This window comes from Streptomyces sp. SID5785, assembly GCF_009870065.1.
Lineage (GTDB): Bacteria > Actinomycetota > Actinomycetes > Streptomycetales > Streptomycetaceae > Streptomyces.
Map to the genome: position 1 here is coordinate 1 of NZ_WWIA01000258.1, position 51,768 is coordinate 51,768.

The 51,768-nt window shown below is 72.2% G+C and carries 50 protein-coding genes; 26 read left to right on the forward strand and 24 right to left on the reverse strand.

The window, feature by feature from the left end:
- From GTW43_RS07785 to GTW43_RS07825, 9 genes are all read right to left on the reverse strand, one after another.
- The coding region (locus GTW43_RS07785; RefSeq protein ID WP_161300895.1) for a serine hydrolase at nt 1–1,016 on the reverse strand (1,016 nt) is incomplete at its 3' end.
- Nucleotides 1,017–1,118: 102 nt separating this feature from the next.
- Nucleotides 1,119–1,748 carry a TetR family transcriptional regulator gene (locus tag GTW43_RS07790; RefSeq protein WP_202501186.1) on the reverse strand — a complete coding sequence of 210 codons (630 nt, stop codon included), beginning with the start codon at nt 1,746–1,748 and terminating at the stop codon, nt 1,119–1,121.
- 103 nt (nt 1,749–1,851) lie between these two features.
- Nucleotides 1,852–2,421, reverse strand: a complete 570-nt coding sequence (locus GTW43_RS07795; RefSeq protein ID WP_161300897.1) for a DCC1-like thiol-disulfide oxidoreductase family protein — start codon at nt 2,419–2,421, stop codon at nt 1,852–1,854.
- Complete coding sequence (locus tag GTW43_RS07800) at nt 2,418–2,825, reverse strand: hypothetical protein (protein WP_161300898.1); 408 nt, start codon at nt 2,823–2,825, stop codon at nt 2,418–2,420. Before GTW43_RS07800 ends, GTW43_RS07795 begins: the two co-directional genes overlap by 4 nt.
- A gap of 226 nt (nt 2,826–3,051) precedes the next feature.
- Nucleotides 3,052–3,819, reverse strand: a complete 768-nt coding sequence (locus tag GTW43_RS07805) for a succinate dehydrogenase iron-sulfur subunit (RefSeq protein WP_161300899.1) — start codon at nt 3,817–3,819, stop codon at nt 3,052–3,054.
- Nucleotides 3,819–5,573 carry a succinate dehydrogenase flavoprotein subunit gene (sdhA, locus tag GTW43_RS07810; RefSeq protein ID WP_161300900.1) on the reverse strand — a complete coding sequence of 585 codons (1,755 nt, stop codon included), beginning with the start codon at nt 5,571–5,573 and terminating at the stop codon, nt 3,819–3,821. Before sdhA ends, GTW43_RS07805 begins: the two co-directional genes overlap by 1 nt.
- 19 nt (nt 5,574–5,592) lie before the next feature.
- Nucleotides 5,593–6,078, reverse strand: a complete 486-nt coding sequence (locus GTW43_RS07815; RefSeq protein WP_161300901.1) for a succinate dehydrogenase hydrophobic membrane anchor subunit — start codon at nt 6,076–6,078, stop codon at nt 5,593–5,595.
- Nucleotides 6,079–6,086: 8 nt separating this feature from the next.
- Nucleotides 6,087–6,467, reverse strand: a complete 381-nt coding sequence (gene sdhC, locus GTW43_RS07820) for a succinate dehydrogenase, cytochrome b556 subunit (RefSeq protein WP_161300902.1) — start codon at nt 6,465–6,467, stop codon at nt 6,087–6,089.
- 169 nt (nt 6,468–6,636) lie between these two features.
- Entirely contained in the window at nt 6,637–7,209 is a 573-nt protein-coding gene (locus tag GTW43_RS07825; protein WP_202501189.1) for a 2-oxo-4-hydroxy-4-carboxy-5-ureidoimidazoline decarboxylase, read from the reverse strand.
- 345 nt (nt 7,210–7,554) lie between these two features.
- Here GTW43_RS07825 and GTW43_RS07830 point away from each other — a divergent pair, with 345 nt between their 5' ends.
- The 3 genes from GTW43_RS07830 (at nt 7,555) to GTW43_RS07840 (ending at nt 10,441) form a co-directional block, all read left to right on the forward strand.
- Nucleotides 7,555–9,159 (forward strand): glycoside hydrolase family 20 protein, encoded by a 1,605-nt coding sequence (locus GTW43_RS07830; protein WP_343245934.1) that lies wholly within the window; start codon nt 7,555–7,557, stop codon nt 9,157–9,159.
- A gap of 118 nt (nt 9,160–9,277) precedes the next feature.
- Nucleotides 9,278–9,793, forward strand: a complete 516-nt coding sequence (locus GTW43_RS07835) for a hypothetical protein (RefSeq protein WP_161300904.1) — start codon at nt 9,278–9,280, stop codon at nt 9,791–9,793.
- Between the two features lie 93 nt (nt 9,794–9,886).
- On the forward strand, nt 9,887–10,441 hold the full coding sequence (locus GTW43_RS07840) for a hypothetical protein (protein WP_161300905.1): 555 nt from the start codon (nt 9,887–9,889) through the stop codon (nt 10,439–10,441).
- 7 nt (nt 10,442–10,448) lie between these two features.
- Here GTW43_RS07840 and GTW43_RS07845 read toward each other — a convergent pair whose 3' ends face one another.
- Nucleotides 10,449–11,363, reverse strand: a complete 915-nt coding sequence (locus GTW43_RS07845; protein ID WP_161300906.1) for a DMT family transporter — start codon at nt 11,361–11,363, stop codon at nt 10,449–10,451.
- A 594-nt stretch (nt 11,364–11,957) separates the two neighbouring features.
- On the opposite strand from GTW43_RS07845, the gene GTW43_RS07850 reads away from it, so the two are divergent.
- Together GTW43_RS07850 and GTW43_RS07855 are read left to right on the forward strand one after the other, a co-directional pair.
- Entirely contained in the window at nt 11,958–12,620 is a 663-nt protein-coding gene (locus GTW43_RS07850) for an RNA polymerase sigma factor (RefSeq protein WP_161300907.1), read from the forward strand.
- Nucleotides 12,620–13,699: a hypothetical protein gene (locus GTW43_RS07855; protein WP_161300908.1), complete on the forward strand. Its 1,080-nt coding sequence runs from the start codon at nt 12,620–12,622 to the stop codon at nt 13,697–13,699. Before GTW43_RS07850 ends, GTW43_RS07855 begins: the two co-directional genes overlap by 1 nt.
- A 240-nt stretch (nt 13,700–13,939) precedes the next feature.
- On the opposite strand, the gene GTW43_RS07860 is transcribed toward GTW43_RS07855, so the two are convergent.
- On the reverse strand, nt 13,940–14,845 hold the full coding sequence (locus GTW43_RS07860; RefSeq protein WP_161300909.1) for a L,D-transpeptidase family protein: 906 nt from the start codon (nt 14,843–14,845) through the stop codon (nt 13,940–13,942).
- A 199-nt stretch (nt 14,846–15,044) separates the two neighbouring features.
- Here GTW43_RS07860 and GTW43_RS07865 point away from each other — a divergent pair, with 199 nt between their 5' ends.
- Together GTW43_RS07865 and leuE are read left to right on the forward strand one after the other, a co-directional pair.
- Nucleotides 15,045–16,625 carry a methylmalonyl-CoA mutase family protein gene (locus tag GTW43_RS07865; RefSeq protein ID WP_161300910.1) on the forward strand — a complete coding sequence of 527 codons (1,581 nt, stop codon included), beginning with the start codon at nt 15,045–15,047 and terminating at the stop codon, nt 16,623–16,625.
- A 65-nt stretch (nt 16,626–16,690) separates the two neighbouring features.
- Nucleotides 16,691–17,347 (forward strand): leucine efflux protein LeuE, encoded by a 657-nt coding sequence (leuE, locus tag GTW43_RS07870; protein WP_161300911.1) that lies wholly within the window; start codon nt 16,691–16,693, stop codon nt 17,345–17,347.
- Between the two features lie 28 nt (nt 17,348–17,375).
- Here leuE and GTW43_RS07875 read toward each other — a convergent pair whose 3' ends face one another.
- A complete protein-coding gene (locus GTW43_RS07875; RefSeq protein ID WP_161300912.1) occupies nt 17,376–18,875 on the reverse strand; it encodes an FAD-dependent monooxygenase in 1,500 nt (499 codons plus the stop codon).
- 71 nt (nt 18,876–18,946) lie between these two features.
- On the opposite strand from GTW43_RS07875, the gene GTW43_RS07880 reads away from it, so the two are divergent.
- A complete protein-coding gene (locus GTW43_RS07880) occupies nt 18,947–19,672 on the forward strand; it encodes a TetR/AcrR family transcriptional regulator C-terminal domain-containing protein (protein ID WP_161300913.1) in 726 nt (241 codons plus the stop codon).
- 7 nt (nt 19,673–19,679) lie between these two features.
- Here GTW43_RS07880 and GTW43_RS07885 read toward each other — a convergent pair whose 3' ends face one another.
- The 3 genes from GTW43_RS07885 to GTW43_RS07895 are packed head-to-tail and all read right to left on the reverse strand — an operon-like array spanning nt 19,680 to nt 23,157.
- The gene (locus GTW43_RS07885) at nt 19,680–20,849 is read right to left on the reverse strand and encodes an acyltransferase (RefSeq protein ID WP_161300914.1); all 1,170 of its coding nucleotides are present in this window, start codon (nt 20,847–20,849) and stop codon (nt 19,680–19,682) included.
- Nucleotides 20,846–22,183, reverse strand: coding sequence for an alpha-2,8-polysialyltransferase family protein (locus tag GTW43_RS07890; RefSeq protein ID WP_161300915.1), 1,338 nt, complete (start codon nt 22,181–22,183; stop codon nt 20,846–20,848). The genes GTW43_RS07885 and GTW43_RS07890 overlap by 4 nt, the downstream gene beginning before the upstream one ends.
- Nucleotides 22,180–23,157: a glycosyltransferase family 2 protein gene (locus GTW43_RS07895; RefSeq protein WP_161300916.1), complete on the reverse strand. Its 978-nt coding sequence runs from the start codon at nt 23,155–23,157 to the stop codon at nt 22,180–22,182. Before GTW43_RS07895 ends, GTW43_RS07890 begins: the two co-directional genes overlap by 4 nt.
- Nucleotides 23,158–23,355: 198 nt before the next feature.
- Between GTW43_RS07895 and GTW43_RS07900 the strand changes: the two genes are divergently transcribed.
- The 12 genes from GTW43_RS07900 to GTW43_RS07955 all read left to right on the forward strand — a co-directional run bounded on the left by GTW43_RS07900 (nt 23,356) and on the right by GTW43_RS07955 (nt 38,077).
- Nucleotides 23,356–24,669 (forward strand): DUF6716 putative glycosyltransferase, encoded by a 1,314-nt coding sequence (locus GTW43_RS07900; RefSeq protein ID WP_161300917.1) that lies wholly within the window; start codon nt 23,356–23,358, stop codon nt 24,667–24,669.
- A 53-nt stretch (nt 24,670–24,722) separates the two neighbouring features.
- Entirely contained in the window at nt 24,723–26,033 is a 1,311-nt protein-coding gene (locus GTW43_RS07905; RefSeq protein ID WP_161300918.1) for an N-acylneuraminate cytidylyltransferase, read from the forward strand.
- Between the two features lie 14 nt (nt 26,034–26,047).
- Nucleotides 26,048–26,989, forward strand: a complete 942-nt coding sequence (locus tag GTW43_RS07910) for an N-acetylneuraminate synthase family protein (RefSeq protein ID WP_161300919.1) — start codon at nt 26,048–26,050, stop codon at nt 26,987–26,989.
- 70 nt (nt 26,990–27,059) lie between these two features.
- Nucleotides 27,060–28,088 carry a hypothetical protein gene (locus tag GTW43_RS07915; RefSeq protein WP_161300920.1) on the forward strand — a complete coding sequence of 343 codons (1,029 nt, stop codon included), beginning with the start codon at nt 27,060–27,062 and terminating at the stop codon, nt 28,086–28,088.
- A 202-nt stretch (nt 28,089–28,290) separates the two neighbouring features.
- The gene (locus GTW43_RS07920) at nt 28,291–29,505 is read left to right on the forward strand and encodes an amidohydrolase (RefSeq protein ID WP_161300942.1); all 1,215 of its coding nucleotides are present in this window, start codon (nt 28,291–28,293) and stop codon (nt 29,503–29,505) included.
- Between the two features lie 213 nt (nt 29,506–29,718).
- Nucleotides 29,719–30,780, forward strand: coding sequence for a BMP family ABC transporter substrate-binding protein (locus GTW43_RS07925; protein ID WP_161300921.1), 1,062 nt, complete (start codon nt 29,719–29,721; stop codon nt 30,778–30,780).
- A 235-nt stretch (nt 30,781–31,015) separates the two neighbouring features.
- Nucleotides 31,016–32,071, forward strand: a complete 1,056-nt coding sequence (locus GTW43_RS07930; RefSeq protein ID WP_161300922.1) for a BMP family ABC transporter substrate-binding protein — start codon at nt 31,016–31,018, stop codon at nt 32,069–32,071.
- Nucleotides 32,072–32,271: 200 nt separating this feature from the next.
- Nucleotides 32,272–33,855: an ABC transporter ATP-binding protein gene (locus GTW43_RS07935; RefSeq protein WP_161300943.1), complete on the forward strand. Its 1,584-nt coding sequence runs from the start codon at nt 32,272–32,274 to the stop codon at nt 33,853–33,855.
- A gap of 5 nt (nt 33,856–33,860) precedes the next feature.
- Complete coding sequence (locus GTW43_RS07940) at nt 33,861–34,988, forward strand: ABC transporter permease (protein ID WP_161300944.1); 1,128 nt, start codon at nt 33,861–33,863, stop codon at nt 34,986–34,988.
- Entirely contained in the window at nt 34,985–36,250 is a 1,266-nt protein-coding gene (locus tag GTW43_RS37880) for an ABC transporter permease (RefSeq protein ID WP_161300923.1), read from the forward strand. Before GTW43_RS07940 ends, GTW43_RS37880 begins: the two co-directional genes overlap by 4 nt.
- The gene (locus tag GTW43_RS37885; RefSeq protein WP_161300924.1) at nt 36,247–36,660 is read left to right on the forward strand and encodes a cytidine deaminase; all 414 of its coding nucleotides are present in this window, start codon (nt 36,247–36,249) and stop codon (nt 36,658–36,660) included. The genes GTW43_RS37880 and GTW43_RS37885 overlap by 4 nt, the downstream gene beginning before the upstream one ends.
- 139 nt (nt 36,661–36,799) lie before the next feature.
- Complete coding sequence (locus GTW43_RS07955; protein WP_161300925.1) at nt 36,800–38,077, forward strand: thymidine phosphorylase; 1,278 nt, start codon at nt 36,800–36,802, stop codon at nt 38,075–38,077.
- A 134-nt stretch (nt 38,078–38,211) separates the two neighbouring features.
- Here the strand turns inward: GTW43_RS07955 and GTW43_RS07960 are convergent, their stop codons facing one another.
- Nucleotides 38,212–39,138: an AEC family transporter gene (locus GTW43_RS07960; RefSeq protein WP_161300926.1), complete on the reverse strand. Its 927-nt coding sequence runs from the start codon at nt 39,136–39,138 to the stop codon at nt 38,212–38,214.
- Nucleotides 39,139–39,261: 123 nt separating this feature from the next.
- Here GTW43_RS07960 and GTW43_RS07965 point away from each other — a divergent pair, with 123 nt between their 5' ends.
- Nucleotides 39,262–39,675 (forward strand): STAS domain-containing protein, encoded by a 414-nt coding sequence (locus GTW43_RS07965; RefSeq protein ID WP_343245935.1) that lies wholly within the window; start codon nt 39,262–39,264, stop codon nt 39,673–39,675.
- Here GTW43_RS07965 and GTW43_RS07970 read toward each other — a convergent pair.
- Nucleotides 39,583–40,563, reverse strand: coding sequence for a sigma-70 family RNA polymerase sigma factor (locus tag GTW43_RS07970; RefSeq protein WP_161300928.1), 981 nt, complete (start codon nt 40,561–40,563; stop codon nt 39,583–39,585). The genes GTW43_RS07965 and GTW43_RS07970 overlap by 93 nt on opposite strands.
- Nucleotides 40,564–40,751: 188 nt before the next feature.
- Nucleotides 40,752–42,104, reverse strand: coding sequence for an MFS transporter (locus GTW43_RS07975; RefSeq protein ID WP_161300929.1), 1,353 nt, complete (start codon nt 42,102–42,104; stop codon nt 40,752–40,754).
- Between the two features lie 63 nt (nt 42,105–42,167).
- Here GTW43_RS07975 and GTW43_RS07980 point away from each other — a divergent pair, with 63 nt between their 5' ends.
- Nucleotides 42,168–43,136 carry a LysR family transcriptional regulator gene (locus GTW43_RS07980; protein WP_161300930.1) on the forward strand — a complete coding sequence of 323 codons (969 nt, stop codon included), beginning with the start codon at nt 42,168–42,170 and terminating at the stop codon, nt 43,134–43,136.
- A 132-nt stretch (nt 43,137–43,268) separates the two neighbouring features.
- A complete protein-coding gene (locus GTW43_RS07985) occupies nt 43,269–44,405 on the forward strand; it encodes a hypothetical protein (RefSeq protein WP_161300931.1) in 1,137 nt (378 codons plus the stop codon).
- Nucleotides 44,406–44,423: 18 nt separating this feature from the next.
- Here GTW43_RS07985 and GTW43_RS07990 read toward each other — a convergent pair whose 3' ends face one another.
- Entirely contained in the window at nt 44,424–45,182 is a 759-nt protein-coding gene (locus GTW43_RS07990) for an alpha/beta hydrolase (protein ID WP_161300932.1), read from the reverse strand.
- 124 nt (nt 45,183–45,306) lie between these two features.
- On the opposite strand from GTW43_RS07990, the gene GTW43_RS07995 reads away from it, so the two are divergent.
- Entirely contained in the window at nt 45,307–46,443 is a 1,137-nt protein-coding gene (locus GTW43_RS07995; protein WP_161300933.1) for an adenosine deaminase, read from the forward strand.
- A 113-nt stretch (nt 46,444–46,556) separates the two neighbouring features.
- On the forward strand, nt 46,557–46,892 hold the full coding sequence (locus tag GTW43_RS08000) for an ATP-binding protein (RefSeq protein ID WP_161300934.1): 336 nt from the start codon (nt 46,557–46,559) through the stop codon (nt 46,890–46,892).
- 78 nt (nt 46,893–46,970) lie between these two features.
- Here the strand turns inward: GTW43_RS08000 and GTW43_RS08005 are convergent, their stop codons facing one another.
- From GTW43_RS08005 to afsQ1, 5 genes are all read right to left on the reverse strand, one after another.
- Entirely contained in the window at nt 46,971–47,171 is a 201-nt protein-coding gene (locus GTW43_RS08005) for a PspC domain-containing protein (protein ID WP_161300935.1), read from the reverse strand.
- Nucleotides 47,172–47,257: 86 nt separating this feature from the next.
- The gene (locus tag GTW43_RS08010; RefSeq protein ID WP_161300936.1) at nt 47,258–47,800 is read right to left on the reverse strand and encodes a VanZ family protein; all 543 of its coding nucleotides are present in this window, start codon (nt 47,798–47,800) and stop codon (nt 47,258–47,260) included.
- A 58-nt stretch (nt 47,801–47,858) separates the two neighbouring features.
- Nucleotides 47,859–48,470, reverse strand: a complete 612-nt coding sequence (locus GTW43_RS08015) for a hypothetical protein (protein WP_161300937.1) — start codon at nt 48,468–48,470, stop codon at nt 47,859–47,861.
- A complete protein-coding gene (locus tag GTW43_RS08020; RefSeq protein ID WP_161300938.1) occupies nt 48,467–50,065 on the reverse strand; it encodes a HAMP domain-containing sensor histidine kinase in 1,599 nt (532 codons plus the stop codon). The genes GTW43_RS08015 and GTW43_RS08020 overlap by 4 nt, the downstream gene beginning before the upstream one ends.
- Nucleotides 50,062–50,739, reverse strand: a complete 678-nt coding sequence (gene afsQ1 / locus GTW43_RS08025; protein WP_161300939.1) for a two-component system response regulator AfsQ1 — start codon at nt 50,737–50,739, stop codon at nt 50,062–50,064. The genes GTW43_RS08020 and afsQ1 overlap by 4 nt, the downstream gene beginning before the upstream one ends.
- 192 nt (nt 50,740–50,931) lie before the next feature.
- Between afsQ1 and GTW43_RS08030 the strand changes: the two genes are divergently transcribed.
- Nucleotides 50,932–51,702: a SigE family RNA polymerase sigma factor gene (locus tag GTW43_RS08030; protein WP_161300940.1), complete on the forward strand. Its 771-nt coding sequence runs from the start codon at nt 50,932–50,934 to the stop codon at nt 51,700–51,702.
- The last annotated feature ends 66 nt before the right edge of the window (nt 51,703–51,768 follow it).

The following is a 51,768-nucleotide window of genomic DNA, read 5'->3' on the forward strand; positions in this document are numbered from 1 at the left end:
GATCCGTCGCCCGCGCGGGACGGGCCCGGTGCGCCCGCCGCGAGGTCGCCCCGCGCCGCGTCCTGGCCCGGCGACGAGTTCTTCGGGGCGCGCTCGCTCACCGGGACGGCCAGGGTGCCGACCGGTTTCGCCCGGTCCGCCGCGGCGAACCCCCAGTCGAGCAGGGCGGCCGTCTCCTCGTACACGGCCTCGTAGCCGGACTCGGGGTGCATGACGGTGACGATCAGGGTGCGGTCGCCGCGGGTGGCGGCGCCGGTGAAGGTGTTGCCGGCGTTCGTGGTGTAGCCGTTCTTGACGCCGATCAGGCCCTCGTACGGGGGCACGCCCTGGCCGGTGAGCAGCCGGTCGGTGTTCTGCAGCTGGAAGGTCTTGCCGCCGCCGGCCGGAAAGTCGGCGGTCCTGGTGGCGCAGTACGCGCGGAACGCGTCGTTCTTCAGCCCGGCGTGGGCGAAGAGCGTGAGGTCGTACGCGGACGAGACCTGACCGGGGTGGTCGAACCCGTCCGGGCTGACCACCCGGGTGCTGTCGGCGCCCAGTTCCTCGGCGCGGGCCTGCATCTCCTCGACGGTCTTGGCCACGCCGCCGTTCATGGCGGCGAGGACGTGCACCGCGTCGTTCCCGGACCGCAGGAAGACGCCCTGCCACAACTGCCGGACCGTGTAGGTGGTGCCGGCCTGGATGCCGACGAGGCTGGAGCCCGCAGGGATGCCGGCCAGGTCCGCCGCGGTCACCTTGTGCTTCTCGTCCGTGCCGAAGCGGGGCAGCACGGTGTCGGCGAAGAGCATCTTCAGGGTCGACGCGGGCGGCAGGGCGCGGTGTGCGCCGGACGCGGCGAGGACCGCGCGGCTGCCGTGGTCGGCGACCAGCCAGGCCCGCGCGTTGAGCCGCGGCAGTCTCGGAGTGCCGGACGCGGCGGTGGCGCGGGGCGCGGGCAGGGCGAGTGCGGTGGTCGCGCCGAGACCGATGCCGAGGGCGGCGCGACGGCTGAACTGCTGGGATGCGGTGGTGCCGGGCATCCCGCGAACGTACAGGTGAAAGCTGAGGTAAAGAACGGCGGGTGGTTCCGGCCGAGGGGCAGTGCGTGTCAGGGGCCCGTGAGCGCCGAGGGGCCGCGCGTGTCAGGGGTCTGTGCGCGTCATCCCCGGAAGGAAGTCGATGAACAGTTCGTGCACCTCGAGCACGAGCGGTCGCAGGACCCGGAAGCGGGCGAGGGCCACGCCGCGTGTCGTCAGCCGGGCGCCGCGCTCGGCGAGCCGCCTGCTGCGTTCACGGCCCTCCGAGCTGTCGAAGACCCAGTAGAGGACCAGTCCCATCTGGGACAGCCACATCAGTTCGGGGAGGATCTCGGCCAGCTCGGCCGGGACCTTGGCCTTCGATCCGGCGAGGACCTCGCGGTGGACGGAGATCGCGGCCTCGCGGGCGTGCTCCGACTCCGCGGAGAACGGGCTGAGCGGTGAGTCCGGATCCGCCGCGTTCTTGAAGAACTGGGCGGCGAACTCGTGGTACGGCTCCGCGATCTCCAGCCAGACCCGCAGCACTCCGGCGAGCCGCGCCTGCAGGTCGGTCTCGGAGTCGAGCACGGGCCGGACCGCCGCCTGGTGCTCGGCGGCGATCCGGTCGTAGAACCCCTGGATCAGGTGTTCCTTGCCCGCGAAGTAGTAGTACGCGTTCCCGACGGAGACTCCGGCCTCCTGGGCGATGGCCCGCATGGTGGTCTTGTCGTAGCCCCGCTCCCGGAACAGGCGCATCGCCGTCTCCAGGATCAGGGCCCGCGTCTGCTCGCTCTTCGCGGGCTTGTCCGTGCTCCTGCGCCGGACGGCCCCGGGTTCTTCTGTCGCCACGGGTGCGAGCCTAATCGTCCGTGCGGCAGCCGCTGTCGCAGGACGGCGCTTCGCCGTCGTACCCGTAGGCCTCCTGGAACCAGGTGCCGGGCGCGGCCGGTGTGTGGACCCAGCCGTCCTGCGGGTGGTACGTCCAGCCGTCCGCGCGCCGGTACACGCCCCCGCCGGCCAGGCGCTCGCGGTGCAGTTCGCGGTACTTGGCGGCGCCGAGCACGATCTGCTTCGCGACCTTCATGCCCGCCGGGGTGGTCATCCGGTGCGCGGTGGCGCGGTGGGCGCGCAGGGCCCACATGCACACGATCCACGCGGACGGGCCGCGGTAGATCTGTCCGCCGTCCCCGACGACGGTGATGTCGCCGAGGGTCGCGGCGTGGTCGATGCCCGGGTAACGGGCGCGGGCCGCCGCCGAGCCCGCGGGCACGAAGTCCAGGGGCACGAGTTGCGGCTGCCGGGCGAGCCAGCCCCGGACGAACGTGCACAGCGGGCACTCCGCGTCGAACAGGACGGTGAGCCGGCGGACCGGGACGTCCCCCCGGGCGCCCCGGGCCGCCGGCTCGGCCGTCGCCGCCACCGAGGTCACGCCCCGGCCACCGGGGCGGTCCACCCCTGCGGCGGCACCGGCGGCTGCTGCTCGCGCTCCATGACGCCGCGCCGCCGGATCTTGTTGAGGACGAAGACGTTGCCCAGGTGCATGGCGCCGAGGACGAGGAGCACCACGCCGAGCTTGGTCGACAGGGCCTCGAAGACGCCGCGGGCGCTGTCGATGGTCTCGTCGCCGCTCAGGTAGAGCGCGACGAAGCCGAGGTTGACCAGGTAGAAGCCGACCACCAGCAGGTGGTTGACCGCGTCGGCGAGCTTCTCGTTGCCGTTCAGCACGTCGGCCAGGAAGATCCTTCCGTTGCGGCTGAGCGTGCGGGCGACCCAGATGGTCAGCCCGATGCTGATGACGAGATAGACGACGTACGCGACGACTGTGAGGTCCATGCCCCACCCCTCCTTGAACGCGTTCAAAAACGCTGACAGGGATGAATGTAGACCTGTTTTTGAACACGTTCAAGCCGGGATCCGCGTACGTGACGCAGGTCTCGGGGAGGGGGATCGGCCAGGCGCGCGGCCACGGGCCGGGCAGGCATGAGTGAGGGCCCGGCTCCCTCAGGAGGCCGGGCCCTCGAACACGTGCGGCGTCAGAGACGCCTGACGACGGGACGTGTCAGTAGCGACGCGTGATCAGTGCGCGCTTCACTTCCTGGATCGCCTTGGTGACCTCGATGCCACGCGGGCAGGCGTCCGTGCAGTTGAAGGTCGTGCGGCAGCGCCACACGCCGTCACGGTCGTTGAGGATCTCCAGGCGCTGCTCGCCGGCCTCGTCGCGCGAGTCGAAGATGAACCGGTGGGCGTTCACGATCGCGGCCGGACCGAAGTACTGGCCGTCGTTCCAGAACACGGGGCAGGACGACGTGCACGCGGCGCACAGGATGCACTTGGTGGTGTCGTCGAAGCGCTCGCGGTCCTCGGCGGACTGCAGGCGCTCACGCGTCGGCTCGTTCCCCTTGGTGACGAGGAACGGCATGACGTCGCGGTACGCCTGGAAGAACGGCTCCATGTCGACCACGAGGTCCTTGAGCACGGTGAGGCCCTTGATGGGCTCGACCGTGATCGGCTTCTCGGGGTTGATGTCCTTGATGAGCGTCTTGCAGGCAAGGCGGTTCTTGCCGTTGATGCGCATCGCGTCGGAGCCGCAGATGCCGTGCGCGCACGAGCGGCGGAAGGTCAGCGTGCCGTCGACGTCCCACTTGATCTTGTGGAGACCGTCGAGCACGCGCTCCTTCGGGTCGATCTCGAGCTGGAAGTCCTCCCAGGTCGCGTCCGCGGAGACCTCCGGGTTGAACCGGCGGATGCGGAAGGTGACCGTGATGAGGTGCGAGGACGTGGAGTCCTTCTCCAGGGCCTCCAGCTTGTCCATGGTCGGAGTAGCCATCAGTACTTACGCTCCATCGGCTGGTAGCGGGTCTGGACGACCGGCTTGTAGTCGAGACGGATGGACTCGGTGCCGTCGTCGCCGACCTCGCGGTACGCCATGGTGTGGCGCATGAAGTTGACGTCGTCGCGGTTCGGGAAGTCCTCGCGGTAGTGACCGCCGCGGGACTCCTTGCGGGCCAGCGCGGAGGTCGCCATGACCTCGGCCAGGTCGAGCAGGTTGCCCAGCTCGATGGCCTCGAGCAGGTCGGTGTTGAACCGCTTGCCCTTGTCCTGGATCGCGACGTTCCGGTAGCGCTCGCGCAGCTCCGCGATCTTCTCGACCGCGGTCTTGATCGTCTGCTCGGTGCGGAACACCATCACGTTGGCGTCCATGCACTCCTGCAGCTCGTTGCGCAGGACCGCGACGCGCTCCGTGCCCGTGGAGTTGCGCAGGCGCTCGACCGTCTCCTCGACGAGCGAGGCCGGGTTCTCCGGCAGCTCGACGAAGTCGGCCTTGTGGGAGTACTCGGCGGCCGCGATGCCCGCACGACGCCCGAAGACGTTGATGTCGAGCAGCGAGTTGGTGCCGAGGCGGTTGGCGCCGTGCACGGAGACACAGGCGACCTCGCCGGCGGCGTACAGGCCGGGGACGACCGTGGTGTTGTCCGCCAGGACCTCACCCTCGACGTTCGTCGGGATGCCGCCCATGGCGTAGTGCGCGGTCGGCTGGATCGGGATCGGGTCCGTGTAGGGCTCGATGCCGAGGTAGGTGCGCGCGAACTCCGTGATGTCCGGAAGCTTCGCGTCGAGCTGCTCCGGCGGGAGGTGCGTGAGGTCGAGGTAGACGTGGTCGCCCTCGGGACCGCAGCCGCGGCCCTCACGGATCTCCGTGTAGATGGAGCGGGACACGACGTCACGGGACGCGAGGTCCTTCATGACGGGCGCGTACTTCTCCATGAAGCGCTCGCCGTCCTTGTTGCGGAGGATGCCGCCCTCACCGCGGGCGCCCTCCGTGAGAAGGATGCCCATGCGCCAGATGCCGGTCGGGTGGAACTGGAAGAACTCCATGTCCTCCAGCGGCAGACCCCGGCGGTAGCAGGCGGCCTGGCCGTCACCGGTCAGCGTGTGGGCGTTCGACGTCACCTTGAAGAACTTGCCGGTGCCGCCGGAGGCGTAGATGACCGACTTCGCCTGGAAGACGTGGATCTCGCCGGTGGCCAGCTCGTAGGCGACGACACCGGCGGACTTCTGGACGCCGTCCTCCTCGACCAGGAGCTGGTCCAGGACGTAGAACTCGTTGAAGAACTCCACGCCCTCCTTCACGCAGTTCTGGTACAGCGTCTGGAGGATCATGTGGCCCGTGCGGTCCGCGGCGTAGCAGGACCGGCGCACCGGGGCCTCGCCGTGGTTACGGGAGTGACCGCCGAAGCGGCGCTGGTCGATCGTGCCGTCCGGGGTGCGGTTGAACGGCAGGCCCATCTTCTCCAGGTCGAGGACCGAGTCGATGGCCTCCTTCGCGAGGATCTCGGCGGCGTCCTGGTCGACCAGGTAGTCGCCGCCCTTGATCGTGTCGAAGGTGTGCCACTCCCAGTTGTCCTCCTCCACGTTGGCCAGCGCGGCGGCCATGCCGCCCTGCGCGGCGCCCGTGTGGGAGCGGGTGGGGTAGAGCTTGGTCAGCACGGCGGTGCGGCTGCGCTTGGTCGACTCGATGGCCGCGCGCATGCCGGCGCCGCCCGCGCCGACGATGACGGTGTCGTACTTGTGAATCTTCACGTTCTCGCTCGCCTCGGCTTTAACGGATGTTGGGGTCGAAGGTGAAGATCACCAGCGTGCCCAGCAGGACGGTGAAGACCGTCGCGGCGTAGAGGAGCCCCTTCAGCCACAGGCGGGTCTGGGGGCGCTCGGCGTAGTCGTTGATGACGGTACGCAGGCCGTTGGCGCCGTGCAGCATCGCGAGCCACAGCATCAGCAGGTCCCAGCCCTGCCAGAACGGGGACGCCCAGCGGCCCGCGACGAACGCGAAGCCGATCTTGGAGACGCCGCCGTCGAGCACGAGCTGGATCAGCAGGTGGCCGAGGACGAGGACGACCAGGACGACGCCGGACAGGCGCATGAAGAGCCATGCGGCCATCTCGAAGTTGCCGCGGCTGCCCTTGCCGGTCTTCGAGGTGCGCTTGCGCGGCGCCTCGATGACGGGTGCCGGGTGGTCGGTGTCGTAGAGCGAGGCGCCCTCGACGGGGCCGACGCCGGACGCGGCGGAAGTCGTGTCAGTGGACATGTCTGGCCTCAGCTCCCGAAGAGTTCACGGACGGCGTGGCCGAGGACGGGGTACAGGGCCCCGGCCATCAGGACGACCCAGATGCCCACGACGGTCCAGAGCATCTGCTTCTGGTAGCGCGGGCCCTTCGACCAGAAGTCGACGGCGATGACACGCAGGCCGTTGAGCGCGTGGAAGAGGATGGCGGCGACGAGGCCGTACTCAAGGAGCGCGACGATCGGCGTCTTGTAAGTGGAAACGACGTCGTCGTACGACTCCGGGGAGACGCGGACGAGAGCGGTGTCCAGCACGTGTACGAACAGGAAGAAGAAAATGAGGACACCGGTGACTCGATGAGCCACCCACGACCACATGCCTTCCCGGCCGCGGTACAGCGTTCCAGCCGGCACGGAAGAACCCTCCGGGAGTGGGGACTGGGGCCGGCCGCCACGCGTAAGCCGATTGGATACAGCTCTGTCGGTCGGGCCCGGCCGGGTACGGTCCACCGGCCGCTCGTCATCGTATCGACGAGTTGTCGGCTTGCTCGCGCGGGGGCCACTCGTGTGATCAAACAGGCAATCAAACAGGCACGTACGGGCTATTGCCGGACTGCTCGGGACGAACCGCGCCCCGCGCGGCCGTCCGGGTGACGGGGGCGCCGCGGGCGAGCCGGGTGAGGCGTCCGCGGGCGAGTCGGCGCAGCTCGTCGGCGGCGAGGACCCGCTCTTCCTCGCGCTCGTTGCCCAGCCGGGAGCGCAGCGCGGCGAGCAGGTGGTCCAGCGCCTCGCCGGGCGCGGTCGCGTCGAGGCAGATCACGAAGGGGTGCCCGAAGCGGTCCTGGTAGGCGGCGTGCGCGGCGTCCAGCGCGGTGTAGGCCGCGGGGTGGCCGGCCGCGTCCGGCTCCAGCGGCAGTTCCTCGCGGGCCAGCGCCCCGGCGGTCTCGGCGAGCGGCAGGTCGTACGCCGCCTCGTCGGCCGCCGCGAGCAGCGCGTCGAGGTCCGGATAGGGGCGGTGGGCGGCGAGCCGGCGGGCCCAGGCCGGGCTGCCGCAGCACTGGAGCAGCGCCGCCTCGGCGTCGCCCTGCGGCAGCGCGTTGAACCGGGCGAGGCCCGTGGGGTGCTCGCGGGGTGTGGCCTGCGCGGGTATGGGCAGGCGGCCCGGAGCGTGGTGGGCGGCGGACAGCGGATGCCTCCGGCGGCGGGACGGGATCGGGTGACGGCTGGATCGGGTGACGGCTGGGATGTGTGTGCGGCTCTGTTCGGTCTGTTTGAGTCGTCACGGTAGCCAGGGGTGATTGCGGATGTCCGACGGATGCGCGAATTTCACCCGGACGGGGAGGTTTGTGTCGCGGGGTGGACCGCGCGGGGTGCTGCGCAGGCGCCCCCACCCCGTTGGGTGGATCATCGGTGGCGGGTGCGGGTCGTGTGCCCCCGGTCGTGCGCCCGCACGGCGGGGACGCACCGACGGAGGGGTCCCGCGCCCCCGAGCGGAGCGAGGGTGAGCGTGGCAGTCGAGCGGAAGGCCCTGCTGGCAGGAGGCGTCGTCGTGGTCGCCGGAGCCGTGGTGGCCGGGGTCGCCCTGTGGCCGGACGGCGGCGGGGACTCCGCCGGGTCCGCGCCGTCCGGCGGGAGATCGGCCACGTCGGTCGCCGAGAAGCCCTCGCCCAGCCGGTCGTACCCGCTGTCCTCGGCGCCGCGCACGATCCCCTCCGTGCGGGACTTCACCGCCGCGCGCGGCCCGGGCTGGAAGCCGGACGGCGGCCGGGTCCTGGTGCGGGACGCGTCGCTCGCCGACGAGGGGCGCCTGCTCGCGGACGAGCTGGGCCTGACGTACGGCGGGCGCAAGGACAAGGCGGGCGCCGGGGACGTGGAGCTGGCGCTCGGCGGGCCGCGCCGGGCCGGCCAGGAGTCGTACCGGATGACCGTCGAGGGCGGCCGGGTGCGGATCGTCGGGCCGACCGACGCCGGGGTCTTCTACGGGACGCGCACGCTCAAGCAGGAGGTGCACGGGGGCGGCACCGCGCCCGAGGGCGTCGTGGCGGACGAGCCGGCCAAGCCGCAGCGCGGGTTCATGATCGACATCGCGCGCAAGCACTTCACCGCCGACTGGATCAAGGACCGGATCCGGGAGATCGGCGACCTCAAGTACAACCAGCTCGGCCTCCACTTCTCCGACGACCAGTCCTTCCGGATCGAGTCCGACACGCACCCGGAGGTCGTCTCCTCGGAGCATCTGACGAAGGCGCAGGTCAAGGACATCCTCGCGCTCGCCGCACAGCGCCATGTGAGCGTCGTGCCGGAGATCGACTCGCCCGGACACCTCGGCGCGGTCATCGCCGCCCATCCCGACCTCCAGCTGCGGGACGTGAACGGGAGTCCGACGCGCGGAGCCGTCGACATCTCCGAACCCGCCGCGGCGAAGATCGTGGACGATCTGCTGAAGGAGTACGCGGGCCTGTTCAAGGGCGCCTACTGGCACCTGGGCGGCGACGAGTACCAGGCCCTCGTGAAGCAGAACCCGGAGGCGTCCTACCCGCAGCTGGCCGCCGCCGCGCGCAAGAAGTACGGGAACGGCGCCCGCGTGCAGGACCTCGCGCAGGGCTGGCTCAACGACCGGGCGCGGACCATGGCCCCCTTCGACCGGAAGCTGAAGGCCTGGAACGACGGGTTCTTCACCGGCGGGGTCGTCCGGGCGGACAAGAACCTGGAGGTCGCCTACTGGACCGGCAAGGAGATCGGGGCCCGCGAACCCGTCTCGTACCTGAGCGCCGGGCAGCGGCTGACCAACTACAACGACGAGTTCCTGTACTACGTGCTCGGCCAGCCCAACACGTTCGTCTACCCGACCGGGCAGCGGATCTACGAGACGTGGACGCCGCGGGTGCTGCGCGGCACGGCCCCGGTGCCCGCCCAATACGACGACCAGATCCTCGGCGGGACCTTCGCCGTGTGGTGCGACCTCGCCGGGGCGCAGACCCAGGCCCAGGTCGCGCAGGGCATCCGGATGCCGCTGCGGGCCACCGTCCAGAAACTGTGGGATCCGGACAAGCCGGAGCTGAGCTGGCCGCGGTTCGTCGAGCTGGCCGGGAAACTGGGCGGCTGAGCCCCGGTCCGCGTCCCCTTTCGCGTAGTTCGCGTTTCCGGTGGCGAACCCCCGTACGGCTGTGGTCTATTCGGCCGGAGCCGCATGAACAGGGAAACACCGGGACGGGGGCACGGGGATGGGCTACTGGGGCTATTACGTGGTGGCCGGAAGCGATCGTCCGCTCAAGGAGCTCGACGCGCTCGCGGGGGCGCGGGACGAACTGACACTGCTCGAGGAGCGCGCCGCCGGCTGGCAGGTCTGGGAGTGCCCCGGCGGCGGTGACGGCGAGCAGGCCCGCGACGTGGGCAGCATGAACGCGCTGGCGGCGGAGACGGGCGCACCCGCCCTCTTCGCCTACGTCATGGACAGCAGCTGCGCCGTCGTCGAGGCGGCGGCGCCGGAGAGCGGGGCGTGGACGACCTGTCTGGGGCGGGCCGCGATGACCACCTACATCGGCGGCGACGAGCGGTCCCTCGAGGACTACTTCCTGCCCGCCGCCGACGCCGCGGAGCGGGCCGTCGCCTGGGCCGCCGAGTGTGGCCGCGAGGTGCCCGCCCAGCCGCTGCTCGACGTGCTGCGGGCGCCCGCCGAGCCGTCCGCGGAGGAGCTGTTCTTCCGCTTCCTCGACCGGCTCGGGGTCGCCGCACTGTGACGTTCCGGACGGCCCGGACGCAGTAGAAGACGCAGGAGAAGCCGGAGTCCCCGGACGGGGAACTGTCGGGTCCGCGTCTGGAGGCGTACGGGCATGAGCCTGGTGGAACTGATCGCGCAGGCCGACGAGCGGGGACTCGCCGCGAGCGGACTCGGCTGCCTCGACCGGTGCGTGCCGCTGCTCGGCGCCACCGAGGACGACGAGGCGCTGCGCCCGCTGTGGACGAGCCTCGCCGACGGCGGCACCGGCTGGAGCGAGGGGCTCGCCGCGGCCCGCGGACAGCTCAGGGACACCGTCGCGGCCGGCGAGGCCGCCGAGCTCGTACGCCGGATGCTGGGCGCCGCGCCCGACGGCGCCGTGCCGGGCGACTGGCGCGGCTGGGCCGACGCCTGCTCGGTGGCCGCGCTCCAGGTGCACCGCATGCTCGACTCCGGCGCGGCGGGCGTCGCCGAGGGCCCCGCCGGGGTACGCGAGGGCAGCACCGAGGGCGTGACGCCGCTCGTCGCGGCCGAACTGCGCCGCCAGACGCGGATCCTGGAGCTGCTCGCGAGCGGCGCGGGCGGGCTGCGGCAGGCCCGCGACCTGTCGACCGAGGGCCGCCGGGTGCTGCGCGCGGTCGTCTCGCGGCGGGCCAGGGGCCGCGTCTGACGCGGGCTCAGCCGGAGGGGGCCCGGCCCGCCTGCCGCCCGCCCGTCACCAGCAGGGAGCTGACGACGACGAGGACCCCCGCGACCACCACCCGCGGACCGAGCGGTTCGTCCAGATACCGGGCCGTCAGCAGGAAGGCGAACAGCACGGTCGCGTAGTTCGAGAAGCTCAGCGCGAGCGGGGACAGCAGCGTGGAGAGCCGCATCAGGCCCGTCACCGCGACGACGTTGAACACGATCCCGGCTCCGAACACCGCGAGGTCCGCCGCGCGCGCCCCGGCCGGCAGAGCGAAACCGCGGTTCAGCACGGCGAACAGCACCAGGGGCAGGGCGTTGGTCGCCAGCAGCAGTTGCAGCGCGCCGGCCCCCAGCCGCGCCGCTCGCCGGATCAGGAACCCGCTCACGGCGTACGAGAGCGGTGCGAGCAGCATCACGAGGTACCAGACGGCCTTGCCGTCCTGCGCGGGTCCGGAGACCTCGGGCACGATCAGGACGCAGACGCCGCCGAACCCGAGGGCGACGCACGACGCGGCGCGGGGGCGCATGCGCACACCGAGCCAGACGGCGCCGACGACCAGGGAGAACAGCGGCGTCATGCTGCTGATCAGTGAGGTCTCGGCGGGGCTGAGGGTGCCGAGGGCCAGGTAGATGACCAGGTACGGGACGAAGACGAGCGTCAGGGAGACGAGGCCGAGGGTGACGACCCGGTCCCTCGGGACGTCGAGGACCTGACGCCGCGCGCCCGGCCGGAGGCAGGCGGCCAGGCACACGGCCACGGTGCCCAGATTCAGCACCAGCGGGAAGTCGAACGTGCTGTAGCCGCGGTTCAGCGAGAGTTTGCCGAGGAAGGACTCCATCGCCCAGGAGAAGCCGACGAGGAGCACCGCGAGACCCGTGGCCACGGAGGTGGCTCGTCCCCGCATGCCGCTCCTCCCTGTCCCCGGGACGGGCCCGTTCCCGTACCGCTGTGGCCCGAGCCTCACATGCCGCAGGGGACCGGCCCCGCAGGAGCCGGCGGTGTTTTGGGTCGGCAGGGAAAACCGCGGCACGGATCCGGAAAACATCCGGCGAACGCCGGGCAAGAAGCGGCCAAGAATCCGGAAAGAACCAGGTAAGAGCAGAGTGAGAGCGGCGTGGAACTCCCGCGCCACCGCCGTGGAACTTCGGCGGCGTCCCCGTGAAGACGTCCGTGAAGACCTCCGTGAGACCTCCGTGAGACCTCCGTGAGACGTCCGTGAGGACCCCCGTGAGACCTCCGTGAAGACCCTGGTACGGCCCCCGACATACGGGACGGCCGAGGTCGCCACCCCCCACAGGAGAGACCCCGGCCGCCGCGCGGTACGGGTCGCGAGCGGCCCGTACTCTCTTCAGCGCCGGGGATGCGTTTTGTGTCACACCCGCCGTGCGGCCCGGTGGTTGCTCGTTGTACAAACATGGACGTGGGGTGTTTCACGCCGTAGCGTGCAGATTCGCGCCGGGGGCGCCACATGGCCGGATGGGGCAGGCAGGGACTGGGAGTGCTGGGGGACGACGCGGAGCTGACCGCCGCGGTGCTTGCGGCACAGGACGGGGACGAGACCGCGTTCCGGACTGTGTACCGCACCGTGCACCCACGGCTGCTCGGATACGTACGCACGCTCGTCGGCGACCCGGACGCCGAGGACGTCACCTCCGAGGCGTGGCTGCAGATCGCCCGTGACATCGACCGGTTCGAGGGCGACGCCGACCGCTTCCGCGGCTGGGCCGCCCGCATCGCCCGCAACCGCGCCCTGGACCACATACGCATGCGGGGACGCCGGCCCGCCGTCGGCGGTGACGAGACGGAACTCACCGGCCGACCCGCGACCGAGAACACCGCAGACGAAGCGATGGAGCTGCTCTCCACCGGCGACACCATGGCGCTGATCGCCCAGCTCCCGCAGGACCAGGCCGAGGCCGTCGTGCTGCGCGTCGTGGTCGGGCTGGACGCGAAGAGCGCGGCCCAGACCCTCGGCAAGCGCCCCGGCGCCGTCCGCACGGCCGCGCACCGCGGCCTGAAGCGGCTCGCCGAACTCCTCGGCAGTGACCAGAAGACCCCCGGTTCCCTCGACGCCGTGCCCCGGCCGAGGCAGCCGCGGAACAGCACGGTGACGTCCGCCGGTGTGACGCAATCGCGTACGCGGACGCAGAAGGACATGTGATGGCCGACGAGCACGACAAGTGGCTGGACCGCGAGGCGGCGGAGCGTCTGCTGCGCGGCGAGCCCCTGGAGGCCGTCGCCGAGCAGGACGCACTGCGGGCCCGTCGGCTCACCGCCGCGCTCGACGCCCTGACCGTGACCCACGTCGGCCCCGATGGCGAACTCGCCGGTGAGGACGCCGCGCTCAAGGCGTTCCGCGAGGCCCGCGCCGTGTCCGCCGTGGACCGGGCCGCGGCCGCCGAACTCGATCCGTCCGTGCAGTTGTCCGGGCGTTCCGTACGTATCGGCCGTCACCGCGCGGGCGCCGCCGCCCCGGCCGGGCCCGGGCCCGGGCCCGGCGACCGGCACGGCCCGCGCTGGGGCCGTCCCGTGCGGTTCGGGCTCGCCGCCGCCGTCGCCGCGTGCATGGTGGGGGGCGTCGCCGTCGCCGCCGGCACCGGGGTGCTGCCCTCGCCGTTCGGCGGCTGGAGCGATCCCTCGCCCGCGACGTCGGTGTCCTCCGCGCCCTCGGAGCAGCCGCTCAGCTCGCCCTCCGACAGCGCCGAGGGGAGCCGGGAGGTGCTGCCCGACGACTCGCGGACGCCGGACCCGCCGTCCGGTTCCCCGGGCGACCCCGAGCGCGACGGGGCGTCGAAGGACCACCGGGACAAGGGCGGTCCGTCGCATCGCGCCTCGCCCGGCGACACCGCGGACGACACGGTGCGCGGCTCCGACATGCTGCGCCGCCGGATCGTCGAGACCTGCGCGCGCTACCGTGCGGGCGAACTCCGCAGCGACGAGAAGAACTGGCTGCGCGACTCGGCCAAGGACACCGGCCGGGAGGCCGACGTGGGCCGCTTCTGCGACCGCGTGCTCGGACAGGGCGGCGGCGCGGGCGACTCCGGGGGCCACGGCTCGACCGGCGGCAAGGGCGACGACGAGGACGGCGGCACCGAGGACGGGGACAGCGACGGCCTGCCCTCCGGCCAGCCGAGCGCCGCGCCCTCGCCGAGCGAGTCCCTCACGCTCGGGGCGCCCGTCCCGTCGGACGGCCCGTCCCCGCAGACCGCGGCCTCCTCGTCGGCCCCGGTCGCCCGGTAGTCCGCGCGCCGGCGCCCGTCCGCTCCGGTTCCCGCCCGACCTCTCGCACCGCTCTGACCTGGAGGAAAAGGTTTCTTCAGAATCCGCGCGCACCGGGTGTGACGTTTTCCGGGCGGGTGGCGCAGTACTGAGTGAGCCGACTGGTCATCGGCCCGTGCACGAGCCGGGGTTCCCCCCGTACCTGCGGCTCTGTGCCATTGGCGTGGGTGGGACACGTTCCCCCGGTCCCACCCACGCCGCTCACCAGTAGACGACGACCTTGTCGCCCGCGCGCACCTGGTCGAAGAGGCTCGCGATCTTCGCCTTGTCCCGGACGTTCACACAGCCGTGAGAGGCCCCCGCGTAGCCGCGCGCCGCGAAGTCCGACGAGTAGTGCACCGCCTGGCCCCCGCTGAAGAACATCGCGTACGGCATGGGCGTGTGGTAGATCGTCGAGACGTGGTCCCGTGACTTGAAGTCCACGTGGAAGAGGCCCTCGCGGGTCGGCGTGTACTGCGAGCCGAAGCGGACGTCCGTCGTCATCAGCCGCTTGCCGTCCACCATCCACGACAGGGTCCGGCTCGTCTTGCTGATGCACAGCACCCGGCCGGTCATACAGCGCGGATCCGGCTTCGCGGCGGGCTGCCCGCCCGCCGCGTACAGCTCGTCCCGGGTCGGCGTGTGCGTCATCTTCAGCAGCCGCGCCCAGGTCACCGAGTCGGTCGTGCCGGTCTGCGGCAGGCCGCGCTTGCCCTGGAAGCCCTTGACCGCCTTCGTCGTCGCCGGGCCGTAGGTGCCCGTCGGCCCCTCGAACAGCCAGGCCACCTGGCGCAGCCGCGCCTGGAGGTCACGGACCTGCTTGCCGGTGTCGCCGGGCTTGTAGAGCGTCTTGGGCGCGGGGGTCGGTGACGCGGAGGGCTTGGCGTCGGCGGAGGTCCGGTCCGCCGTGCCCTTCCCGCCCGAGCCGCCCTTCCCGTCCGCACGGTCCGCGCCGCCGGAGTCCGTGCCCGCCCGGCCCGGCGCGGAGGTGCCCGGCGACGCGGAGCCGGGGGCGCCGGTCGAGGGCGCCGCGTGCCCGCCGCTCTGCACGGCCTGCGCCGTGCAGCCGCCGACCAGGGCGATGACCCCGGTGACCGCGAGTGAAGTCCGTATGACCGCTGTCCGCATGGCGTCCCCCGCCTGTCGCGCCGTTCTCTGTTGTCACCACAGATGCTTCCCGGGCGGAAATGGTTGCGAACGCGGCGGGGCCATCGGACGGGCTGTGAGCAAGGTCCCAGCGTGGGCCGCTCCACCCCTTGCACCCGCGCCACTACTGTCCGTCGCGAAGGTAGGCATCGACCGACAGGTGACCGCTGGAGGCTCCACCATGGCGCGCGAATCCGAGTCCGGACTGCCCATCGAGCCGGTGTACGGACCGGCGGACCTGGCGGGCTGGGACCCGCGGGAGAAGCTCGGCGAACCCGGCGGCTACCCCTTCACCCGCGGGGTGTATCCGACGATGTACACGGGCCGGCCGTGGACGATGCGGCAGTACGCGGGCTTCGGCACGGCGACCGAGTCGAACGCCCGGTACCGGCAGCTGATCGCGAACGGGACGACGGGCCTGTCCGTGGCCTTCGACCTGCCGACCCAGATGGGGCACGACTCCGACGCCCCGATCGCCTCGGGCGAGGTCGGCAAGGTGGGGGTGGCCATCGACTCGGTCGACGACATGCGCGTGCTGTTCGACGGGATCCCGCTGGACCAGGTGTCGACCTCGATGACGATCAACGCGCCCGCGGCGCTGCTGCTCCTCCTCTACCAACTCGTCGCGGAGGAACAGGGGGTGCCGGCCGACCGGCTGACCGGCACGGTCCAGAACGACGTGCTCAAGGAGTACATCGCCCGCGGCACCTACATCTTCCCGCCCCAGCCGTCGCTGCGGCTGGTCGCGGACCTCTTCCGGTACTGCCGGGCCGAGATCCCCCGGTGGAACACCATCTCGATCTCTGGCTACCACATGGCCGAGGCCGGGGCCTCGCCCGCGCAGGAGATCGCCTTCACGCTCGCGGACGGCATCGCGTACGTGCGCACCGCCGTCGCCGCGGGCATGGACGTCGACGACTTCGCGCCCCGTCTGTCCTTCTTCTTCGTGGCCCGCACGACGATCCTCGAGGAGGTCGCCAAGTTCCGCGCCGCGCGCCGGATCTGGGCGCGGGTGATGAAGGAGGAGTTCGGCGCGCGGAACCCCAAGTCGCTGATGCTGCGCTTCCACACGCAGACGGCCGGGGTGCAGCTGACCGCACAGCAGCCCGAGGTGAACCTGGTACGGGTCGCCGTCCAGGGCCTGGGCGCGGTCCTGGGCGGCACGCAGTCGTTGCACACGAACTCCTTCGACGAGGCCATCGCCCTGCCCACCGACAAGTCGGCGCGGCTGGCGCTGCGGACCCAGCAGGTCCTGGCGTACGAGACGGACGTGACGGCCACGGTCGACCCCTTCGCGGGCTCGTACGTGGTGGAGCGGATGACGGACGACGTGGAGGAGGCCGCTCTCGCGCTGATGCGGCGGGTCGAGGACCTCGGCGGCGCCGTCAGCGCCATCGAGCAGGGCTTCCAGAAGTCCGAGATCGAACGCTCGGCCTACCGGATCGCGCAGGAGACCGACTCCGGGGAGCGGGTCGTGGTCGGCGTCAACCGCTACCGGCTCGACGCGGAGGAGCCCTACACGCCCCTGCGGGTCGACCCGGCCATCGAGGCGCAGCAGGCCGAGCGGCTCGCGCGGCTGCGGGCCGAGCGGGACCGGCCGGCGGTGGACGCCGCGCTCGCCGCGCTCAGGGAGGCCGCGGCCGGCACGGACAACGTCCTGTACCCCATGAAGGAAGCGCTGCGGGCCCGCGCCACCGTCGGCGAGGTCTGCGACGCGCTGCGCGAGGTGTGGGGCGTGTACGTGCCCTCCGACACCTTCTGACCTGGGACTGTCCGCTATGCGGGATCGGGTGGGGCGAGATCGGACAGGCGTGCGACACTCCGGCCATGCTGGGTGTCATCGATCTTCCGACCTATCTCGCGGGTCTCGTCCTCATCATCCTTCTCCCGGGGCCGAACTCGCTGTACGTGATCTCCGTCGCCGCCCGTCGCGGCATACGCACCGGATACAAGGCCGCCGTCGGCGTGTGGTGCGGGGACACCGTCCTCATGACGCTGTCCGCGGCCGGTGTCGCCTCGCTGCTGCAGGCGAACGCCGTGCTGTTCGGGATCGTGAAGTACGTGGGTGCCGGATATCTGACCTGGCTCGCCGTCGGGATGCTGCGGGCGGCCCACGGCATGTGGCGCAGCCGCCGCGAGCGGCCGGCCGCCGAGAGCGGGGCCGCTGACGGGCAGTCCGCGCAGGAGCGGCCCTTCCGCCGTGCGTTCGTCATCAGTCTCCTCAACCCCAAGGCGATCCTCTTCTTCATCGCCTTCTTCGTGCAGTTCGTCGATCCGTCCTACGCCTATCCCGCCCTCTCCTTCGTGATCCTCGGCGCCTTCGCGCAGGCGGCCAGCGTGCTCTATCTGTCGGCGCTGATCTTCGGCGGCACGCGCCTCGCCGCCGCCTTCCGCCGGCGCAAGCGGCTGTCCGCGGGGGCGACCTCGGCGGCCGGGATGCTGTTCCTCGGCTTCGCCGTGAAGCTGTCGCTCGCCAGCGCCTGAGCCGACCGGCCCTGCCCCCCCCCAGGGCTCAGGCCGGGTCCGCCGTCAGCAGTCCGGTCAGATAGGCCCGCAGCCCCTCGGCGGACTCGCCCGCCCAGGCCACGTACCCGTCGGGCCGGACCAGGAAGGCGCCGCTGCCGTACGCCGCGCAGCCGGGGAGTCGCAGGGTGCGCAGCTCAAGGATCCCGTCGAAGGTCCCGGCGTCGAGGCCGGTGCCGCTCTCGGGGCCACCGGCGGCCTCCGGGGCCGCCGCGTCGAAGGTCAGCAGGGTCCAGTGCGGTCCGCGGAAGGCGTCGAACAGCCGGATGCCGCCCACGTGCCCGTCCGGTGCCCGGTCGCCGGCCCGCAGCGCCCCGTCGGCCAGGCCCTCGCGCGTCTCCCGGGTCAGGGCCGCGTCGCGGTACCCGATCCCGAGCTGCTGCACCTCTTCGCCGCGCTGCACGGGGGCGCCGTCCCGGCCCGCGCGGTGGATCCGGGTGCTGATCCCGAGGATGTCCGCCGCGACCGGCATCCGCTCCTCCTCGTAGGTGTCGAGCAGCCGGGCCGGGGCGCCGGACAGGACCGCGGCGAGCTTCCACGACAGGTTGTACGCGTCCTGGACGCTCGTGTTCAGTCCCTGGCCGCCCGCGGGGGAGTGGACGTGCGCCGCGTCGCCCGCCAGGAAGACCCGGTCGCTGCGGAAGCGGTCGGCCATCGCCGCGCGGGCGCGGAAGCCGGAGGCCCACACCACCTCGTCGATGTGCTCCGGTGCCAGCGGAGTGCGGGCGGCCAGCAGCCCGACCACCGCCTCCGCCGAGGTGTCGGTCCCGGCCGACTCGTCCGTGAACTGCGCGGCCAGCTGGAACAGCCGCCCCTTGTCCGACGGCAGCGGGCAGAACGCCACGCCCCCGCCGGGCGCCTTCGGCCACACGTGCCAGTGCGTGTCCGGCACCGGGGCGTCCGCGGTCACCCGGACGTCCGCCACCAGCATCGGCTTCGGGTCCACCGTCTCGCCCGTCATGCCGATGCCCAGCGCCCTGCGCACCGTCGAACGCCCGCCGTCCGCCGCGACCAGATACGCCGCGCGCACCGTCGAACCGTCCTCGAACCGCGCGGTCACCCCCGACCCGTCCTGCTCCAGTCCGGCCAGGGCCGCGCCGAAGCGCACCTCGCCGCCCAGCTCACGGAGCCGGTCGTACAGCACGCGCTGGGTGGCGGCCTGCGGTATCAGCCAGACATTGGCGTACGGCACCTGGTCCGTCGGCTCCGAGCGCTTGACCATGTCCCACTCCTGGCCCGGCTCGGCGCCCTCCCAGACCCGCATCTTCGGGTACTCGGTGCCGGCCGCGCGGATCGCGTCCAGCACTCCGAGGTCGTGGAACACCTCCTGGGTCCGGGGCTGGAGCCCCTTGCCCCGCGAGCCGGGGAACAGCTCCTGCGCCCGCTCGACCAGCAGCGCCGGCACGCCGCGCCGCGCCAGGTCCGCCGCCAGGACCAGGCCCGTCGGGCCCGCTCCCACGATCAGTACGTCCGTCCGCACGTCCGTCATCGCCCCACACTCCTTAACGCTGTTAAGTGCCGTGCTCCGAGCATGGCCTTAACGGCGTTAAACTGTCAAGCGTGGCTGAGCAGAAGAAGACGAGACTCGACAAGGCGCAGGTGGCCGACACGGCCCTGGACCTGCTGAACGACGTCGGCCTCGAGGGGCTGACGCTGCGGGCCATCGCGAAGGAGCTGAACGTGCAGGCGCCCGCCCTGTACTGGCACTTCAAGAACAAGCAGGCGCTGCTCGACGAGATGGCGACCGTGATGTTCCGGCGGATGACGCAGCCCGGCGTGGAGGCGGGCGCGGACCCGGGCGGAGAGGCGGGCGCCGACGCGGGCGCGGGCCCGGGTGCCCCCGCTGCGATCCCGCACGCCCCCGGCATGTCCTGGCAGGACTGGCTGGTCGAGGGGAACAGGCGGCTGCGCGCCACCCTCCTGCGCTACCGCGACGGAGCGAAGGTCTTCAGCGGGTCACAGTTCACCGGCACCGAGCACGGCGCGCAGATCGAGGCGAACCTGCGGGTGTTCGCCGCGGCGGGCTTCACCGCGGAACAGGCGGCGTGGGCCAGTACCACCGCGTACCTGTACACGGTGGGCTTCGTCACGGAGGAGCAGGGCGTGCAGCCGCTGCCGGGCGAGCGCCGTGCGGGCTACGACGTGGACGAGCGCGCCGAGCGCCTCGCCGCGTACCCGCTCGCCGCCGCCGCGGGCAAGGACCTCTTCACGGCGTACGACGAGCGGTTCGAGGAGGGACTCGCGCTGATCGTGGCGGGGATCGAGGCGCGCTACAGCCCCAGTTGACGGTATGTCACGGGCGCTGCCCGTCCCCGGGAAGCGCCGCTCCCGGCTGCCGGCTCAGCGCACGGCGCAGCCGGGGTGTGGCCCACTCCTCGACGTATCGATTCAGCAGCCAGGCGAGCAGCAGCATCGCGCCGATCGTCCCGGCGAACGTGACGGACGAGGGCAGTCCCACGGTGCGGTGCAGGAAGCCGATCGCCACCCAGCCCAGGTGCTCGTGGACCAGGTAGAAGGGGTAGGTCAGGGCGCCCGCGACGGTCAGCAGGCGCCAGTTCGCCCAGCGTGCCCAGCCCAGCGCGATCACCGTCACGGCGGCGAAGCCGAGGGTGACGATCGCGACGATCACCGAGGCCGAGCGGTACGAGAAGAACGCCGGGTTGGGTGCGTGCCACAGTCCGGCCACCGCGTAGTGCTGCCCGACGAGCCAGCCGACGGCCACCACGCCCCAGGCCGTGACGTCGCGCCGGTCGCGGTGCACCAGGTAGAGGCCGATGCCGCCGATGAAGAACGGTGCGTACTCGGGCATCAGGACGAGCGTGAGCAGCGGTTCGTTCGAGGCGTCGGCGAGCGCCGCCGCCATCGTCCACACCGCGCAGAACAGCAGCACGCGGTGGCGCGAGGCGCCCGGCACGACGACGAACAGGGCGAACAGCGCGTAGAAGCGGACCTCCGCCCACAGGGTCCAGCACACCCCGAGCACCCGGTGCGCGCCCAGCGGCTGCTGCAGCATCGTCAGATTGAGCAGGGCGTCGCTCGGCGAGACCGTCCTGTAGATCACGACCGGCAGCGCGAACACCGCCGTGACCAGCACGATCGCCACCCAGTAGGAGGGCAGGAGCCGGGACGCGCGCGAGGCGAAGAAGGAGCGCAGCGGCCGGCCCCAGCCGCTCATGCAGATCACGAAGCCGCTGATGACGAAGAAGATCTGCACGCCGAGGCAGCCGTAGGCGAACCAGCCGTGCAGGGAGGGGAACTGCTGTGCGGGGGAGGTGCCCCAGGCCTGGGAGACCTCGCCGCCGCGCCCGCCGTAGTGGTACGCCGCCACCATCAGGGCGGCGATCAGCCTCAGCCCGTCGAGGGCGTACAGGCGCGGCGCGGCCCGCCGGGCCGGCGGCGGTGCGGGCTTCTCCGTCCCGGGCGGCGCCGGTATGGATCCTGGGGTCGTGCCGGTGACGGTCATCGGAGTGCGGCTCGCTTGAAGGAGCGTGCGCGGCGCACCACGCGGCGGACCGCGGCGTTGCGCGGCAGGAAGGCGAGCTGGGCCGGGACGGCCCCGGGCAGGCCCAGCGAGGTCAGCCGACGGCGTTTGAAGTACCGCCAGGTGTGGTCGTCCAGCCGCCGCGCGAGATATCCCTCCGCCTCCGGGCGCAGCGCGGGATAGATCTTCGCCTGCATCGCGAAGCCCACCGTCCGCAGCAGTTCCGTCAACTCGGCGACGGACGTGCCCTGTTCCTGGGACGCGACGCCCGCGCGGTCGGCCAGGTCGGGCAGCAGCGCGTCGACGATCGTGACCGGCACCCGGTTGCTGTTCTGGTACGGGGTGAGCCGGTCCAGGAGGGTCCCCGTGCCGACGCGGGCGACCGGGATCCCGTACAGGGCGGACGCGGTGAGCAGGGCGGTCGAGAAGCAGCCGACGACGAGGGCCGGGCGGATCCGCTGGTAGAGGACCTCGGCGAGGACCGGGGTGTCGAGGACGGTGAGCTCGGCGCCGAGCCGCTCCGCCTCCTTCTCCAGGGTGCGCGACCAGCGGGCCGGTGCCGTCGGATGAGGCTTGAACACGAGGCTGCGGTGGCCCAGTTCGACGGCGCCGCGCATCATCCGTACGTGCAGGTCCTCTTCCTCCTCCGCGCTGAGGATGTCGAGCGCGGAGAGGTACTGGCCGAGCAGCAGTGCCGGTTCGTCCGGCAGGGCGGGCAGCGCGTCGGCGGTGTCGCCCAGTTCGGCGAGGACCTTCACGAAGGCCTCCGTCGGGACGATCTCCGGCTCGACGCCGAACTCGGTCAGCAGCAGCGGCCGCAGGCCCGGCACGAGGTCCAGGTGCAGCAGCCGGCGCACGCGGGTGCCGACCAGCGGGTCGATCTTGTTGCGGGTGGGGCCGTAGCTCATCAGGCCGTCCGCGTACACGTCGACGGGCGCGCCGGTGAAGATCTTCGCGACGGCCCCGGCCGGGTTCACCTGGATCGACTCGACGGCGAGCTCGACGTCGTCGTCGCCGAGGTTCCACAGCAGGCGCAGATACCGCTCCCACAGCGGGATGTCGTCGGCGCGCGGCGACCAGCCGCCGGGGTGGAACGGCGAGATCGCCTCGTTCCACGACAGCACGTCGTCGAAGCGGTCCCGCAGCCGGCCGAAGCCCGGCATGGTGTCGAGCGACGGGGTCGTCTCGGGTGTCGCCGCGTTGTTGGCGACGAGCAGGACCGTGCGGTCGGCGGGTGCGAAGCGCTCGGAGTCGAGCGCGGCGGCGAGCGTGGCCGCGCCGTACAGCGTGGACGCGAGGAGGATCCGGGTGGTCATGCCGCGGCCTCCGCGCTGACGGGCCGGCGGCGCAGCCGTCGCAGCCGGGTCGCCCGCTGGACGTCCATCGAGTCGAGGGCGTCGTCGAGCACCGCCTGCGGCATGCGCTTGAGCGCCGCGGCGCTGAGGGACTTCAGTTTCCGCGCCACGGGCGGCTCGAACCTTTCGACGGATCCCAGGTGGTGGGAGATGATCGCGCAGTACGTGCGCACGGCCTTCGGCAGCAGCCGGTCCGCGTCCCGGTCCCCGGCGGTCTCCCGCACGACCTGGTCGAACGCGCGGATGAAGTCGAGCTGGCGCACGTCGCCGATCTGGGTGAGCGAGGAGGAGACCCCGCGCCGGTAGAAGACGCCGAGGAGACCCACCGCCGCGAAGGACTTCGCCTCGCGGTGCAGCCGCCAGATCCACGGGCGGTCCTCGGCGGTGCGCAGCCCGTCGGTGAAGTGCAGCAGGCCCTGGTCGGCGAGGCGCCGGTGGTACATGCCGGCCCACGCGTACGCGTAGTCGACGGACGTCGAGCGGTCCGCGGGCAGGATCGCCTCGCGCGGGTCCATGACGACGCCCCGCAGCCCGTGCGGCACACGGTGCACCGAGCGGGCCCGCGCCGTGCACTGGACGTGGTCCGTGCGGACGAAGTCGCAGCCCAACTCCTCGATGGAGGACAGCAGTCGGGCGTAGTGGCCGGGGGCGAGCCAGTCGTCGCCGTCGAGGAACGTGAGGTACTCGCCGCGCGCCCGGTCCAGGCCCGTGTTGCGCGCGGTGGCGAGTCCCCCGTTCGTCTCGTGTCTCACGACGACCGCCCCCGGCAGCTCGCGCTCGGCGCGCGCGAGAATGTCGGGGGTCTCGTCCCGGGAACAGTCGTCGACGAGAATGAATTCGAAGTCTTCACGTGCGTTGGCGCGCAGACTTCTGAGCGTGTCTGGCGCGTATTGCTGCACGTTGTAGAACGGCACGATGACGGAGAGCTTGACCACGTCCGTGACGTTAGGCGGCGGCCCGGCATTCGTCTTGACCGGCAACTTGATGTCAGGTGAACGACGCGTGGCGGGACCGTGAACCGGCCCTGGCCTGGGCTCTTTCCCGAGCCGATTCGCCATTCGTCGGTGTGCTGTTAACCGTTTGTTGCACTCCGGTTGGGCCGCGGATCGAAATGCCTTCCTAACTTTTTCGATGTGCCAGCAAGGAACGAAAAGACCCCCCGGGTCGCCGTGCTCGCGGACTCCGACACCCGATGGAAATGGGGTGCACTGACCGCGGCCCGCCTCCGCAGCGACCAGCCGTCCCTCCCCCTCGACGGATTCCTCCTGAGGGGCCGCGCGACCCCCACCCCCCGCCAGCTCACCGAGGTCGGCGTCCGGGCCGACCGCCTGAGCGAGGTCACCGCGGTCGAGTTCCTGCGCGCCATGGAACGCAGCCCGGAGAAGTACGACGTGGTCGTCCTCGCCCTCGTGGGCGGTGCCGTCCAGGCCGTACTGCACGGGCTCGCCCACGCCTGGCGCGGCGTCACCCGCCGGCCCGTCGTCGTCACCGGATACGTCGGCGTCGTCTACGAGAAGCTCACCGACGGCCTGCTCCTGCGCCACGGCGCGGACGTCGTCCTCGCCAACTCGGCCTACGACGCGGACCGGTTCCGCGCCGTGTACGAGGGCGTGGGCGCCGACGCGGGATCGGTCACCGAGTGCGCGCTGCCCTTCCTCGGCGGCGCGCCCTACGGGACGGCGCACGACCCGTACACGGTCGTCTTCGCGGCGCAGCCGTCCGTCCCGGACACCCCCGCCGACCGGACGTACCTCCTTGAGCGGCTCGTCCGGCACGCGACGGCCCACCCCGGCCGCGAGGTCCTGCTCAAGCTGCGCAGCAAGCCCGGCGAACACACCACGCACATCGAGGAGACCCCCTACCAGAAGCTCGCCCAGCGGCTCGCACTCCCGCCCAACCTGAAGCTCGTCTACGGGAACATGGGCGAGGTCCTCGACCGTACGGACCTCCTCGTCACCGTCAGCTCCACCGCGGCCCTCGAGGCCCTGCACCGGCGCATCCCGACCGCCCTGCTCACCGACCTCGGGGTGCGCGAGGCGCTCGGCAACCACCACTTCACCGGCTCCGGCTGCCTGCTGTCCTGGGACCGGCTCGACGCGGGCGAACTGCCCGCGCCCGACGCCGCCTGGGTCGCCCGCCAGGGTGTCGCCGCCGACGGCACGTACGGACAGGCCTTCGACCGGGCCCGCGCCCGCGTCGACGCGCTGCTCGCCGCCGACCGGCCGCCGATCGAGCCGTACTACAGCACCGTCACCGCGCCCGGCTACCTGCCGCGCATCCTCGCCCGCCACCACCTCGCGCCCGACGGCAGCCCGCTGCCCGGCGCGCCGGCCGCCGACCGGGAGCCCTCGGCCGTACGGCAGATCGTCCGCCGCGCCGCCCGCGGCGCCTACCGGCACGGAGTGCAGCGCGTCGCCCCCGTGATCCGGCGGATGGGGGAGCTGTGAGCAGCCCGAGCAGCCCCCCGACCTGCCCCGAACCGTCTGAAGGAGAAGCGCAGATGACCGACCCGGACGGCGGCCCCGCGGCCGCCCCCGTACGCCGCGTGCTCGCGGTGATCCCCGCCCGCGGCGGCTCCAAGGGGGTGCCCGCCAAGAACCTGGCGCCCGTCGGCGGCGTCCCCCTCGTGGCCCGCGCCGTGCGCGAGTGCCTCGCCACCCGGTACGTCACCGACGTCGTCGTCTCCACCGACGACCCGGCCATCGCCGACGCGGCCCGCGAGGCCGGCGCCGAGGTCGTCACCCGGCCCGCCGCGATCGCCGGCGACAAGGCCACCTCCGAGGCGGCCGTGCTGCACGCGATGGACCTGCACGAGGCGCTGCACGGCGCCAGCGTGGACGTCGTCCTGCTCGTCCAGTGCACCAGCCCGTTCCTCGTGCGCGAGGACGTCGACGGCGTGGTCCGTGCGGTCCTCGAGGACGGCGCCGACAGCGCGCTGACCGTCGCCCCCTTCCACGGGTTCGTGTGGCGCGACGCCGCCGACGAGCCGCAGCAGGCACCGGCGGGACGGGCCGCCGCCGCGGCCGGCACCGACACGCTCGTCGCCGAGGCGGACACCGCGGCCCCGGCCGGCGGCTACGGCGTCAACCACGACAAGTCCTTCCGGCCCCGCCGCCAGGACCGCCCCCAGGACCTCCTGGAGACCGGCGCCGTCTACGCCATGGACGCCCGCGGCTTCCGCCGCCACGAGCACCGCTTCTTCGGCCGGACCGAACTGGTCCGCACCGACCCCGCGCGGGTCCTCGAGATCGACGACCCGCACGACCTGGCCCGCGCCCGCGCGCTGGCCCCCCTCCTCGACCACGCCGTCCGGGCACTCCCCACCCGCCGGGACATCGACGCGGTCGTCCTCGACTTCGACGGCACCCAGACCGACGACAGGGTGCTGATCGACGCCGATGGACGGGAGTTCGTCACCGTGCACCGCGGTGACGGCCTCGGCATCGCGGCCCTCCGCAGGAGCGGCCTGCCCCTGCTGATCCTGTCCACGGAAGTGAACCCGGTCGTCGCCGCACGGGCCCGGAAGCTCAAGATCCCGGTCCTGCACGGCATCGACCGCAAGGACCTCGCACTCAAGCAGTGGTGCGAGGAGCAGGGCATCGCGCCGGAGCGCGTGCTCTACGTCGGCAACGACGTCAACGACCTCCCGTGCTTCGCCGTCGCCGGCTGGCCCGTGGCGGTCGCGAGCGCCCACGACGTCGTACGCGGCGCCGCACGCGCGGTCACCACCGTCCCCGGTGGTGAAGGCGCGATCCGGGAGATCGCCAGCTGGATCCTCGGCCCCTCTCTCGACTCCCTCGAAACCACGTAAGGAACGCACCTCTCATGTCTGCTCTCAACTCCCGCCTCCGCACCTTCGGTTCGCGCACCGCCGGCCCCGGCCAGCCCGTGTACATCACCGGCGAGATCGGCATCAACCACAACGGTGACCTGGAGAACGCGTTCAAGCTGATCGACGTCGCCGCCCAGGCCGGCTGCGACGCCGTCAAGTTCCAGAAGCGCACCCCCGAGATCTGCACCCCGCGCGACCAGTGGGACATCGAGCGGGACACCCCCTGGGGCCGCATGACCTACATCGACTACCGCCACCGCGTCGAGTTCGGCGAGGACGAGTACCGCCAGATCGACGCGTACTGCACGGAGAAGGGGATCGACTGGTTCGCCTCCCCGTGGGACACCGAGGCCGTCGCCTTCCTGGAGAAGTTCGACGTCCCGGCCCACAAGGTGGCGTCCGCCTCCCTCACCGACGACGAGCTGCTGCGCGCCCTGCGCGCCACCGGCCGCACCGTCATCCTCTCCACCGGCATGTCGACCCCGAAGCAGATCCGTCACGCGGTCGAGGTCCTCGGCTCCGACAACATCCTGATGTGCCACGCCACGTCGACCTACCCGGCGAAGGCCGAGGAGCTCAACCTGCGCGTCATCAACACGCTGCAGGACGAGTTCCCGAACGTCCCGATCGGCTACTCCGGCCACGAGCCCGGCCTGCAGACCACGCTCGCCGCCGTCGCCCTCGGCGCCACCTTCGTCGAGCGTCACATCACCCTCGACCGCACCATGTGGGGCTCCGACCAGGCCGCCTCGGTGGAGCCGCAGGGCCTGGAGCGGCTCGTGCGCGACATCCGCGTCATCGAGACGGCCCTCGGCGACGGCGTCAAGAAGGTCTACGAGTCGGAGCTCGGCCCGATGAAGAAGCTGCGCCGCGTCACCGGCGTCGTCGCCGAGTCGGAGATCGCCGTCGCCGCCGGCGAGCCGGTCGGCGTCTGACCCTCACCACCCGACGGCCCGGCGCACCTGACCGGCGCCGGGCCGTCCCGGGCCCTGCGGGAGGGGTCGCATGTCAAGGAACACGAGCGGCACGCTGTGTTTCGTCGAGAGCCCGGTACAGCTCCTCAACGTCCTGGAGTGGGCGCACCTGGACGGCGCCGAGGCGACCGTCGTCGTGCTCTCGCCCACCGACCCCATGACCCGCGGACAGCTGCGGAGGATGGCCGAACTCGCGCGCGACGACGGCCACACCGTGCGCTGGGAGGAGGCGCGGGGCGGTCCCTCGGCCCCGTTCCGGACGATCGGCGGACTCGCCCCGGCGCTGCGCGGCGCCGACCGCGTCGTCATCGGCGACCCCTTCTCCCGCTACGTCCAACTGCTGCTGACCACCACCCGGGCCCGTGAGCTCGTGGTCGTCGACGACGGCACCGCGACGATGGAGTTCGTCTCCCAACTGGCCCGCGGCGAGCGCCTCGTGCGCTGGCACCGGCGCGGCGGCCGGCCCGGCGCGCGCGACCTGGTCTTCGGCCCCGTCTCCGCCGCCGCGCGCCGCCGGCTCACTCCGGGGCCCGGCCGCCGGGTCTCGCTGTTCACGTCCATGCCGGTGGACGAGGTGCCGGACGGCGTCACGATCACCACCAACGCGTACTCCTGGACCCGGGAGCGCTTCGGCCCGCCGCGCGTGACCCGCGGCGCCGACCTCGTCGGGACGTCCCTGGTGGAGACCGGGGTCGTCGACCTGGACCGCTATCTGCAGGCCGTCCGTGAACTCGCCGCCGCGCACGGCGCCACCCGGTACTTCGCGCACCGCCGCGAGGGCGCCGACAAGCTGCACCGCCTGGCCGGCGAGACCGGTCTGGAGGTCGTCCGCCCCGATCTGCCGCTCGAACTGATCGCCCGGCGCGGCCCGACAGGCGCCACCGTCCTCAGCTTCCCCTCCACCGTCGTGCACACGCTGCCGATCGCACTGGAGGGCACCGGGGTCAAGGTCGCCGTCTGCGAGATCGACCCCGCGTGGCTCACCCACGGAGTCTCCGACCACGCCCAGGGGTTCCTGCGCGGGATCGTCGGGTCGGCACGGGGGGTGCGCACGGTCTGAGACAGCCACGGAGCGGCACAATGCGGCAGGCCGCGGAACGATGCGGCAGGCCGCGCGGACGCCAAAAGAGACGTGATACCCGCCCGGGGTGATCGGTATGCGAGACGGGGCAGGGTTTCTTACGTCAATCCGGCTGAACTTTTGTTGATCGCGGGACGGTTCGCCCCCGGCTCGGCCTACCCTTCGCAGGGTGAACCAGTTGATGTCCCGCGTTCCCGGCCTCCCCGGCACCCTGCCCGAAGAGCTCCGCGCCGAGCTCGTCGCGTTCCGCCGCGACCTGCACATGCACCCCGAGCCGGGCAACCAGGAGTTCCGCACCACCGCGGCGATCAAGGCACGCCTCGAGCGCGCCGGACTCGTCCCACGGGTGCTCGGCGTCGGGACCGGACTCGTCTGCGACATCGGCACCGGCACCGAGCACGGGGAGTGGGAGGGCGGGCGCCGGATGCTCGCCCTGCGGGCCGACATCGACGCCCTGCCCATCCCGGACACCAAGGCCGACTGCGCGTACCGCTCGACCGTGCCGGACCACGCCCACGCCTGCGGCCACGACGTGCACACCACCGTCGTGCTCGGCGCCGGACTCGTCCTCGCCGACCTGCACCGCCAGGGCCTGCTCCCGCACCCGGTGCGGCTGATCTTCCAGCCCGCCGAGGAGGTGCTGCCCGGCGGCGCGCCCGACGCGATCGACTGCGGGGTGCTCGACGGGGTGCGGCGGATCATCGGCGTGCACTGCGACCCGAAGGTGGACGCGGGCCGGATCGGCCTGCGGGCCGGCCCCATCACCTCCGCCTGCGACCGCCTGGAGGTCAGCCTCGACGGCCCCGGCGGACACACGGCGCGGCCGCACCTGACGACCGACCTCGTCACGGCCGCCGCCAAGGTCGCCACGGAGGTCCCGGCCGTCGTCGCCCGCCGCGTCGACGCGCGCTCGGGCCTGTCCGTGACGTGGGGTCGCCTGGAGACGGGCCACGCGTGCAACGTGATCCCGCAGCACGCCGAGCTCTCCGGCACCGTGCGCTGCCTGGACCTGGAGGCGTGGCGGCTCGCGCCGGACCTGGTGCACGGCGCGATCCAGGAGATCGCCGAGCTGTACCGGGCCAAGCCGGTCGTCGACTACGTGCGCGGGGTGCCCCCGGTGGTCAACGACCCGGCGGTCACCGACCTGCTCCGCGACGCGATGACCGAGCGGCTCGGCCCGGACTCCGTCGAGGGGACGCTGCAGAGCCTCGGCGGCGAGGACTTCTCCTGGTACCTGGAGCAGGTGCCGGGGGCGATGGCCCGGCTCGGGGTGAAGGCGCCGGGGGAGCGCGGCAGCCGCGACCTGCACCAGGGCGACTTCGACGCGGACGAGACGGCGATCGGGGTCGGCGTGGAGCTCTTCACGGCGGCGGCGCTGCTCGACGCGGACCGGTGAGAGTCCGGCGGGCGGACCGGTGAGCGGCCGCTGAGCGGCCCGTGAGAAGCCCCTTTTCCCCGGCTTGCTCACCTTGCGTCACGCAGGTTTTACCGGGGCCCGGCACGAATCGGTAACGGCGGGGGCGAATCGGGTTCCCCGGTTCTTCTACGCGCGTTACGCTCCGCCGAACTCTGCGCCCCGCGTGGCGTGTTGACGAAGGAGCAGCCCATCATGCGTCGATCTCGTACGTCCCGGCTCACGCACATAGCTGTGGCCGTCACCGGTCTCGCCCTCGCGGCCACCGCCTGCGGCGGCACCAGCGCCGACAAGGCGGGCGACGAGGCCAAGGCGAAGAACCTCGGCCTCGCCATCTCGTACGACGTCGGCGGCCGCGGCGACCAGTCCTTCAACGACGCCGCGTACTCGGGCATGGTCAAGGCGGACAAGGAGTTCGGCTACAAGAGCGCCGACCAGGAGCCGAGCGACGGCGAGAGCGACGCGGACAAGATCGCCCGGCTGGGCGCGCTGGCCAAGAAGGGCTACAACCCCGTGGTCGGCGTCGGCTTCGCGTACGCCCCGGCGGTGAAGGCGGCCGCCGCGAAGTACCCGAAGACCACCTTCGGCATCATCGACGACTCGACGGTCCAGGCGAAGAACGTCGCGGACCTCGTCTTCAGCGAGGAGCAGGGCTCCTACCTCGCGGGTGTCGCCGCCGCGAAGGCGACGAAGGCGGACACCGTGGGCTTCGTGGGCGGCGTGGACGTGCCGCTGATCCACAAGTTCGAGGCCGGCTTCGTGCAGGGCGTCAAGGACACGAACCCCAAGGTCAAGGTGTTGACGCAGTACCTGACCGAGACGGCGCAGGAGGGCGGCTTCTCCAGCCCGGACAAGGGCAAGACCGCAGCCCAGGCCCAGCTCGAGAAGGGCGCCGACGTGATCTACCACGCGGCGGGCCTGTCCGGCCAGGGCGTCATCGAGGCCGCCGCCGCCCAGAAGAAGTGGGCCATCGGCGTCGACTCGGACCAGTACGAGCAGAAGCCGCTCGCCGCGTACAAGGACTACATCCTGACGTCGGCGACCAAGGACGTCGGCCGGGCCGTGTACGAGCTGGCGAAGTCCGTGAAGGACGGCAAGCCGCTGTCCGGCGAGACCCGCTTCGACCTCAAGGCGGGCGGCGTCGGCATCACCGAGACGAACCCGAAGTACAAGGAGATCCCGGGCCTGGCCGACGCGGTGGCGAAGGCCAAGCAGGACATCATCGACGGCAAGGTCACCGTGGCCACGAAGCCGTAGCGGGACCCGTCCCCGCCCGGCACCCACGCCGCGTCGCACCCCGGCCCGCCTGCCCGACAGGCCCTGGGCCGGGGTGCACCTGTATGTCCGTACAACATCGCTTACCGTCGTTTTCAGTACGGACCGATAACGGTCTTCCGGGGGGTCTTCAACGAGCGTTCTACGCGCGTTAATCTGCGGCGAAGCCAGCGCCGTCCGGACCGTCGTCGGTGCTTGTACCCAAGGAGCTCATCCCATGCGCCGCGTTTCCCGCATCGCGCTCGCAGGCACTGCGACCGTCGCCCTCGCCGCCTCCCTCACCGCCTGTGGCGGCACGTCCAGCGACGCCGCCGGCAAGGAGAACGGCGGCAAGTCCAAGGGCCTCGCCCTCGCGTACGACGTCGGTGGCCGCGGCGACCAGTCCTTCAACGACGCCGCGTACGCGGGCATGGTGAAGGCCGAGAAGGCGTTCGGCTACAAGGGCGAGGACCAGGAGCCGACCGACGGCGAGACGGACGCGGACAAGACCGCCCGCCTGGTCTCCCTCGCGAAGGCCGGCTACAACCCGGTCGTCGGTGTCGGCTTCGCGTACGCCCCGGCGGTGAAGGCGGCCGCCGCGAAGTACCCGAAGACCACCTTCGGCATCGTCGACGACTCGACGGTCCAGGCGAAGAACGTCGCGGACCTCGTCTTCAGCGAGCAGGAGGCCTCCTACCTCGCGGGTGTCGCCGCGGCCAAGGCGACCAAGTCGAACACCGTGGGCTTCGTGGGAGGCGTCGACGTCCCCCTGATCCACAAGTTCGAGGCGGGCTTCACGCAGGGCGCCCAGGACACGAACCCCAAGGTCAAGGTCGTCAAGCAGTACCTGAGCGAGACCGCGGAGGAGGGCGGCTTCTCCAGCCCGGACAAGGGCAAGACCGCCGCCGAGGCGCAGATCGAGAAGGGCGCCGACGTGGTCTACCACGCGGCGGGCCTGTCCGGTCAGGGCGTCATCGAGGCCGCCGCCGCCAAGAAGGTCTGGGCGATCGGCGTCGACTCGGACCAGTACAGCCAGAAGGCGCTGGCCAAGTACAAGGACAGCATCCTCACCTCGGCCACGAAGAACGTCGCGGAGGCCGTGTTCAACCTGGCCCAGTCGGTGCAGGACGGCAAGCCGGAGTCGGGCGTCGTCACCGGCGACCTGAAGTCGGGCGAGGTGGGTCTCGCGGACTCGAACCCGGAGTTCTCCGGTAACGATGAGATTCAGAAGGCGCTGAAGGCTGCCGAGACGGGCATCACCAGCGGCAAGATCAAGGTCAAGAGCAAGCCGTAACCTCGGGACACGAGTGGGGGACGGGGTGCGGGACGCCCCGGCGCGCACAGCGCCGGGACCGGTCCGTGCCCCGTTCGCGGCGGGCGGCGGAGGCCATCACCTCCCGGCGATTCGCCCGAATTGACCGGCTCGCGTCCACTTCGTACTGCCGTAGGGGCTCTACGCGTGTAGAAGGCCCCCTTCTCTCAGGAGAGTGCGCCATCAACGCGTCCAGCAGCCCGCCGGCCGTCGAACTGACCGGCATCACCAAACGCTTCCCCGGTGTCGTCGCCAACCACGACATCCACCTGACCGTCGTCAAGGGCACCGTGCACGCCCTCGTCGGCGAGAACGGGGCCGGCAAGTCGACCCTGATGAAGATCCTCTACGGCATGCAGAAGCCGGACGAGGGCACCATCGCGATCGACGGCGTGACCGTCACGTACGCCTCGCCCGCCGACGCCATCGCGCGCGGCATCGGCATGGTGCACCAGCACTTCATGCTCGCCGACAACCTCACGGTCCTCGAGAACGTGGTCCTCGGCAGCGAGAAGCTCTACGGCATCGGCGCCAGGGCCCGCCGCAAGATCCTCGAGATATCCGACCGGTACGGCCTCGGGGTCCGCCCCGACCTCCTCGTCGAGGACCTCGGCGTCGCCGACCGCCAGCGCGTCGAGATCCTCAAGGTCCTCTACCGCGGCGCCACCACCCTGATCCTCGACGAGCCGACCGCCGTGCTCGTCCCGCAGGAGGTCGACGCGCTCTTCGACAACCTGCGCGAGCTCAAGGCCGAGGGCCTGTCCGTCATCTTCATCTCGCACAAGCTCGGCGAGGTCCTCTCCGTCGCCGACGAGATCACCGTCATCCGGCGCGGCACCACCGTCGGCACCGCGGTCCCCGCGGAGACGACGCCCAAGCAGCTCGCCGAGCTGATGGTCGGCTCCGAACTGCCCACGCCGGAGACCGCCGAGTCCACCGTCACCGACCGGCCGGTGCTCACCGTCGACAGCCTCCGGCTCGATGCCGAGGGCGGCCGCCCGCTGCTCGACGACATCTCCTTCACTCTCCACGCCGGCGAGGTCCTCGGCCTCGCGGGTGTCGAGGGCAACGGCCAGACCGAGCTGATCGACGCGCTCATCGGCCTCAAGCACGCCGACTCCGGCACCATCGCGCTCGAGGCCGAGGAGATCACCGCCTGGGCCACCCGCAAGCGCCGCGAGCAGGGCATCGGGTACATCCCCGAGGACCGTCACCGGCACGGCCTGCTCCTGGAGTCGCCGCTCTGGGAGAACCGCATCCTCGGCCACGTCACCGAGAAGCCCAACGCGCGCGGCGTGCTCATCGACATCAAGGCGGCGCAGGCGGACACCCGCCGCATCGTCGAGGAGTACGACGTCCGTACGCCCGGCATCGACGTCACCGCCGCCTCCCTGTCCGGCGGCAACCAGCAGAAGCTGATCGTCGGCCGCGAGATGAGCCACAAGCCGCGCTTCCTCATCGCCGCGCACCCGACGCGCGGCGTCGACGTCGGCGCGCAGGCCCAGATCTGGGACCAGATCCGCGAGGCCCGCCGCGAGGGCCTGGCCGTCCTGCTGATCTCGGCGGACCTGGACGAGCTGATCGGCCTCTCGGACACCCTGCGCGTGATCTATCGCGGCAGGCTCGTCGCCGACGCCGACCCGGCCACCATCACGCCCGAGGAGCTGGGTTCGGCGATGACCGGCGCGGCCTCCGGCCACCTGGAACACGTAAGCGAAGACGCCGCCGAGGTGCCCGCGGCGCGGCAGGCGGAGGACGAGTCCTGATGGCGATGAAGAACAAGTTCGACAAGGAGCGGCTGCTCCTCGGTGTCTCGGGGCCGGTCATCGCCCTGCTGACCGCCGTCGTCCTCACCTCGGTGGTGCTGGTCGCCTCGGGCAAGAGCCCGATCGAGCCGTACAGCATCATGTTCGAGCAGGCGACCTTCTCCGACGTGCAGGTCCTGATCATCAACCAGGCCGGCATGTACTACCTCGCCGCGCTCGCGGTCGCCATCGGCTTCCGCATGAACCTCTTCAACATCGGTGTGGACGGCCAGTACCGGCTCGCCGCCGTCGTCGCCGCCATCGTCGGCGCGAAGGTGGCCCTGCCGGGCTTCGTGCAGATCCCGATGCTGATCCTCATCGCGATGCTCACCGGCGCCATGTGGGCCGGCATCGCGGGCATCCTCAAGGTGACCCGCGGCGTCAGCGAGGTCGTCGCGACGATCATGCTGAACTCGATCGCCTCCAGCCTCATCGGCTACCTCTACCTGCCCGAGGTCTTCGGCGTGCAGGTCGGCAACAACAAGACGACCGGCGTCATGCACGAGTCCGGCTGGTTCCCCGGGATCAACATGGGCGAGGGCGTCGGCGAGATCTACGGCTTCGTCGTCATCGCGGCGCTGCTCGGTGTCGCCTACTGGTTCGTGCTCAACCGCACCCGCTTCGGCTTCGACCTGCGCGCCACCGGCGCCTCCGAGTCCGCCGCGGCCGCCTCCGGCGTCGACGCCAAGCGCATGGTCCTCACCGCGATGCTCGTCTCGGGCGCGCTGGCCGGCCTCGCCGGGCTGCCGCTGCTGCTCGGCGACACCCACACGTACTCGCTCACCTTCCCGACCACGATCGGTTTCCAGGGCATCACCATCGCCCTGCTCGGCCGCAACTCGCCGGTCGGCATCGCCTTCGCCGCACTCCTCATCTCCTGGCTGGAGAAGGCCTCGCAGGAACTCGACCTGCAGGGCTACGACAAGGAGATCGCGGTGATCATGCAGGGCATCATCACGATCGCCGTCGTCGTCTCCTACGAGGCCGTACGCGTCTGGGGCCAGCGCCGCCAGCAGCGCCGGGTCGGCATCGAACTCGCCGTCGCCGCCGCCGAGAACACCACGGAACTGAAGAAGGAGGCGGCTGCCCGATGAGCACGACCACGGTCCTCGACAAGAAGCCCGCGTCGCAGCCCGCACCCGGCCGCCGACGCGTCTCCCTGCCCGTCCTGATGCTCGTCATCGCCGGTGTCCTCGCGCTGACCTCCCTGGTCCGCCTGATCACCGACGCCGACGGCATCACCAACGTCAGCCAGATGGCCACCGCCCTCCAGCTCGCCATCCCGATCGGGCTCGCCGGACTCGGCGGCCTGTGGGCGGAGCGGGCCGGCGTCGTCAACATCGGCCTCGAGGGCATGCTCATCCTCGGCACCTGGTTCGGCGCCTGGGCGGGCTACCAGTGGGGCCCCTGGGTCGGTGTCCTCGCGGGCATCCTCGGCGGTGCGCTCGGCGGACTGCTGCACGCCGTCGTCACGGTCACCTTCAACGTGAACCACATCGTCTCCGGTGTGGCCATCAACATCCTCGCGCTCGGCGTCACCCGCTACCTCTCCAACTTCGCGTTCGAGGGCGTCGAGGGCGGCACCACCAAGCAGTCGCCGCCCGTGGACTCGCTCGGCACGATCACCGTGCCGGGGCTCTCCGACTGGCTCACCACCCTGAACGAGAAACACTGGTTCCTGATCTCGGACATCGCCGGGCTCCTCGGCGGCCTGGTCACCAGCCTGTCGCCGCTCACGATCGTCGCCGTGGCGCTCGTGCCGTTCACCTGGTGGGTGCTGTGGCGCACGGCCTTCGGCCTGCGGCTGCGCTCCTGCGGCGAGAACCCCGTCGCCGCCGAGTCGCTCGGCGTCAACGTGATCAAGTACAAGTACCTGGCCGTCATCATCTCCGGCGGCCTGGCCGGCCTCGGCGGCGCCTTCCTGTCGATCGTCGCCAACCCCTTCTACCTGGAGGGGCAGACGGCCGGTAAGGGCTACATCGGTCTCGCCGCGATGATCTTCGGCAACTGGATGCCGGGCGGACTCGCCCTCGGCGCCGGTCTGTTCGGCTACACCGACAGCCTCAAGCTGCGCGGCGGCACCGAGAACGTCCACGCGCTGCTCCTCCTCGTGGCCCTCCTCCTGGTCATCGCCGCGATCTGGACCCTCGTCAGGAAGAAGTACGTCGCCGGTGTCGTCTGCGCCGTCGCCGCCGCCGGGATGGCAGCCTGGTACGCCACGACGGACGACGTGCCGACCCAGCTCGTCACCGCCACCCCGTACATCGTCACGCTGCTCGTCCTGTCCTTCTCGGCCCAGCGCCTGCGCATGCCGAAGGCCGACGGCCAGCCCTACCGGAAGGGCCAGGGCAAGTGACCAGCCACGCCGACCCGGCCGACGCCGTCGACTGGGAGGCCCTGCGCGAGGCCGCACGCGAGGCGATGTCCCGCGCGTACGCCCCGTACTCGGGCTTCCCCGTCGGCGCGGCGGCCCGGGTCGCCGACGGCCGCACCGTGTCCGGCTGCAACGTGGAGAACGCCTCGTACGGCATCGGGCTGTGCGCCGAGTGCGGGCTCGTCTCCCAGCTGCAGCTGACCGGCGGCGGCCGGCTGACCCACTTCACGTGCGTCGACGGCAAGGGCGAGCTGCTCATGCCGTGCGGCCGCTGCCGCCAGCTGCTCTACGAGTTCGGCGGCAAGGAGCTCCTCCTGGAGACGGCGTCGGGGGTGCGCCCGCTCGGGGAGCTGCTCCCGGACGCCTTCGGGCCGGAGCACCTGGACGCGTAGCGACCGGGCGCGCCAACGCCGAGAGGGTCCCGCCGAGTTGGCGGGGCCCTCTTCTCTCCCCGGTGTCTATGCGCGTAGAGTCGGCGGGGCCCAGCGCACGCGGGCCGCGCCGGAACCGGCCGGAACTGGAAGGAACGCCATGGACGTCATCTCCGTCATCCGTACCAAGCGGGACCGGGGCCGCCTCACCGACGAGCAGATCGACTGGGTCGTCGGCGCCTACACGCGCGGCGACGTCGCCGACGAGCAGATGTCGGCCCTCGCCATGGCGATCTTCCTCAACGGGATGGACCGCGCGGAGATCGCCCGCTGGACCGCCGCGATGATCGACTCGGGCGAGCGGATGGACTTCTCCACCCTGTCCCGGCCCACCGCCGACAAGCACTCCACCGGCGGTGTCGGCGACAAGATCACGCTGCCGCTCGCCCCGCTCGTCGCCGCGTGCGGCGCCGCCGTGCCCCAGCTGTCCGGGCGCGGCCTCGGCCACACCGGCGGCACGCTCGACAAGCTCGAGGCGGTGCCCGGCTGGCGCGCGGACCTCGACAACGCGCAGATGATGCGCACCCTCGAGGACGTCGGGGCCGTCGTCTGCGCCCCGGGCAGCGGCCTCGCCCCCGCCGACAAGAAGCTCTACGCCCTGCGCGACGTCACCGCGACCGTCGAGTGCATCCCGCTCATCGCCTCCTCGATCATGTCGAAGAAGATCGCCGAGGGCACCGGTTCGCTGGTCCTCGACGTGAAGGTCGGCTCCGGTGCCTTCATGAAGGACATCGGCGCGGCCCGCGAGCTCGCCCGCACGATGGTGGGCCTCGGCGCCGACCACGGGCTGCCCACCGTCGCCCTCCTGACCGACATGGACACTCCGCTCGGGCTCACCGCGGGCAACGCGCTCGAGGTGCGCGAGTCCGTCGAGGTGCTGGCCGGCGGCGGCCCCGCGGACGTGGTCGAACTGACCCTGGCGCTGGCCCGCGAGATGCTCGACGCCGCGGGCCTCAAGGACGCCGACCCCGCCGAGGCGCTCGCCGACGGCTCGGCGATGGACGCGTGGCGGCGGATGATCGCCGCGCAGGGCGGCGACCCGGCGGCGGCGCTGCCCACGGCCCGCGAGACCCACGTGGTGACGGCCCGCGCGTCCGGGGTGCTGACCCGGCTCGACGCGCTGGGCGTCGGCCTCGCCGCCTGGCGCCTCGGGGCGGGCCGGGCCCGCAAGGAGGACCCGGTGCAGGCGGCGGCCGGGGTCGAACTCCACGCGAAGCCGGGGGACTCGGTGTTCGCGGGCCAGGCCCTGATGACCCTGCACACGGACACGCCCGAGCGGTTCGGATACGCCCTGGAGGCGCTGGACGGGGCGTACGACGTCGCACCGGCCGGCACGCCCTTCACGGCCCCGTCGATCGTGCGGGAACGTATCGCCTGACCTGCGATGTCCTCGTCCGGGTGAACGGGATCGGTGGACCGCCACCGGTCTCGTTCGGCGTGCTGGTATCGGTGACGCACCGACAAGGAGACCGCCATGAGCGCACTGACGGCGACCCCTCGACCGCCGACGGCTCAGCCCAACAGGGCCGCCACCACCACGAGCACCGGCACCGACGCCATCGTCGACAGCAGGATCGACTCCCGGGCCAGCCGCTCGCCCACCTCGTAACGGCTCGCGTAGGTGAAGAGGTTCTGCGCGGCCGGGAGCGCGGAGGTCACCACCACGTCGAGCAGCCGCTCCCCGCTCAGCCCGAAGACGAACACCGCGAGCGCCCAGGACGCGACGGGCTGGCCCACGGACTTGAGCGCCGCTGACAGCAGGACGGGCGTCCGGTCCGCTCCCGGCCCGCCCGGCCAGGAACTGCCGCACAGCGAGATGCCGAAGGCGATCAGGATCGCCGGCACCGACATGTTCGCGATGAGTTCCAGCGGGTCGAACACCGGCGACGGCACCGTCCAGCCCGTCGCCGAGACCACGACCCCCGCGAGCGCCCCGATCGCGATGGGGTTCCGGAACGGGGTGAGCACCCGCTGCCACCAGGTCTGCCGCGTCCCGGACGCCTGGGCGAGGTCGAGGACGGTCAGCGCGACCGGCGTCACCACGATCTGCTGGAACAGCAGCACGGGCGCCACGAGGGACGCGTCCCCGAGCACGTACACGGCGATCGGGATGCCCAGGTTCCCCGAGTTGACGTAGCTGGAGCACAGCGCGCCGATCGTGGTGCGGCCCACGCCCCAGCCGCGGACGACCGCCACGGCCACGAAGACCCCGGCGACCGCCAGCGTCGACAGGGCCGTGACGAGCAGGCTCGGCGAGAGGATCAGCGACAGGTCGGCCTTCGCGAGCATCGTGAACAGCAGCGCGGGCGTCGCCACATGGAAGGCGAGCTTGGTGAGCACCTCACGGCCGGACGGGCCCAGATACCCCTTGCGGCCGATGAGATAGCCGACACCGATGACGACGGCGATGACCGCGAACCCGTTCAGAACCCCTTGCACGGGCTCCACCCTCGGGCGCGCGGGAACCGCCGGTCAACAGTGATCCACTCCGACGTGACGCGGCACACGCCGCGTGTCCGCGTGCCGCCGATGAGTTCCGCGCGGCCGCGCGGTCATGACTACGTGGCTGCTTCATCGAATCCTGGTGTCGTGGTGCTCGCCGGGCCGATCCGCGCCGGTGACGCACCACAGCTCTGCGACCGTGTCCGCACCGCCCTGGGCGGGGCCCCCGCGGACGCGGGGGTGCGCACGGTCGTGTGCGACGTCTCCGCCGTGACGAGCACCGACCTCGCCACGCTGGACGCGCTCGCCCGGATGCAGCTCGCCGCGCGGCGGGCCGGCGGACGGATACGCCTGCGCGATCCGTCCCCCCGCCTCGCGCTCCTGCTCGGCATCACCGGCTTCGACGGGGTGCTGGCCGCCGAGGGCCGGGCCGGCCCCGGCTCAGGCGTCCAGGTGCTCGGGGACCCCGAAGAGCGGGAACCACCGCTTGCCGAGGTCCAGGAAACAGTGGAATCCGGCGATCCGGCCCTCTGAGATCTCCAGGACCTGGATGGCCCACGGCGTGTAACCGCCGTGCTCCGGATCGGGCTTGTAGTGGGCGAACGCGGGCGTCCCGTTCGCCGAGACCGGCAGCAGCCGCGAGTTCTCGCACTCGTGGCCGATCGTGAGCATGAAGCCCGTGATGTCGTCCGTGCCGCGCAGCCAGAGGTCGAACGGCGGCATCGTCATGACGGCGTCCTCGGCGAGGAGCTCCGTCAGCGCCTTCATGTCGTAGCCCTCGAAGGCCGTGACATAGCGCTCGAGGAGCTTCTGCTGCTCGTCGTCGAGCGGGTCCGCCGTCGCCGAGTCGGCGGGCGGGGCCTCCGCCAGCGTCGCCCGCGCCCGCTGAAGCGCGCTGTTCACCGACGCGACCGTCGTGTCCAGCAGCTCGGCGACCTCGCTCGCCTTCCACGCGAGGACCTCGCGCAGGAGGAGCACCACCCGCTGCTTCGGCGGCAGTTGCTGCAGGGCCGCGACGAACGCGAGCCGCACGGACTCCTTCGCGACCGCGGCCTCCGCCGGGTCGTGCACGGTCGGCAGGACGCGGGCGTCGGGCATCGGCTCCAGCCACACATTGTCCGGGCGCGGGGTCAGGGCGGCCTGCGCGAGCGGGGCCGCGGCGGTCAGGTCCATCGGACGGGCCCGCTTGTTGCCCGCGTTCAGCAGATCCAGGCAGACGTTCGTCGCGATGCGGTAGAGCCAGGAGCGCAGCGAGGAGCGGCCCTCGAACTTGTCGAAGCTGCGCCAGGCGCGCACCATCGTGTCCTGCACGGCGTCCTCGGCCTCGAACGCCGATCCCAGCATCCGGTAGCAGTACCCGGTCAGCTCGACCCGGTGCTTCTCCAGGTCCTCGAGTCCCGGCTGTGTCGCGGTGTCGCTCATCGTCCCCACGCCCCCATAGCGGCTGTGACTACCCACACATCTCCAGCACTTCGAAAGCTACCGCAGCCCACTGACAATGGCCCCCGGACCCGCAAAACGCGCAGGTCCGAGGGCCGTTGTGGGAACGCCGGGGACGGGTGGGGTGCCAGGGACGGGTGGGGCGCCTGGGACGGGTGGCGCGCCCGGACTCAGTGGGCGGTCACCGTGCGTCGCGCAGCCGGGGCGGTCCGTCGCTGCGACCGGGCCGCGTACGTCCCCCACAGAGTCAGGGAGACGACGCCGAGCACGGCCACGAAGCCGAGGCCGACCGTGCCGGCCCAGCCCTCGGCGTGGAAGGCCAGGGCGCCGACGGCCGAGCCGACGCTGGAGCCCACGTAGTAGGCGGACTGGTACAGCGCGGACGCCTGTGCGCGGCCGTGCGTCGCGGTGTGGCTGACCGAGGACGAGGCCGTCGCGTGCCCGGCGAAGAACCCGGCCGTGATCAGCACCAGCCCGAGCAGGACGACGGGGAAGAGCGGGACGAGCGCGAGCAGCAGGCCCGTCATCGTCGTGCCGGCGGCCAGGTACAGGGTGCCGCGCCGGCCGAGCCGCGCGACGAGCCGGCCGGCCGCCGCCGAGGACAGCGTGCCGACGAGGTACACGAGGAAGATCGAGCCGACGACGCCCTGCGGGAGCGAGAACGGGGCGGCGCTCAGCCGGTAGCCGATCACGGTGTAGACCGCGCCGAACACCGTCATGAACAGGGCGCCGATCACGTACAGGCGGCGCAGCAGCGGGTTGCCGAGGTGGCCGGCGACCGTGCGGGCCAGGGCGCGCGGGCGCAGCGAGCCGGGCACGAAGTGCCGCGGCGCGGGCAGCAGCAGCCGGAACGCGACGGCGCACACCACGGCCATGACCCCGATGACGCCGACGGCCGCGCGCCAGCCCCAGGCCTGGGCGATCCAGCCGCCCACGACCCGGCCGCTCATGCCGCCGATGGAGTTGCCCGCGACGAACAGTCCGATGGCCCCGACCAGTGCCTTCGGCCGCACCTCCTCCGCCAGGTACGCCATCGCGGAGGCGGGCAGCCCGGCCAGCGCGGCGCCCTGCAGAGCGCGCAGCGCGATCAGGACGCCGAGCGACGGCGCGAAGGGGACCAGCAGCCCGACCGCGACGGCCACCGCCAGTGAGGCCGTCATCACCGCGCGCCGCCCGAACCGCTCGGACAGGGCACTCAGCGGCAGCACGCACACCGCGAGCGCGAAGGTCGCCCCGGACACGGTCCAGCTCGCGGTGCTCGCGCTCGCGCCGAAGTCCGCGGAGACGAGGGGCAGCAGGGCCTGGGTGGAGTAGAGGAGCGCGAAGGTGGCGACGCCGGCGAGGAACAGCGCGAGGCTCATCCGGCGGTAGCCGGGGCCGCCCGGCGTCATACGGGTGTCGCGCGGGCCGGTGTCGTCGGACGCGGCCGGAGCGGGCGCAGGGGCGGACGGCGCGGAGGGTGCGGGGAGAGCGGGGGCGGCGACCGCGGGGGTGGCGGCCGCCTGGCTACTGGCAGGAGGCATGCCCCGAACGTAGGCCGACCTCGACTGATGCGTCCAATGCATGAACCGTCCATAATCGTTCCCATGCAGCATGAGCACAGGTCGGGGCCGCGCCTGTCACTTCTCGGTGACACAGAAGACATGGTCACGTTGCTCGCGCCGCGGCTGGCGTACTTCGCCGCCGTGGCCCGCACCGAGCACGTGACGCGCGCCGCGCAGGAGCTGGACGTCCCGCAGTCCACGCTGTCGCGCGCGCTGGCCCGGCTCGAACGGGACCTGGGCGTCGACCTGTTCGCCCGCCACGGCCGCACCGTGTCCCTCACCCCGGCGGGCCGCACCTTCCTCGGCTCCGTCGAGCGCGCGCTCGGCGAGGTCGGCAAGGCCGCCGAGTCCGTCCGGGCCGACGCCGACCCGGAGTCCGGCAAGGTCGCCTTCGGCTTCCTGCACACGATGGGCACCGAGACCGTGCCCGGCCTGATCCGCGCCTTCCGCGCCGACCACCCGCGCATCCGCTTCAGTCTCGTGCAGAACTACGGCGAGGCGATGCTGGAGCGGCTGCGGGCCGGCGAGCTCGACCTGTGCCTGACCTCCCCGGTGCCGGACGCGCCCGGACTCGTCGCCCGCCGCCTCGACGAGCAGCGGCTGCGTCTGGTCGTCCCGGAGGACCACCGGCTCGCCGCCCGCAAGCGGATCCGGCTCGCCGAGGCCGCCGACGAGACCTTCGTGACCCTCGAACCGGGCTACGGGCTGCGCCGCATCACCGACGACCTGTGCGCCGAGGCCGGGTTCACGCCCCGCGTCGCGTTCGAGGGCGAGGAGGCGGAGACGCTGCGGGGCCTGGTCGCGGCGGGCCTCGGCGTCGCGCTCCTGCCGCCGCCCGCGGTGCCGCGCCCCGGTGTCGTGGAGCTGGCGGTGACGGGGCAGCGCGCGGTGCGCGAGATCGGCGTGGCCTGGCTGGAGGGTCACCCGGACACACCGCCGGTCGCAGCGTTCAAGCGGTTCCTGCTGTCGCGCCGCGGCCGGCTGCTCCCGGAGCAGGCGGCCCCGGAGTAGCCGTTTGCCGCGCCCCGGCAGACTGCGGGGCGCGAGCGGTGCCCGGAGCCGACCTGGCTGCGCGGCGGCGCACGGTGCAGGCTTGTGCGCAGGGGCGGGACGGAACGGTACGGACGGGGTGGGGTGCGGCAGATGCCGGAGTCGGGGCGTACGGGTCCTGCGGGGCCGGGGGAGAGCGGCCGGGGCGAGGCGCCCGCGCACGTCGCGTACCGGGCGGGGCATGCCAGGCGGCTCGCCCGCAGCACGTACATCGGCACGCTGCTCGTGCTGCTCGGCGCGGTCCTGTTCGCCCTGATCGTGCCGGCCGAGGCGGACAACCGCGCCTACGCGGCCGCCCCGGACTGTCCCGCGGGCACCACCCGCGCCGACACCTGCCGGGTGAGCGCGGAGGCGACCGTGCGGCGCAAGGACCGCGACACCAGCGGCAGGAGCACCAAGTACTACCTGGTCCTCGACGACCGGGGCACGGGCGCGGAGCACCGCGTCCGGCTGCCGTCCGGCACGGCCCTCTACGCCGGGGTCCGGCCCGGCGACCGGGTCACGGCCACGTACTGGCGCGACACGGTCCGTGAGGTGCGCCGCGGGGAGCACTCCGCGACGGCCCGCCTCTCGCCGGCCCACGACGGGCGGCTGCCCGGCGCGTTCGCCGTCGTCCTGCTCGCCTTCGGGCTCGGGACGCTCTGGTACGCCTGGTTCCTGCGCCACCGGCCGGACGTCCCGGGGGAGGCCCTGTCCCCGGCCGCACCCGTCGGCATGATCGCGGGGGCGCTCGTGGGCGGGACGGGCTTTCCCGTGGTGCTCCTCGCGGCCGACGACGTCTGGTCGGGCCTGGAGTTCACCGCGTGGTCCGTGCTCGGCGCACTGCCGCTGTCCGCGCTCCTGTCGTGGTGGGTCGTGCACCGCATGCGCCGCGGCGCCGCGCGTCTCGTCCCCGCCCCGCTCGTCCGCCGCAGGGTGCTCACCGCCGTGGTGCACGGTGACGTCCCGTACAGCAGGGCCGGGTACGGCCACCTCGTCGCCGGTGAGGGACCGCCCGCCGTCACCACGGACCCCGCCGGGCGCGTGGCACTGATCCCGCTGCCGCCGACCCTGCGCGTGCGGCGGGTGCGCGAACTCCTGCGCGGCGACCCGCCGTTCGCCCCGCCGCGGCGCGGTGAGTACGTGGTCGTCATCGAGTGCGTGGACGGCGACCGGACGGTCCTCGTGCTGGCGGGGAAGAAGGACGCGCCGTTCGTGCTGGGGGCGCTGCACGCCCTGGGCGGCGACTGAGGCGGTCCCGGCCCCGGATCATCGCGGTAGCGTCCGGCCGAAACCCGCCGCCAGCGGCATCCGCAGTCCGATGGGTGGCGGCGCGGCCAGGGCGTCCCGGAGCGGACGGGAGAAGGGCCGGGCGAAGAGCGTCCCGAGCGTGAAGTCCACCGCGAGGGCGGCGACTTCGGAGCGGTGCTGGTGCAGGGCGTGCCCGTCCGAGTGGACCTCGAAGCGGCACACGTCGCGGTTGGCCTTCTTGGCGCGCCCGGCGAGCCGGAAGGACAACTCCGGGTCGGTGCGCCGGTCGTCGGTGCCGTGCACGATCAGGACGTGCCGGCCGGCGAGCTGCTTCACCGGTTCGGGCGGCGCCGCGACGTCGTCCTCGGGCAGCCAGGGGGCCAGGGCGAGCACGGAGTTGACGGCGGTGTGGCCGGCGGCGTGCAGAGCGGCGCGCGCCCCCATGCCGACGCCGACGAGGCAGACCGGTACGTCGCCGTAGCGGCGCACCACCTCGTCGGCGGCCCAGCGCGCGTCGCGGACCAGTTCGGCCTGTGCGCCGTTCCAGCCGCGGCCGCGGTAGTGCACGGCGTGCGTGACCAGGCCCTCGTCGCGGCCCGCGCGGGTGAGTCTGCGGGCCAGCGGGCGCAGGGCCGTGGCGGCCAGCGGTGAGGGTCTGCGGGTGGAGTGCTCCTCGCCGGAGGGCAGCAGCAGCGCCACCCCTCCCACCGCTCCGGGCACGGGCCCGGCCGCCTTGCCGAGCCTGGCCGCGCGGTCCTGCGTCGCTTCCTGCTGCATGACAGAACAGTGTCAGAAGCGCCGATGGACGCGACCCGTCCACCGGGTCACTGTTACGTATCGACGGATCGTTTTCCGTCGCCGCACCGGTGCAGTCTACGCGCGTAGGCGTTAGGGTGCGGCAATGACGAGCCAGACGACCGTGCACCCCGACCGACTCCGGGTCCCGAGCCCGGACCAGATCCGCCGCGCTCCCAAGGTGCTGCTCCACGACCACCTCGACGGTGGCCTGCGCCCCGGCACGATCGTCGACCTGGCCGGCGAGCAGGGCTACACGAACCTGCCGGAGACCGACCCCGACAAGCTCGGCGTCTGGTTCCGCGACGCGGCCGACTCGGGCTCGCTGGAGCGCTACCTGGAGACGTTCTCGCACACCTGTGCCGTCATGCAGACCGAGGAGGCGCTGTTCCGCGTCGCCGCCGAAAGCGCCGAGGACCTCGCCGAGGACGGCGTCGTCTACGCGGAGATCCGGTACGCCCCCGAGCAGCACCTCGAGAAGGGCCTCAGCCTCGAACAGGTCGTCGAGGCGGTCAACGCCGGCTTCCGGGAGGGCGAGCGGCGCGCGAAGGAGAGCGGCCACCGCATCCGGGTCGGCGCCCTGCTCACCGCCATGCGGCACGCGGCCCGCGCCCTGGAGATCGCCGAACTGGCCAACCGCTACCGGGACTCGGGCGTGGTCGGATTCGACATCGCGGGCGCCGAGGCCGGCTACCCGCCCACCCGGCACCTCGACGCGTTCGAGTACCTCAAGCGCGAGAACAACCACTTCACGATCCACGCGGGCGAGGCGTTCGGTCTCCCGTCGATCTGGCAGGCCCTGCAGTGGTGCGGTGCCGACCGGCTCGGCCACGGCGTGCGCATCATCGACGACATCGTCACGGACGGCGGGGACGGCACGGTCACGCTCGGCCGCCTCGCCTCGTACGTGCGCGACAAGCGCATCCCGCTCGAGATGTGCCCGTCGTCCAACCTCCAGACGGGCGCGGCGAGTTCGATCGCCGAGCACCCGATCGGGCTGCTGCGCGAGCTGCGGTTCCGGGTGACGGTGAACACGGACAACCGGCTGATGTCGGGGACGTCGATGAGCCGTGAGTTCGCCCTGCTGGTCGAGGCCTTCGGGTACTCCCTCACCGACCTCGAGTGGTTCACGGTGAACGCCCTCAAGTCGGCCTTCATCCCGTTCGACGAACGGCTCGCGATGATCAACGACGTGGTGAAGCCGCGCTACGCCGAACTGCGCTCGGAGTGGCTGTTCCGGTAGACCGGAATGGTTGATTCCGGTCAACACCAGGTTGACGACTGAGTAACTCCACAGTGGCCCCCGGTGTTTGCCGAGAACCGACCCATTCCCAAGGAACCAGGAACAAGGGACCCATGAAGCAGTCTGCTGTGAAGACCCTCGGTGTCGCCGCTCTCGGTGCCGCCTTCGCCGCCGCCGGTGCCGGTGCCGCGAACGCCGCCCCGGCCGTCCCGGACGCCGCTGGGGCCCTCGGCTCCGTCAGCTCGATCGTTCCGGTCGAGCAGGCGGCGAGCACCCTGCCGGCCGGTACCCCGCAGGCCGTCAGCGCCGCGCAGAGCGCCGTGGGCAGCGGTGTCGCCGCCGCCCAGCCGGCCGTCGCCAAGCTCGCCGACGGCGGCGACCCGGTCTCGGGCCTGCTCGGCGGCCTGCCGACGCAGGGCCTGCCCACCCAGGGCCTGCCGCTCGGCTGACCCGGCCCGCACGCCCGAAGGGGCGCACCCCGCGATCCGCGGAGTGCGCCCCTTCGGCGTCGTCGGTGGGTGAGGCGGTCACCAGGCCTGGCGGACCCGGCCCTCGCTCGGCAGCAGCACCCACAGGGCGATGTAGAGCAGGAACTGCGGGCCGGGCAGCAGACAGGACAGCAGGAAGATCACGCGCATCGTGGTCGCGGAGGTGCCGAAGCGCCGTGCCAGCGCTGCGCACACTCCGCCGATCATCCGTCCGTTCGTGGGGCGGGCCAGGGCGGTCATGGTGGGCTCCTTCGCGAACCGTGGATCGTGGACGTGTGGTGCTTACGTCTTCGACCGTACGGTCACGAAGCGGGTGAAACGTCACCTCACGGGGCGATGCCGACCCTGGGAATCGTCGGGGTCGGACCCTGAGCCGGCTCGTCCGCGGGGAGGGGCGCACCCCCGGACCCGCGGCGGAGCCGGGCCCGCACCGCGGGCACCACGGCCACGTGCGCGAGCGCGACGCCCACCGTGTTGAGCAGCAGCGAGTCCACGTCCACGACCTGCCCCGGCACCCCGGTCTGCAGCAGCTCGATGCCGAGCGAGATCAGCGCGCCCGCCGCGACCGTACGCACCAGCGAACCCCACGCCGAGACCTGGAGCCGCCCGCCGGCCAGCGGCAGCAGCACCCCGAGCGGGGCGAGCAGCAGCAGACCCCCGCCGATCCGCCGCCCGCCGGTACGCCAGCCGAGCTCCAGATCGGCCCGGATCCCGGCCAGCGGATGCAGATTCGCGGCGCTCACCCAGGGCACGTCCAGCGGCCGCAGCGTGAACCACGCGACGAGTAGGAGATGTCCGGCGAGGACGACGAGTCCCGCCGTACGGAAGTGGGCCGCGGCCCTGTGGCCGCCCGGGCGATGGTGCTGCACGCCCCCCAAGACGCCGCCCGCGGGAGAATCGGTTCCGGTGGATTCCGGATGACTCGCGTCACCCCACGGTTTCGGCCGGGGCCGGGATCAGCCCTGGCCGCGCCTTCACCGCGTCCGAGCACTCGTAGCTGCGCAGCGCGTCGTCACCGGGCCCGCCGAGCACCACGTGATCGCCGTCCTCGGCGGTCACCTTGCTGTTCGCGAACGTGCACACGATCTGCGCGAGCGCGTAGGGGGACAGGTCGTCCGGCGGCGTGTTCAGCCGCAGCGCGTCGGCCGGATCGTCCTTCTGCGGGCCCGCCACGCGGGTCCGCGCGGCCACGTCCGTCGAGTACCCGGCCCGCGACTCCGCCGCCGACGGCCTGCGGGACAGCTCGGCGAGGAGCTCGCGCGCGACCGCCACCCGGTCCGAGGAGCCGCGCCGCTCCAGCGTCACCGTGCGGTCCACCGTCACCAGCTGCGACGTGCACACGAGGTACACCTGCACGGCGAACTCGGCGCCCGCCCGCGTCCCCACCTCCTCGGTGCCGTCGGGCGACGACAGCGAACAGCCCACCCGGGTCGGCGCCCCGCCGAAGTCCGTCGGCACCTCCGTCGAGCGGATCCCGCAGCCGGCCAGCAGCACCGCCGCCAGCACGGACAGGCCCACCGTCCGCACTCCGCGCCTCACCGGCCGCCACCGCCTTCCCGGGAGCTGCGGCGGTGCGGGGCGTCCGCGGTGTCCGCGTCCTGCGCGGCCTCGTCCGCCTGTGTCTGCGGATCGTCGCCGCGCGGCAGCCGCAGTGTGAACACGGCACCTCCGTCGGGGGAGTTGGCCGCGGTGATCTCGCCGCCGTGGATGTGGGCGTTCTCCAGCGCGATGGACAGGCCGAGCCCGCTGCCCTCCGAGCGCGGCCGGGACGCGCTGGCCTTGTAGAACCGGTCGAAGACGTGCGGCAGCACGTCCTCGGGGATGCCGGGCCCGTGGTCGCGTACGGCGATGACCAGGTCGGAGCCCTCGCCGCGGGGTTCCGTGCGCACCGAGACCCGCACGGGGGAGCCGCCGTGCTTGAGCGCGTTGCCGATCAGGTTGGCGAGGATCACGTCGAGGCGGCGCGGGTCGAGCCGGGCCGTCATGCCCCGCTCGGCGTCCAGCTCGACGGCGTCCAGCCAGGCGCGGGCGTCGATGCACGCCGTGATCTGGTCGGCGATGTCGAGGTCGTCCAGGACGAGCCGGGCGGTGCCCGCGTCGAAGCGGGTGACCTCCATCAGATTCTCGACCAGGTCGTTCAGCCGCCGGGTCTCGCTGACCACGAGCCGCACCGCGGGCTCGATCATCGGGTCCACCGAGCCGGTCTCCGCGTCGAGCTCCTCCTCCAGGACCTCGGTCACCGCGGTGATCGCGGTCAGCGGAGTGCGCAGCTCGTGCGACATGTCGGCGACGAACCGCCGCGAGGCCTCCTCACGGGCGCTCATGTCGGCGACCTTCTTCTCCAGGCTCTCCGCCGTCCGGTTGAACGTCCGCGACAGGTCGGCCAGTTCGTCCGTGCCCGACACCCGCAGCCGGGTGTCCAGCTTGCCCTCGCCGAGCCGGCGCGCGGCCACCCCGAGCCGGTGCACCGGCTTGAGCACCGTCGCCGCGGCGGCCTGCGCGAGCAGCGCCGAACCGATCAGCGCGAGTCCCGTCGCGATCCCCAGCGACCAGGCCAGCGAGTTGAGGTCCTTGGCCTCGGGCTCCAGCGACTTGAGCATGTATCCGGCCGGACCGCCGTTCACCCGCGCGCCGCCCACCAGGTACGGCGTGCCGTCCTGCGTGATCCGCTGCCAGTACAGGTGGTACGAGGCCTCGTTGCTGTCGGTGACCTTCTGCTTCTCGTTGACCGCCTTGCGCAGCGAGGCCGGCACGTCGGCGGGCGTGAAGGCGTCCAGGTCGGAGTTGCCCACGACCGTGCGGCCGTTCTCGTCGGTGGCGGTGAGCAGCACGCTGAAGTGCTGACTGCTGTCGGCCATCAGGTTCGCCGCGTGCTGCAGCTCGCCCTGCGTGGGGTGCTCGGGCAGCACCGCCGCCCGGTTCTGCATCTCCTGCCGGAAGTCGCTCAGCGCCGAGTCCTGGGTCCGGGTCAGCACCGCCTCGCGGTTCAGCCAGTACGCGATCCCGGACGCCGACACCGCGGCGGTCAGCGCCACGAGCGCGAACACGACGACCAGGCGCAGCCGCAGACTCGTGAAGCGCAGGGCCTTCTTGGCGCCGGCGAGCCCGCCGGGCGTGTGGTGCGGATCGGTCACTGAGGCGAGTCCAGCCGGTAGCCGACGCCCCGCACGGTACGGATCAGGGTCGGCGACGACGGCACGTCCTCGACCTTCGCGCGCAGCCGCTGCACACACGCGTCGACCAGCCGCGAGTCACCGAGGTAGTCGTGCTCCCACACAAGCCGCAGCAGCTGCTGGCGGGACAGCGCCTGCCCCGGCCGCCGGCTCAGCTCGAGGAGCAGCCGCAGCTCGGTCGGCGTGAGCTGGAGGTCCTCGCCGTTCTTCGTGACGGTCATCGCGGCCCGGTCGATCACCAGCGAACCGAACGACGCCGCGTCGTTGGCCTCGCGCTCGCCGCGCCGCAGCACCGCCCGGATCCGGGCGTCGAGCACCCGCCCCTGCACCGGTTTCACCACGTAGTCGTCGGCACCGGACTCCAGCCCGACCACGACGTCGATGTCGTCACTGCGCGCGGTGAGCAGGATGATCGGCAACTGGTCGGTGCGCCGGATGCGCCGGCACACCTCGAATCCGTCGATGCCCGGCAGCATCACGTCAAGGACGATCAGGTCCGGCCGCTGCTCGCGCAACAGCTTCAGACCGTCCTCGCCGGTGGCAGCGGTGGCCACCCGATGGCCCTGGCGCGTAAGAGACAGCTCCAGGGCCGTGCGGATGGCGTCGTCGTCCTCGATCAGCAACAGGGAAGGCACGAGCGCCATTCTGGCCCATCACTGGCCTTTAGTTCGACCGTGGGACCGGTCCCACACATGACCCGCACCGCCCGGAGCCCTGTGACAGGCCTGTGACAGTCGACGGACACGGCCATGAAATGGCCCGGGCAAGCTTTTCGACATCGCAAGGAAGCGAGCTCGGGAAACGGACTCCACGACGGGGGGCGCAAGATGAACACGCTGCACAGCACCACCTCAAGCGCAGTTGTCACGCGTCTTCACGACGTCACGGTCCGCACCGAGCGGCACGAGAAGTCCGGTGCCGTGAGCGGGCGGGGGTGCGCTCGCGGCACCGGGCGTCAGCACCCGGGTTACATGACGGTGGTTGACGCACCGGCGGTTCCCGAGGGGGGAACTCACGGGGGAGTTCACGGGGGAGCAGCGTACGGAGAGGGCTCGGGGGAGCGGCACGTCTCCTTGTCGGAGGCCGAGTTCACGGCCTACGTCCAGGAGCGTCGCGCCTCTCTGTACGCCACCGCCTACCACCTGACCGGTGACCGGTTCGAGGCCGAGGACCTGCTGCAGAGCGCCCTCTTCTCCACGTACCGGGCCTGGGACCGGATCAGCGACAAGGCCGCGGTCGGGGGCTACCTCCGCCGCACCATGACCAATCTGCACATCAGCGCGTGGCGCCGCCGCAAGCTGAACGAGTACCCGACCGAGGAGCTGCCGGAGACGGTCGGCGACACGGACGCGATGCGCGGCACCGAGCTGCGGGCCGTGCTGTGGCAGGCGCTGGCGCGGCTGCCCGAACTGCAGCGCACGATGCTCGTGCTGCGCTACTACGAGGGCCGTACCGACCCGGAGATCGCGGAGATCCTCGACATCAGCGTCGGCACGGTCAAGTCCAGCATCTGGCGGTCGCTGCGGCGGCTGCGTGATGACGAGGTCCTGAGCTTCGGCCGGGACCTGGAGGAGTCCTTCGGCGAGCTGGTCGCCTAGGCCCTCCGGGGGGAACGGGGGCCCCGCTCGGGGGAGCGGGGTGTGGATCGGGGGGATCGCGGCGGG

What these genes read in the sequence shown, in the direction of transcription:
- GTW43_RS07800 (WP_161300898.1), bottom strand. Translation starts at nt 2,825, where the DNA reads ATGGACCTCACAGTCGTCGCGTACGTCGTCTATCTCGTCATCAGCATC.
- GTW43_RS07930 (WP_161300922.1), top strand. Translation starts at nt 31,016, where the DNA reads ATGCGCCGCGTTTCCCGCATCGCGCTCGCAGGCACTGCGACCGTCGCC.
- GTW43_RS07990 (WP_161300932.1), bottom strand. Translation starts at nt 45,182, where the DNA reads ATGCAGCAGGAAGCGACGCAGGACCGCGCGGCCAGGCTCGGCAAGGCG.
- GTW43_RS07975 (WP_161300929.1), bottom strand. Translation starts at nt 42,104, where the DNA reads ATGCCTCCTGCCAGTAGCCAGGCGGCCGCCACCCCCGCGGTCGCCGCC.
- GTW43_RS37880 (WP_161300923.1), top strand. Translation starts at nt 34,985, where the DNA reads ATGAGCACGACCACGGTCCTCGACAAGAAGCCCGCGTCGCAGCCCGCA.
- GTW43_RS07985 (WP_161300931.1), top strand. Translation starts at nt 43,269, where the DNA reads ATGCCGGAGTCGGGGCGTACGGGTCCTGCGGGGCCGGGGGAGAGCGGC.
- GTW43_RS07835 (WP_161300904.1), top strand. Translation starts at nt 9,278, where the DNA reads ATGGGCTACTGGGGCTATTACGTGGTGGCCGGAAGCGATCGTCCGCTC.
- GTW43_RS07905 (WP_161300918.1), top strand. Translation starts at nt 24,723, where the DNA reads ATGACCGACCCGGACGGCGGCCCCGCGGCCGCCCCCGTACGCCGCGTG.
- GTW43_RS07805 (WP_161300899.1), bottom strand. Translation starts at nt 3,819, where the DNA reads ATGGCTACTCCGACCATGGACAAGCTGGAGGCCCTGGAGAAGGACTCC.
- GTW43_RS07790 (WP_202501186.1), bottom strand. Translation starts at nt 1,748, where the DNA reads ATGCGCCTGTTCCGGGAGCGGGGCTACGACAAGACCACCATGCGGGCC.
- GTW43_RS07915 (WP_161300920.1), top strand. Translation starts at nt 27,060, where the DNA reads ATGTCAAGGAACACGAGCGGCACGCTGTGTTTCGTCGAGAGCCCGGTA.
- GTW43_RS07920 (WP_161300942.1), top strand. Translation starts at nt 28,291, where the DNA reads ATGTCCCGCGTTCCCGGCCTCCCCGGCACCCTGCCCGAAGAGCTCCGC.
- GTW43_RS07910 (WP_161300919.1), top strand. Translation starts at nt 26,048, where the DNA reads ATGTCTGCTCTCAACTCCCGCCTCCGCACCTTCGGTTCGCGCACCGCC.
- GTW43_RS07875 (WP_161300912.1), bottom strand. Translation starts at nt 18,875, where the DNA reads ATGACGGACGTGCGGACGGACGTACTGATCGTGGGAGCGGGCCCGACG.
- GTW43_RS07815 (WP_161300901.1), bottom strand. Translation starts at nt 6,078, where the DNA reads ATGTCCACTGACACGACTTCCGCCGCGTCCGGCGTCGGCCCCGTCGAG.
- GTW43_RS07865 (WP_161300910.1), top strand. Translation starts at nt 15,045, where the DNA reads ATGGCGCGCGAATCCGAGTCCGGACTGCCCATCGAGCCGGTGTACGGA.
- GTW43_RS07940 (WP_161300944.1), top strand. Translation starts at nt 33,861, where the DNA reads ATGAAGAACAAGTTCGACAAGGAGCGGCTGCTCCTCGGTGTCTCGGGG.
- GTW43_RS07970 (WP_161300928.1), bottom strand. Translation starts at nt 40,563, where the DNA reads ATGAGCGACACCGCGACACAGCCGGGACTCGAGGACCTGGAGAAGCAC.
- GTW43_RS07845 (WP_161300906.1), bottom strand. Translation starts at nt 11,363, where the DNA reads ATGCGGGGACGAGCCACCTCCGTGGCCACGGGTCTCGCGGTGCTCCTC.
- GTW43_RS07885 (WP_161300914.1), bottom strand. Translation starts at nt 20,849, where the DNA reads ATGACCGTCACCGGCACGACCCCAGGATCCATACCGGCGCCGCCCGGG.
- GTW43_RS08005 (WP_161300935.1), bottom strand. Translation starts at nt 47,171, where the DNA reads ATGACCGCCCTGGCCCGCCCCACGAACGGACGGATGATCGGCGGAGTG.
- GTW43_RS07955 (WP_161300925.1), top strand. Translation starts at nt 36,800, where the DNA reads ATGGACGTCATCTCCGTCATCCGTACCAAGCGGGACCGGGGCCGCCTC.
- GTW43_RS07980 (WP_161300930.1), top strand. Translation starts at nt 42,168, where the DNA reads ATGCAGCATGAGCACAGGTCGGGGCCGCGCCTGTCACTTCTCGGTGAC.
- leuE (WP_161300911.1), top strand. Translation starts at nt 16,691, where the DNA reads ATGCTGGGTGTCATCGATCTTCCGACCTATCTCGCGGGTCTCGTCCTC.
- GTW43_RS07840 (WP_161300905.1), top strand. Translation starts at nt 9,887, where the DNA reads ATGAGCCTGGTGGAACTGATCGCGCAGGCCGACGAGCGGGGACTCGCC.
- GTW43_RS08030 (WP_161300940.1), top strand. Translation starts at nt 50,932, where the DNA reads ATGAACACGCTGCACAGCACCACCTCAAGCGCAGTTGTCACGCGTCTT.
- GTW43_RS07860 (WP_161300909.1), bottom strand. Translation starts at nt 14,845, where the DNA reads ATGCGGACAGCGGTCATACGGACTTCACTCGCGGTCACCGGGGTCATC.
- GTW43_RS07855 (WP_161300908.1), top strand. Translation starts at nt 12,620, where the DNA reads ATGGCCGACGAGCACGACAAGTGGCTGGACCGCGAGGCGGCGGAGCGT.
- GTW43_RS08000 (WP_161300934.1), top strand. Translation starts at nt 46,557, where the DNA reads ATGAAGCAGTCTGCTGTGAAGACCCTCGGTGTCGCCGCTCTCGGTGCC.
- GTW43_RS07890 (WP_161300915.1), bottom strand. Translation starts at nt 22,183, where the DNA reads ATGACCACCCGGATCCTCCTCGCGTCCACGCTGTACGGCGCGGCCACG.
- GTW43_RS07925 (WP_161300921.1), top strand. Translation starts at nt 29,719, where the DNA reads ATGCGTCGATCTCGTACGTCCCGGCTCACGCACATAGCTGTGGCCGTC.
- GTW43_RS07995 (WP_161300933.1), top strand. Translation starts at nt 45,307, where the DNA reads ATGACGAGCCAGACGACCGTGCACCCCGACCGACTCCGGGTCCCGAGC.